The 56,124-nt window shown below is 30.4% G+C and carries 65 protein-coding genes, 2 tRNA genes and 1 pseudogene (1 of these 68 only partly in view); 20 read left to right on the plus strand and 48 right to left on the minus strand.

What is annotated here, in order from left to right:
• Positions 1-953: hypothetical protein (locus tag CAMP5053_RS01185; protein ID WP_337217125.1), on the plus strand; the 953-nt coding region annotated here is incomplete at its 5' end.
• Between the two features lie 3 nt (positions 954-956).
• The gene (locus CAMP5053_RS01190; RefSeq protein WP_337217126.1) at positions 957-1,229 is read left to right on the plus strand and encodes a hypothetical protein; all 273 of its coding nucleotides are present in this window, start codon (positions 957-959) and stop codon (positions 1,227-1,229) included.
• 8 nt (positions 1,230-1,237) lie between these two features.
• On the opposite strand, the gene CAMP5053_RS01195 is transcribed toward CAMP5053_RS01190, so the two are convergent.
• Positions 1,238-1,314, minus strand: a tRNA-Met gene (locus CAMP5053_RS01195).
• A 126-nt stretch (positions 1,315-1,440) separates the two neighbouring features.
• On the opposite strand from CAMP5053_RS01195, the gene CAMP5053_RS01200 reads away from it, so the two are divergent.
• The gene (locus tag CAMP5053_RS01200; protein WP_337217127.1) at positions 1,441-2,091 is read left to right on the plus strand and encodes a putative metalloprotease CJM1_0395 family protein; all 651 of its coding nucleotides are present in this window, start codon (positions 1,441-1,443) and stop codon (positions 2,089-2,091) included.
• Here CAMP5053_RS01200 and CAMP5053_RS01205 read toward each other — a convergent pair.
• Positions 2,092-2,179 (minus strand) — tRNA-Ser (locus CAMP5053_RS01205).
• A 52-nt stretch (positions 2,180-2,231) separates the two neighbouring features.
• Here CAMP5053_RS01205 and CAMP5053_RS01210 point away from each other — a divergent pair.
• From CAMP5053_RS01210 to CAMP5053_RS01225, 4 genes are read left to right on the plus strand one after another with little or no spacing between them, the layout of a single operon-like run.
• A complete protein-coding gene (locus CAMP5053_RS01210; RefSeq protein ID WP_337217128.1) occupies positions 2,232-3,578 on the plus strand; it encodes a hypothetical protein in 1,347 nt (448 codons plus the stop codon).
• Between the two features lie 9 nt (positions 3,579-3,587).
• The gene (gene lpoB, locus CAMP5053_RS01215) at positions 3,588-4,208 is read left to right on the plus strand and encodes a penicillin-binding protein activator LpoB (RefSeq protein WP_087700844.1); all 621 of its coding nucleotides are present in this window, start codon (positions 3,588-3,590) and stop codon (positions 4,206-4,208) included.
• Positions 4,202-5,077, plus strand: a complete 876-nt coding sequence (locus CAMP5053_RS01220) for a hypothetical protein (RefSeq protein WP_337217129.1) — start codon at positions 4,202-4,204, stop codon at positions 5,075-5,077. The genes lpoB and CAMP5053_RS01220 overlap by 7 nt, the downstream gene beginning before the upstream one ends.
• Position 5,078: 1 nt before the next feature.
• Positions 5,079-5,756: a class I SAM-dependent methyltransferase gene (locus tag CAMP5053_RS01225; RefSeq protein WP_337217130.1), complete on the plus strand. Its 678-nt coding sequence runs from the start codon at positions 5,079-5,081 to the stop codon at positions 5,754-5,756.
• Here the strand turns inward: CAMP5053_RS01225 and CAMP5053_RS01230 are convergent.
• On the minus strand, positions 5,746-6,597 hold the full coding sequence (locus CAMP5053_RS01230; RefSeq protein ID WP_214125554.1) for a radical SAM/SPASM domain-containing protein: 852 nt from the start codon (positions 6,595-6,597) through the stop codon (positions 5,746-5,748). The genes CAMP5053_RS01225 and CAMP5053_RS01230 overlap by 11 nt on opposite strands.
• Complete coding sequence (gene mutY, locus CAMP5053_RS01235; protein WP_337217166.1) at positions 6,587-7,630, minus strand: A/G-specific adenine glycosylase; 1,044 nt, start codon at positions 7,628-7,630, stop codon at positions 6,587-6,589. The genes CAMP5053_RS01230 and mutY overlap by 11 nt, the downstream gene beginning before the upstream one ends.
• Before the next feature lie 74 nt (positions 7,631-7,704).
• Here mutY and CAMP5053_RS01240 point away from each other — a divergent pair, with 74 nt between their 5' ends.
• The 6 genes from CAMP5053_RS01240 to CAMP5053_RS01265 all read left to right on the plus strand — a co-directional run bounded on the left by CAMP5053_RS01240 (position 7,705) and on the right by CAMP5053_RS01265 (position 11,932).
• Positions 7,705-8,457 (plus strand): SIMPL domain-containing protein, encoded by a 753-nt coding sequence (locus CAMP5053_RS01240; protein WP_214100105.1) that lies wholly within the window; start codon positions 7,705-7,707, stop codon positions 8,455-8,457.
• Positions 8,458-8,519: 62 nt separating this feature from the next.
• Positions 8,520-8,945, plus strand: coding sequence for a DUF1104 domain-containing protein (locus CAMP5053_RS01245; RefSeq protein ID WP_214135759.1), 426 nt, complete (start codon positions 8,520-8,522; stop codon positions 8,943-8,945).
• Between the two features lies 1 nt (position 8,946).
• Positions 8,947-9,633 carry a response regulator transcription factor gene (locus CAMP5053_RS01250; protein ID WP_087700837.1) on the plus strand — a complete coding sequence of 229 codons (687 nt, stop codon included), beginning with the start codon at positions 8,947-8,949 and terminating at the stop codon, positions 9,631-9,633.
• Positions 9,623-10,930, plus strand: a complete 1,308-nt coding sequence (locus tag CAMP5053_RS01255) for a sensor histidine kinase (protein ID WP_087700836.1) — start codon at positions 9,623-9,625, stop codon at positions 10,928-10,930. The genes CAMP5053_RS01250 and CAMP5053_RS01255 overlap by 11 nt, the downstream gene beginning before the upstream one ends.
• 8 nt (positions 10,931-10,938) lie before the next feature.
• Positions 10,939-11,628 carry a uracil-DNA glycosylase gene (ung, locus tag CAMP5053_RS01260; RefSeq protein ID WP_442863250.1) on the plus strand — a complete coding sequence of 230 codons (690 nt, stop codon included), beginning with the start codon at positions 10,939-10,941 and terminating at the stop codon, positions 11,626-11,628.
• A gap of 49 nt (positions 11,629-11,677) precedes the next feature.
• Positions 11,678-11,932: a TFIIB-type zinc ribbon-containing protein gene (locus tag CAMP5053_RS01265; RefSeq protein WP_087700834.1), complete on the plus strand. Its 255-nt coding sequence runs from the start codon at positions 11,678-11,680 to the stop codon at positions 11,930-11,932.
• Between the two features lie 20 nt (positions 11,933-11,952).
• Here the strand turns inward: CAMP5053_RS01265 and CAMP5053_RS01270 are convergent, their stop codons facing one another.
• Entirely contained in the window at positions 11,953-12,789 is an 837-nt protein-coding gene (locus CAMP5053_RS01270; RefSeq protein ID WP_087700833.1) for an ATP-binding protein, read from the minus strand.
• A 65-nt stretch (positions 12,790-12,854) separates the two neighbouring features.
• Positions 12,855-13,730 (minus strand): helix-turn-helix domain-containing protein, encoded by an 876-nt coding sequence (locus CAMP5053_RS01275; RefSeq protein WP_087700832.1) that lies wholly within the window; start codon positions 13,728-13,730, stop codon positions 12,855-12,857.
• 103 nt (positions 13,731-13,833) lie between these two features.
• On the opposite strand from CAMP5053_RS01275, the gene CAMP5053_RS01280 reads away from it, so the two are divergent.
• On the plus strand, positions 13,834-14,373 hold the full coding sequence (locus CAMP5053_RS01280; RefSeq protein ID WP_087700831.1) for a superoxide dismutase family protein: 540 nt from the start codon (positions 13,834-13,836) through the stop codon (positions 14,371-14,373).
• 33 nt (positions 14,374-14,406) lie between these two features.
• On the opposite strand, the gene CAMP5053_RS01285 is transcribed toward CAMP5053_RS01280, so the two are convergent.
• From CAMP5053_RS01285 to CAMP5053_RS01340, 12 genes are read right to left on the minus strand one after another with little or no spacing between them, the layout of a single operon-like run.
• Complete coding sequence (locus CAMP5053_RS01285) at positions 14,407-14,928, minus strand: flagellar FLiS export co-chaperone (protein WP_087700830.1); 522 nt, start codon at positions 14,926-14,928, stop codon at positions 14,407-14,409.
• A 42-nt stretch (positions 14,929-14,970) separates the two neighbouring features.
• Positions 14,971-15,561: an ABC-type transport auxiliary lipoprotein family protein gene (locus CAMP5053_RS01290; RefSeq protein WP_087700829.1), complete on the minus strand. Its 591-nt coding sequence runs from the start codon at positions 15,559-15,561 to the stop codon at positions 14,971-14,973.
• 1 nt (position 15,562) lies between these two features.
• Positions 15,563-16,390: an MlaD family protein gene (locus CAMP5053_RS01295; protein ID WP_087700828.1), complete on the minus strand. Its 828-nt coding sequence runs from the start codon at positions 16,388-16,390 to the stop codon at positions 15,563-15,565.
• Entirely contained in the window at positions 16,390-17,112 is a 723-nt protein-coding gene (locus CAMP5053_RS01300; protein WP_087700827.1) for an ABC transporter ATP-binding protein, read from the minus strand. The genes CAMP5053_RS01295 and CAMP5053_RS01300 overlap by 1 nt, the downstream gene beginning before the upstream one ends.
• Complete coding sequence (locus CAMP5053_RS01305) at positions 17,109-18,209, minus strand: MlaE family lipid ABC transporter permease subunit (RefSeq protein ID WP_431520845.1); 1,101 nt, start codon at positions 18,207-18,209, stop codon at positions 17,109-17,111. The genes CAMP5053_RS01300 and CAMP5053_RS01305 overlap by 4 nt, the downstream gene beginning before the upstream one ends.
• A 1-nt stretch (position 18,210) precedes the next feature.
• Entirely contained in the window at positions 18,211-20,115 is a 1,905-nt protein-coding gene (gene tkt, locus CAMP5053_RS01310) for a transketolase (protein ID WP_337217132.1), read from the minus strand.
• A gap of 3 nt (positions 20,116-20,118) precedes the next feature.
• Positions 20,119-20,964: a polyprenyl synthetase family protein gene (locus CAMP5053_RS01315; RefSeq protein ID WP_192866653.1), complete on the minus strand. Its 846-nt coding sequence runs from the start codon at positions 20,962-20,964 to the stop codon at positions 20,119-20,121.
• Positions 20,964-22,043: a DUF7488 domain-containing protein gene (locus CAMP5053_RS01320; RefSeq protein ID WP_087700823.1), complete on the minus strand. Its 1,080-nt coding sequence runs from the start codon at positions 22,041-22,043 to the stop codon at positions 20,964-20,966. The genes CAMP5053_RS01315 and CAMP5053_RS01320 overlap by 1 nt, the downstream gene beginning before the upstream one ends.
• The gene (locus CAMP5053_RS01325; protein WP_039617208.1) at positions 22,040-22,345 is read right to left on the minus strand and encodes a YbaB/EbfC family nucleoid-associated protein; all 306 of its coding nucleotides are present in this window, start codon (positions 22,343-22,345) and stop codon (positions 22,040-22,042) included. Before CAMP5053_RS01325 ends, CAMP5053_RS01320 begins: the two co-directional genes overlap by 4 nt.
• Positions 22,346-23,629, minus strand: a complete 1,284-nt coding sequence (locus CAMP5053_RS01330; protein WP_337217133.1) for a UDP-N-acetylmuramoyl-L-alanyl-D-glutamate--2,6-diaminopimelate ligase — start codon at positions 23,627-23,629, stop codon at positions 22,346-22,348.
• Positions 23,613-24,152, minus strand: a complete 540-nt coding sequence (locus CAMP5053_RS01335; RefSeq protein ID WP_087700821.1) for a histidine kinase — start codon at positions 24,150-24,152, stop codon at positions 23,613-23,615. Before CAMP5053_RS01335 ends, CAMP5053_RS01330 begins: the two co-directional genes overlap by 17 nt.
• Entirely contained in the window at positions 24,139-24,408 is a 270-nt protein-coding gene (locus CAMP5053_RS01340; RefSeq protein ID WP_337217167.1) for a NifU family protein, read from the minus strand. The genes CAMP5053_RS01335 and CAMP5053_RS01340 overlap by 14 nt, the downstream gene beginning before the upstream one ends.
• Positions 24,409-24,531: 123 nt before the next feature.
• Here CAMP5053_RS01340 and CAMP5053_RS01345 point away from each other — a divergent pair, with 123 nt between their 5' ends.
• Complete coding sequence (locus tag CAMP5053_RS01345; protein WP_214135754.1) at positions 24,532-25,773, plus strand: multidrug effflux MFS transporter; 1,242 nt, start codon at positions 24,532-24,534, stop codon at positions 25,771-25,773.
• A 198-nt stretch (positions 25,774-25,971) separates the two neighbouring features.
• Positions 25,972-26,484, plus strand: coding sequence for an ATPase (locus tag CAMP5053_RS01350; RefSeq protein ID WP_337217134.1), 513 nt, complete (start codon positions 25,972-25,974; stop codon positions 26,482-26,484).
• A gap of 167 nt (positions 26,485-26,651) precedes the next feature.
• Here CAMP5053_RS01350 and flgE read toward each other — a convergent pair whose 3' ends face one another.
• The 20 genes from flgE to infA form a co-directional block, all read right to left on the minus strand.
• Positions 26,652-29,123, minus strand: a complete 2,472-nt coding sequence (gene flgE, locus CAMP5053_RS01355) for a flagellar hook protein FlgE (protein ID WP_337217135.1) — start codon at positions 29,121-29,123, stop codon at positions 26,652-26,654.
• A 233-nt stretch (positions 29,124-29,356) separates the two neighbouring features.
• Positions 29,357-29,872, minus strand: a complete 516-nt coding sequence (locus CAMP5053_RS01360) for a type II toxin-antitoxin system VapC family toxin (protein WP_263691252.1) — start codon at positions 29,870-29,872, stop codon at positions 29,357-29,359.
• Complete coding sequence (locus CAMP5053_RS01365; RefSeq protein WP_337217136.1) at positions 29,872-30,219, minus strand: STAS-like domain-containing protein; 348 nt, start codon at positions 30,217-30,219, stop codon at positions 29,872-29,874. Before CAMP5053_RS01365 ends, CAMP5053_RS01360 begins: the two co-directional genes overlap by 1 nt.
• Before the next feature lie 9 nt (positions 30,220-30,228).
• Entirely contained in the window at positions 30,229-31,101 is an 873-nt protein-coding gene (locus tag CAMP5053_RS01370) for an ATP-binding protein (protein WP_337217137.1), read from the minus strand.
• A gap of 5 nt (positions 31,102-31,106) precedes the next feature.
• Positions 31,107-31,733 (minus strand): bifunctional phosphoribosyl-AMP cyclohydrolase/phosphoribosyl-ATP diphosphatase HisIE, encoded by a 627-nt coding sequence (gene hisIE, locus CAMP5053_RS01375; RefSeq protein ID WP_337217138.1) that lies wholly within the window; start codon positions 31,731-31,733, stop codon positions 31,107-31,109.
• Between the two features lie 11 nt (positions 31,734-31,744).
• On the minus strand, positions 31,745-32,512 hold the full coding sequence (gene hisF, locus CAMP5053_RS01380; RefSeq protein WP_214125574.1) for an imidazole glycerol phosphate synthase subunit HisF: 768 nt from the start codon (positions 32,510-32,512) through the stop codon (positions 31,745-31,747).
• A complete protein-coding gene (gene hisA / locus CAMP5053_RS01385; protein WP_337217139.1) occupies positions 32,494-33,228 on the minus strand; it encodes a 1-(5-phosphoribosyl)-5-[(5-phosphoribosylamino)methylideneamino]imidazole-4-carboxamide isomerase in 735 nt (244 codons plus the stop codon). The genes hisF and hisA overlap by 19 nt, the downstream gene beginning before the upstream one ends.
• A gap of 6 nt (positions 33,229-33,234) precedes the next feature.
• Positions 33,235-33,816 (minus strand): imidazole glycerol phosphate synthase subunit HisH, encoded by a 582-nt coding sequence (gene hisH / locus CAMP5053_RS01390; RefSeq protein ID WP_337217140.1) that lies wholly within the window; start codon positions 33,814-33,816, stop codon positions 33,235-33,237.
• Positions 33,813-34,655: a DNA-methyltransferase gene (locus CAMP5053_RS01395; protein WP_214125580.1), complete on the minus strand. Its 843-nt coding sequence runs from the start codon at positions 34,653-34,655 to the stop codon at positions 33,813-33,815. The genes hisH and CAMP5053_RS01395 overlap by 4 nt, the downstream gene beginning before the upstream one ends.
• A complete protein-coding gene (locus tag CAMP5053_RS01400) occupies positions 34,648-35,487 on the minus strand; it encodes a type II restriction endonuclease (RefSeq protein WP_337217141.1) in 840 nt (279 codons plus the stop codon). The genes CAMP5053_RS01395 and CAMP5053_RS01400 overlap by 8 nt, the downstream gene beginning before the upstream one ends.
• Positions 35,484-36,551, minus strand: a complete 1,068-nt coding sequence (gene hisB, locus CAMP5053_RS01405) for a bifunctional histidinol-phosphatase/imidazoleglycerol-phosphate dehydratase HisB (RefSeq protein ID WP_337217142.1) — start codon at positions 36,549-36,551, stop codon at positions 35,484-35,486. Before hisB ends, CAMP5053_RS01400 begins: the two co-directional genes overlap by 4 nt.
• Positions 36,548-37,828, minus strand: coding sequence for a histidinol dehydrogenase (hisD, locus tag CAMP5053_RS01410; protein WP_337217143.1), 1,281 nt, complete (start codon positions 37,826-37,828; stop codon positions 36,548-36,550). The genes hisB and hisD overlap by 4 nt, the downstream gene beginning before the upstream one ends.
• Before the next feature lie 9 nt (positions 37,829-37,837).
• Positions 37,838-38,737 (minus strand): ATP phosphoribosyltransferase, encoded by a 900-nt coding sequence (hisG, locus tag CAMP5053_RS01415; RefSeq protein WP_214100125.1) that lies wholly within the window; start codon positions 38,735-38,737, stop codon positions 37,838-37,840.
• 116 nt (positions 38,738-38,853) lie between these two features.
• A complete protein-coding gene (gene rplQ, locus CAMP5053_RS01420; protein ID WP_012660847.1) occupies positions 38,854-39,207 on the minus strand; it encodes a 50S ribosomal protein L17 in 354 nt (117 codons plus the stop codon).
• Positions 39,208-39,210: 3 nt separating this feature from the next.
• Positions 39,211-40,224 (minus strand): DNA-directed RNA polymerase subunit alpha, encoded by a 1,014-nt coding sequence (locus CAMP5053_RS01425; RefSeq protein WP_337217144.1) that lies wholly within the window; start codon positions 40,222-40,224, stop codon positions 39,211-39,213.
• A 14-nt stretch (positions 40,225-40,238) separates the two neighbouring features.
• On the minus strand, positions 40,239-40,865 hold the full coding sequence (gene rpsD / locus CAMP5053_RS01430) for a 30S ribosomal protein S4 (protein ID WP_039617184.1): 627 nt from the start codon (positions 40,863-40,865) through the stop codon (positions 40,239-40,241).
• A gap of 30 nt (positions 40,866-40,895) precedes the next feature.
• Positions 40,896-41,288 carry a 30S ribosomal protein S11 gene (gene rpsK, locus CAMP5053_RS01435; RefSeq protein WP_012660844.1) on the minus strand — a complete coding sequence of 131 codons (393 nt, stop codon included), beginning with the start codon at positions 41,286-41,288 and terminating at the stop codon, positions 40,896-40,898.
• A 9-nt stretch (positions 41,289-41,297) separates the two neighbouring features.
• Entirely contained in the window at positions 41,298-41,663 is a 366-nt protein-coding gene (gene rpsM, locus CAMP5053_RS01440; RefSeq protein WP_012660843.1) for a 30S ribosomal protein S13, read from the minus strand.
• A gap of 3 nt (positions 41,664-41,666) precedes the next feature.
• Positions 41,667-41,780, minus strand: a complete 114-nt coding sequence (rpmJ, locus tag CAMP5053_RS01445; RefSeq protein WP_002781429.1) for a 50S ribosomal protein L36 — start codon at positions 41,778-41,780, stop codon at positions 41,667-41,669.
• 173 nt (positions 41,781-41,953) lie between these two features.
• On the minus strand, positions 41,954-42,172 hold the full coding sequence (gene infA / locus CAMP5053_RS01450) for a translation initiation factor IF-1 (protein ID WP_012660842.1): 219 nt from the start codon (positions 42,170-42,172) through the stop codon (positions 41,954-41,956).
• Between the two features lie 137 nt (positions 42,173-42,309).
• Here infA and CAMP5053_RS01455 point away from each other — a divergent pair, with 137 nt between their 5' ends.
• The 4 genes and pseudogenes from CAMP5053_RS01455 (at position 42,310) to CAMP5053_RS08600 (ending at position 46,363) form a co-directional block, all read left to right on the plus strand.
• Positions 42,310-43,599 (plus strand): MFS transporter, encoded by a 1,290-nt coding sequence (locus CAMP5053_RS01455; RefSeq protein WP_337217145.1) that lies wholly within the window; start codon positions 42,310-42,312, stop codon positions 43,597-43,599.
• 54 nt (positions 43,600-43,653) lie between these two features.
• Entirely contained in the window at positions 43,654-44,577 is a 924-nt protein-coding gene (locus CAMP5053_RS01460; protein WP_315967634.1) for a cytochrome-c peroxidase, read from the plus strand.
• Positions 44,561-45,238 (plus strand): annotated as a pseudogene (locus tag CAMP5053_RS08595) (DAHL domain-containing protein); the annotation flags it as partial. The gene CAMP5053_RS01460 and the pseudogene CAMP5053_RS08595, both read left to right, overlap by 17 nt.
• Positions 45,239-45,736: 498 nt before the next feature.
• Positions 45,737-46,363 (plus strand): methyl-accepting chemotaxis protein, encoded by a 627-nt coding sequence (locus CAMP5053_RS08600; protein WP_373416655.1) that lies wholly within the window; start codon positions 45,737-45,739, stop codon positions 46,361-46,363.
• A 16-nt stretch (positions 46,364-46,379) separates the two neighbouring features.
• Here the strand turns inward: CAMP5053_RS08600 and map are convergent, their stop codons facing one another.
• The 10 genes from map to secY all read right to left on the minus strand — a co-directional run.
• Entirely contained in the window at positions 46,380-47,135 is a 756-nt protein-coding gene (map, locus tag CAMP5053_RS01470; protein WP_214100129.1) for a type I methionyl aminopeptidase, read from the minus strand.
• A 90-nt stretch (positions 47,136-47,225) separates the two neighbouring features.
• A complete protein-coding gene (locus tag CAMP5053_RS01475; protein WP_087700806.1) occupies positions 47,226-48,593 on the minus strand; it encodes an L-serine ammonia-lyase in 1,368 nt (455 codons plus the stop codon).
• An 11-nt stretch (positions 48,594-48,604) separates the two neighbouring features.
• Positions 48,605-49,888 carry an aromatic amino acid transport family protein gene (locus CAMP5053_RS01480; RefSeq protein WP_442863251.1) on the minus strand — a complete coding sequence of 428 codons (1,284 nt, stop codon included), beginning with the start codon at positions 49,886-49,888 and terminating at the stop codon, positions 48,605-48,607.
• Positions 49,889-49,987: 99 nt separating this feature from the next.
• A complete protein-coding gene (locus tag CAMP5053_RS01485) occupies positions 49,988-51,016 on the minus strand; it encodes an oxidoreductase (RefSeq protein WP_337217147.1) in 1,029 nt (342 codons plus the stop codon).
• 226 nt (positions 51,017-51,242) lie between these two features.
• Positions 51,243-51,794 (minus strand): ribonuclease HII, encoded by a 552-nt coding sequence (locus CAMP5053_RS01490; protein WP_087700788.1) that lies wholly within the window; start codon positions 51,792-51,794, stop codon positions 51,243-51,245.
• Entirely contained in the window at positions 51,794-52,267 is a 474-nt protein-coding gene (locus CAMP5053_RS01495) for a DNA-deoxyinosine glycosylase (protein ID WP_263667434.1), read from the minus strand. Before CAMP5053_RS01495 ends, CAMP5053_RS01490 begins: the two co-directional genes overlap by 1 nt.
• 55 nt (positions 52,268-52,322) lie before the next feature.
• A complete protein-coding gene (locus CAMP5053_RS01500) occupies positions 52,323-52,970 on the minus strand; it encodes a ferritin family protein (protein ID WP_087700790.1) in 648 nt (215 codons plus the stop codon).
• An 82-nt stretch (positions 52,971-53,052) separates the two neighbouring features.
• The gene (locus CAMP5053_RS01505) at positions 53,053-54,084 is read right to left on the minus strand and encodes a type II asparaginase (RefSeq protein ID WP_261529926.1); all 1,032 of its coding nucleotides are present in this window, start codon (positions 54,082-54,084) and stop codon (positions 53,053-53,055) included.
• Between the two features lie 114 nt (positions 54,085-54,198).
• On the minus strand, positions 54,199-54,939 hold the full coding sequence (murI, locus tag CAMP5053_RS01510; RefSeq protein ID WP_214135746.1) for a glutamate racemase: 741 nt from the start codon (positions 54,937-54,939) through the stop codon (positions 54,199-54,201).
• A gap of 40 nt (positions 54,940-54,979) precedes the next feature.
• A protein-coding gene (gene secY, locus CAMP5053_RS01515) for a preprotein translocase subunit SecY (RefSeq protein ID WP_047207857.1) crosses the window boundary here: on the minus strand, positions 54,980-56,124 show its 3' portion. 118 nt of this gene lie beyond the right edge of the window; 1,145 of the gene's 1,263 nt are visible here — the last part of the coding sequence; its start codon lies off the right edge, out of view; its stop codon occupies positions 54,980-54,982.

The raw sequence follows: 56,124 nt of genomic DNA on the forward strand, positions 1-56,124 counted from the left end.
ATGTTAAAGATATTGTTATCAAATTTAAGTATATGAAGTCAATTATATCTAAATCAGACTATACAACAGATAAAGTCAATCTTTATGAATATAATTTAAAAATACAATCTAATCGAACTTGGTTTTATAATAAAACCAATGAACAATCTGAAATAAAAATTACAGGAGGACGTTTAAATTCTGAAGTCACTTGGGTTATACAAGGAGATGGGGTAATAATAAATAAAGATAGCAAATTCGATTCTCACGGTGAAGCCAAAGTAACTATTGCTTCTAAAGCTCCATTTGAAAATGAAATAACAATAAATGCTTTGACATTAGGAAAAAAAATGGAACAAAAAATTTCCTATAAATGGGAAATATTTTTCTTGCCAGAAATTACGTTTCCTTATGGTTTATCATATCAATATGAAGTTGATTATGTAAAACATTTTCCAGTGACAATAACTCATTTAAAGCCAGGATTTATTAAAGTTATACTACCAAATGGAGTTAAAAGTGAAAAAGATCTTAGCAGATTATACACCAATGGAGAAACAATCATAAATCTATACGTTGATGACCCACATCTTAGATATTTTCAAATAGAACTTGAATGCGAATATAGAGAAAGTACAAGTGAATTAAAAAAATTTAAATCTGATTTCGTTAAAGTGCTGTTCCCAAAAGTTGATTTAGAAAAAAAACAGTGGAGAGTAGGATACAATCCTATGCATATTTTTACACAATTTACTTTAGAATTTAAAGATAAAGACATAAAAGATCCTCCAGATTGCAAGATAACTTCGTATAAATTAAAAAATTATATATCTAGGGTATCAAGTGGAGGTATAGGATTTAGAACAATTACTTTTGCTAATGATGACTCTATGGGACACCAAGATGAAGGTACAATTAACTTTTCTTGTTTTGATGGGGAACAAAATTTTGAATATACTGTGCAAGGGATATAAAATTTGCCATTTTATAATTTTATGCAATTTCTATCTCTGTTAGCTCAGCTTTCAGAGGTAGAAATTAAAACTCTTATGGAATATAAAGATTTATTGTTAAAAGTATTGTCATCTTTAAACGAATCAAAAACATTTGATGTAAAAGAATGTACACGACTTATTAATACTCTCGAAGAAACTTTTTTAGATAAACTCCAAATAGAAGAAAGCAAAAAGAAAGAAATTTGCAAAAATATCATAAAAATACTAAAAAACCATTGGAAAATGTTTTTTTGAAAGCCAGATGGTGTCAAGGGGGAGACTTGAACTCCCGACCTCCGGCTTATGAGACCAGCGCTCTAGCCAGCTGAGCTACCCTGACATAAAAAGAAGTTAAAATTATACTTTATTTTGCTTAACATTTTATAAAATACTTATTTTGTAAATTTTATATATTTTTTAACTTTTTTGTGCTACAAATACAAAACTATATCAAAAAAGGATTTTAATGCAAATTAACTCAGGTTATAGCAATGCCTTTTATACACAAAATCCTTATCAAAACGAAGATAAAAAACAAACCAAAGAAAACATTTCAGAAAAAGAAAATCCACAACAGACAAAAGAAAATAATAACGATCAAGAAAAAGATGAAAAAACTCAAAAAGTCAATGGTAAAGACTTAAGTAATGAAGAAGTAAAACAAGTACGAGAACTTGAAAAAATCGACAGAGAAGTAAGAGCTCATGAAGCAGCCCATCAAGCAGCAGGTGGAGCCTTAGCAGGTGCTGCAAGTTTTGGCTATACAAGAGGCCCTGATAATAAAATGTATGCAGTTGAAGGAGAAGTGCCTATAAGAATGCAAAAAGGCAATACTCCTGAAGAAACTATAGCAAATGCTATGCAAGTAATTGCCGCGGCTATGGCACCAGCTGATCCTAGTCCGCAAGATTATAAAGTAGCAGCTAATGCTATGCAAATGCAAAATGATGCGCGCACCGAACAAGCTAAAATAAAAGCAGAAGAGCTAAAAGCACAAAATGAAAAAAGTGAAAATGAGAATGAGGAAAAAACAAATTCAAATTCCAAAGCTATAAAATCATACACACAAAATGCATCACAAGATTATATAGGAAGTCAGTATAACAAAAGCGCATAGTGGCAGAGAGGAAGGGATTCGAACCCTCGGTGAGTTGCCCCACACACGCGTTCCAGGCGTGCTCCTTCGACCGCTCGGACACCTCTCTAAAAACGAAAATTATAACTTATTTTTTTAAATTTACACTAAAAAGGGAATTTATGAAGCTTTTTTACTCTTGTTTTTATCTTTTTATTTTACTTTTTTTAAGTGCTTGTTCAAATCATGCTAATATTAATTTATCTTATGAAAAAGCCTTTATAAACAAACAATGCGATGAAAACATCCTAGTTTTAAAAAATGCAGATAAAGACACCATATATACTGGGTTAAATTTAGCTTCCTTAGCAAGAGTTTGTAAAGATTATGAAAAAAGTAATGCATTTTTTGATAAAGCAGAAGAAGCTTATAAATATGATGTAGATTTACAAAATGGGCTTCAAAAAGCCACTAGAAATTTTAGTGAAATTTTACTTAATGACACCATCAATGACTATCAAGGTTATTTTTATGAAAGGATTATGCTAAATACCTACAAAGGCTTAAATTATATGAGCTTAGGAGATTTTAAAAATGCAAGAGTAGAGTTTAACCGAGCTTTATACAGACAAGATAGAATGAAAGAATATTTTTATGATTACATACAAAAAGCTCAAGAAGAATACCAAAAAGAACTTCAAAAAGATAAAAAAAACTATGCGAGTTTTCAGCAAAATTTAAACCCCATCTATAAACAATACGACAATCTTCTTAGCACATTTAACGCAAATAAAAATTATACTAATATCTATGCTAGCTATCTTAGTGCTTTATTTTTCTTTTTTGATAAAGATTACATTAAAGCTTATGATCTTTTAAAAGAAGTAGCTTTAAGCGATGTAAAAAACAAACAACTTCAAAAACAATTTCAAGTATTTGAAAAATTCACTCATTTAAAAACAACCTTCCCTCAACAAAAATATATTTTTATCATTTATGAAGATGGTTTTAGTGCTACAAAAGAAGAATTTAATCTTACTTTACCATTTATTTTTAATGATAATCTTGCAAATATTAGCGTAGCTTTTGCTTATTTAAAATCAAGAAATGCTTCTTATAAATTCTTGCAAAGCCAAGATGAAAAAACACAAAATTTAATTTATTTTGATGATATTATAGCAAGTGAATTTAAAACTCTTTTACCTTCTATGGTAATGAAAACCTTAGCCTCAAGTGCTCTTAAAACTTCAATTAATTTAGCCATAGCTAATAATGATTCTAGTGGTTTTTTATCATTTATTAGCACTGTTAGCACTGCTTTAATCAATAAAGCAGATCTTAGAATGTGGCAAGCTTTACCAAAAAGTGCTAGTATTTTAATGCTAAAAAATGAAGGCATAGTTAAAATTTATGATGATAAAGAAAAAATAATATTTGAAGATAAATTAGAAAAAGATAAAAATTATATTGTGCTTATAAGATCTTTTGTACCAAATTCAAATATTATTTATAAAATTAAAGAACAATAAGGAGATAAAATGAAAAAAAGTTTATTTTTTATGATTTTTACGCTTTTAGTTTTCAGCGCTTGCTCTTCACAGCCAAAATATACCGATGGTAAAGCTTCTCAAAAAGTTCAAGGCGATGCACTTACTTTGGGACTTGATAGAGAAGATTTTGAAAAAACTGCTGAAGATATGATACAAAGTTTACTTAGCGATCCTGCTTTTGCAAATTTAAACAGCTCTAATAGAAAAGTTATTGCTATAGGAAAAATTATCAATGACACCCCACAAAGAATAGATACAGATAAACTCACTTCAAAAATTACCATAGCATTAAGAAAATCTGGCAAATTTATATTAACAACCGCTGTAGCTGCAGGTGGAGCAAAAGATAGTTTATCTCATGATGTAAGAGATTTAAGAGACAATGAAGAATTTAATCAAAACTCCATAGCTAAAAAAGGCACACTTTTAGCCCCAAATTTCTCACTTTCTGGTAAAATCAGACAAGATACTGTGAAACTTTATAATGGCAAAATTCAAACCGAGTATTTTTTCCATTTAATTCTTACGGATTTAACTAGTGGTTTAGCATTTTGGGAAGATGAAAAAACTATTAATAAAACAGGTAAAAGCAAGAGTGTAACATGGTAAAAAAAATACTAATACTTTTTTTAACCCTTATTTGTTTTTCTCAAGCACAAAATATCTTAAATAAAGAAAGCACGGGAGAGGGTTATGGAGCCACTAGAAGCGAAGCAGTAAAAAATGCCATTAATGAAGCTTTAGGAAAAATGAACGGATTAAAACAGGTAAAATTAAAAAAATTTGAATTCAATTTCAATGGCAATTTTGACATAGGCTATGATGAGGAAATTGAGCTAATAAGTAATGGTATTTTTAACAGTTATGATATAAAAACATTAACACAAATTAGTGCTAACGAATTTTATGCAAAAGTTATGATTTACAAAAAGCTTTACACTGAAAAAAATCTTGAAGATAAAAGCTCCTTGTTAATTATCAATACTGTAAAAAACGAATTATCAGTAGAATTTGAACAAGAATTTTTAGGAATTTTACTACAAAGCAAAAAATTTAAAATTATAGATAGAGCACATTTGGATATCTATAAAAAAGAAAAAGATATTTTACTTAATAATGGCAACGATGATGAATTAATTAAATTATACAATATCCTAGGTGCAGATTTTTTGTTAAGATTAACTCCAAAAATAGATCAAATTCAAAGCGAATCTGATACAAAAATATATAAGATTATGATTAATTATCGTTTAATAGAGTTTGCAACAATGCAAATTAAAGCATCTAATACCTTAGAATTTAAAATGACTTCTACAAGCAAATCAAGTAAACAAAAAGCTCTTAGAGGTATAGCCACAAAAATCGCAGATGATATATTTAAGCACTCTAAAAATAATAACGATGAAGAAGAAATAGAGCAAGGTTTGGACGCAAACTATCAAATCAACAATGAAGGTGGAGTTAATTTAGGTTTTTAAAATGCAAAAGGCTTGGGATATTAATGCAAAATTTTGGGATGCACAAATGGGAGATGATTCTAATGAATTTCATAAAAAAGTTGTGCGTCCTAAAGTCGAAGAATTACTAAACATACAAGATGATGATTATATTTTAGATATTGCTTGTGGAAATGGAAATTTTTCCGCTTATATGTGTAAAAAATATAACATAAATATTTACGCTTTTGATTATAGCGATCAAATGATAAAATTAGCAAAACAAAAATGGAAAAATTTTCTACATAAAATTCATTTTCAAACTATAGATGCTAGCGATGAATTGACTTTGCAAAATTTAGCTAAAAAACACACCTTTAGCAAAGCTGTTTCAAATATGGCTATCATGGATATGGAAAATATTCAGCCCTTATTCAAAAGTCTTTATTCCCTACTAAAAGAAAATGGAATTTTTGTTTTTGCTACTCAACATCCTTGTTTTGTAACATTGACTAAACAATATCTTAGCTCGCATAATTATCTCGGATTTGCATTTGAAAAACAACCTGTAAAACATCACTACTACCACCGTTCTTTGGAAGAAATTTTCAACACTTGTTTTAAAAATGGTTTTATCATAGATGGATTTTTTGAAGAACCTTTTTTAGATAAAGAATTCCCTGAAGTTATAATTGTCCGAGTAAGGAAAATCAGTTTTTAAATTGCAAAAACTCACACCTTTTACAAAGCTCAGCTTTTAAAATTCCTCGCTTAAAGCCTTCTTTTAATTCTATATATAAAGACGAATTTAAAAGCTCACTAAAATCTTTTTCAAAACAATTTCCAAGTTTTATATCCCCTTTAGTATCCAAACAACAAGGCACTAAAGTTCCATCACTTAAAATAGCAATTTGCCCATTTAAAGCATGACAAAACCCATTCTCTCTAACAACCTCATCTTTTAAAGAAGGCCATTTAAAAAGTCTAGCTTGGTGTAAGATAATATGCCTTTCTAAGCGATTTTTAGCTTTTTGCTTTTGAATTTTTATTTTAAAAATTTGCTCTAAAAAATCATAAATTTTTTCATTTTCTAAAGGTGGGTTGAAATTTTTGTCCAAATTCCATAGCCTTAAGTTGATAAAAGAATTATTTTTATTTTCTAAGTGTAAAAAAATAAGCTTCAAAATAGGCTCAAAGTATTCTTTTAAACTCATTCTACTTTGAGATAAAAAAGCACCCAAAGAGATATTAATTTGGTGTATATTTTTAAAACTTAAAACAAGATTGATTTTTTCTTCATCAAAATAAAACCCACTTGTAGTAAGCTCTATTTGCATATTAAATTTTAAAGCTATTTTTAAATACTCTTTTAAATTTAAAACCCTTAAAGGATCTCCAAGCACATGAAAAGCAAAAAGCTTGGCATGATTATGCACGCTTTTGCAAATTTTTTCAAAATTTTCAAGGCTCATTTGTTTTCTTTGGGCTTTTTGGCTAGGACAAAAATCACATTTTAGCCCACAAATATCACTTAATTCTATATAAATTTTCTCAAAATGCATAATCACTCTTTTTAAAAAGCTCAAATGCTTTTAAAGCAAGTTTTGAAAGCGTGATATACTCTAATTCTTTATAAGCAAAAGCTTTAGCTTGCAAGTCTTCAAAATCATCATCTTTTAAAAAATACACCTTAGCGTTGATTTTGTATTTGGTATAAGAATGCTTAAATTCTCCTATAAATTTTGCTTTTTTTTGGTTTTTGTATTCTAAAAAATTATATAAATTAAAATACAATTTTTCTTGGCTCTTAATGAGTAAAAACTGCTCGTTTTTTTGCACTATAAGTATTTTTAAAATAGTATTTTTGTATTGAATTTTTTTAGATACATGAAATTTTTCATATTCATTTTTTCCACTACAAAAGTCTTTTAAAGGACAAATTTCACATTTTGCATTTTTAGGCAAGCAAACCAAAGCTCCTATATCTAACAAAGCTTGATTATGATCAAATGCATTATCATAGTTTAAAAATTCTTTCGCCTTTTGTGTTAAAAGTTTAGAATTTGGATTTTGCAAACTATAAAATCTACTCAAAACTCTTTTTATATTTGCATCCACAAAAGACTTAGCTTGCAAAAAACCAAAGCAAGCTATAGCGCCAGCTGTATATTCTCCAATACCAGGAAGCTTCTGAAGTTCATTAATATCAGATGGTAATTTTACATTAAACTCTTGCGTGCAAATTTTTGCGCATTTGTGTATATTTCTAGCTCTAGTATAATACCCAAGTCCTTGCCAAGCTTTTAAAACCTCATCTTCACTTACCATAGAAAGCGCTTTTAAAGAAGGAAATTTAGCTAAAAACTGAAAATAATAATTTTGTAAAACACTTTTTACCTGAGTTTGTTGCAACATAATCTCACTGACATAAACCGCATAAGCAATATCAATGTTTTTTAATTTTTCTAAATCATCTGCTTTAGCGTATTTTTTATACTCATCATGCAAAATACGCCAAGGAAGACTTTTCCTACCGTTTTCGTTGTACCATTTCAAAATATTTTCATGAATTTTTTGCATTAAAACTTTCTTTATTTTTAAAAAATTATACAATCTATTCTTAAAGGCTTTATGATAAAATAAAAAAATATTTTTAAAAAGGAGTAAAAATGAAAAGTTTTTTAAAAGGTTTGGGTTTAGGATTACTTTGTCTGGTATTGTTTGTACTAGGAGTGGTTTTTAACACTGAATTTTTAGGCTTAAAAAATCACAATAAACAAAATATAGAATTTTCAAGAAATATAGAAGTATCTAATGAAATTATGCCAAATATCTTTAATGCTACTTTAAATTTTAGTGCGAGCGAAGAACTTAGTAAAAAAACCATTGTTTCTAGCGATGAAAAAAATTATATTGCTAAAACATTTAAAGAAATCTCAGATCGTATTGCAAAAGAAAACTACTGTAAAGGCGGAAGCTATACTTTAGAGCCAAATTATAATTATTATCAAGGGGTAAAAACGTTAAATGGATATAGATTGTATTCTAATTTCACTTGCCAAATTCCACAAAATAAAAGTAAAGACTATGAAAATCTTATAAAAGATATAGAAAGCATTAGCGCTACCAACGTTTTCATCTCTTTTAATACTAAAGCCTTACAAGCTGGTTTTGATGAGGCTATTTTAGAAGCAAACAAAGAAGATTTATATGATCTTGCATTTAAAAAAGCTTTTGAAAAGGCTCAATATTATTCTAAAACTTTAGCAAAAACTTGCGTGATAAAAAACATTCATTTTGATAGTTGCAATATCAAACACAACGCTCCAAGCTTAGCAGCTAGTGCAGATAGTGTTGTATTGCCTATCGTTAAAAATGAAAAACAAAACCTAAAAGCAAATGTGCTTTTTGTTTGTCAATAAATTTCATTTTGGCTTTATTTTGAACTTTTATAATTTCTCATCATTAATTTAAAGGAGAAAAAATGAAAAAAATTATAAGTTTATTTATCGTAGGTTCTTTAGTGGCTTCATTTGCACTAGGAGCTGATTTTTCTAAAAAAAGCAATGATGAGATTTTAAATCTTGCAAAAAGCGTAAAAGCACAAGATCAAGCTGATTTAGTTATTGAGATGAAAAAAAGAATGAATGAGATGAAATACAAAGACGCAAGAGATTTTCATCAACAATTTAAAAACAATTTACGTGAAAATATCTCTAAACTCTCTCCACAAGAAAGAAATCAAAGAAGGGTTGTAGTACGAGAAAATATGCAAAAATTAACTGATAATATGAGTGGTAAAGAAATAAGAGAATTAAATTTGTATCATTATGGTAAAAATCCACACAAAGCACATCCAATGGATCATCAAAACCATAGAGTAAACCATGCAAACTGTCCAATGAGATAAAATGGCTACAAAAATTTTACTTCTCGAAGATGATTTAAGTTTAAGCGAAATTATATGCGATGCCTTAAGCGATGAGGGTTTTAAAGTCTCTTGTGTATATGATGCACAAGAGGCACTAGAAAAAGCTTATGAAGAAAATTTTGATCTTTGGATTTTTGATGTTAAAGTTCCAAAAGGAAACGGCTTTGAAGTCTTAAAAGAACTAAGAGAAAGTGCTAAAAACACCCCTGCTATATTTTTAACTTCTTTATCTATGCTTGATGATGTAAAACAAGGTTTTTTATCAGGTTGTGATGATTATATTAAAAAACCTTTTGACATAGACGAATTAATTATCCGTGTAAAAAATATAATCAAACGAAATTTTAATCATCAAAAAGAAGATTTAATTTTAATAAGCCCCTCAAAGCATATTTATTTCGACACCATTAACAAAACTCTTTATCAAAATAAACAAATCATCACTCTCACTAACAAAGAAAAGGAGCTTTTAGCTTTACTTTTAAAAAAACGTCCGCATTTTGTAAGCTTAGAAACCATATTTGAAGAAATTTGGAGCTTAGATGAAGAGCCTGTAATTATGAGTCTTAGAGTTTATGTTAAAAACTTAAGGAAAATTCTTGGTAAAGATTTGATTATTAATCAAAGAAATATAGGATATGCCATCAGGTTAGAAGATGAAAAGTGAAAATTTCAATAACACTATTTTTAAAATTTTAACTCTTTATATTATCACAAGTGGAGTTTTTCTTGCATTATTTTTTATCACTTTTTACCAAAAAGAAGCAAGTTATATACGTTTAAATCAACTTACACATATGTATACTCATCATAATTATATATTACAAAACATCATAGAGTCAAAACATAACCAAATTCCACTAGAAAAAATCAACTTTACAGAAATATCCAACAAGCTTAACACATCTTTCGCCATCATTGCAGATAAAAAAATAATTTTTAGCAATCTATCCTTTGAAGCTTTAGGTATTTTAAATCAATTAGAAAAAAATGACTTTATTTATAATAAAAACAAAAAACTATTTATAGAATTTCTAAGAATTAGAAATCTTGATACTTATATAGATAGAAGCTACATAAAAAAACCTAGACACTACTTTAAATTTTTAAAATATAGAAATATTCATATTATTATGGAAACTGATGATCTTGGTTTTAAAAAAGAACAATATCGTCAAGATAATTACAATAATATTAATATTAATGATTTTTCAAATGAGCTTTGGAAATTGAAATTAAAAACTATTTTTTATACTCTTATATGTATTTTAATACTTGCCATCATTGCCTATATATTAATTTCACTTGTTTTTAAAAATATTGAGGAGCAATTTAAAGCATTAAATGATTTTATTAAAGATACTACGCACGAAATTAATACGCCTTTAAGTGTGATTTTAGCTAGTATTAAAAAATTTGATGATAATAGCTTAACTCCAAATAATGCAAAAAAATTAAATCATATTAAACTAGCAAGTAAAAATTTAAATCATATCTATCAAAATCTCATAGCATTAAATTTTTTCATACAAAAAGAAAATACCAAGGAAGATATAAATTTGAAAGAACTTTTAGAGCAAAGATTAGAATATTTTGACACTTTAATCTCACAAAAAAATCTCACCATTGAAAAAGAGCTTTTAGAGCAAAATTTCTATGCAAATAAAGAAGAAATACAAATTTTAATCGACAATCTTTTAAGCAATGCTATAAAATATACTAATACCCATAAGAAAATTTATATTTATTTAAAAGAAAAAACACTTAGTATTAAAGATGAAGGTCAAGGTATGAGTCAAAATGAAATGGCTCAAATTTTTACACGCTATAAGCGCTTTAATCAAGATCAAGGTGGATTTGGTATAGGCTTGAATTTAGTTAAACAAATAGCTGATAAAAACAATATCAACATTAAAGTTTTAAGCAAAGAGAATGAAGGAAGTGAGTTTATACTTTCTTGGTAAGGATAAAAATGAATATTTGTTTGGAAAAAATAAAAATGGAACAAACTTGGAAAGAATTTTTAAAAGATGAGTTTTTAAAACCTTATTTTTTAGAGATAAAAACTCATTATATTAATGCCATAAACGAAGGAAAAACCATATATCCACCAGCAAATTTAATCTTTAATGCTTTTAACCTAGCTCCTTTACAAGATTTAAAAATCATACTTTTAGGACAAGACCCTTATCACAACCCAAATCAAGCTATGGGTTTAAGCTTTAGCGTGCCAATGGGAGTTAGAATTCCTCCATCTTTGCTCAATATCTACAAAGAATTGCAAAACGACTTAAACATCCCTATAGCAAAACATGGCGATCTTAGCAAATGGGCCAAACAGGGAATTTTACTTTTAAACTCTATCTTAAGTGTAGAAGCAAACAAACCTGCTTCACACGCACATTTTGGTTGGCAAAAATTTACCGATGCGGTTATATCAAAACTTAACAATGAAAAAGAGGGTTTGGTGTTTTTACTTTGGGGGAATTATGCTAAAAACAAAAAAGTTTTAATCAACCCTCAAAAACATTTTATCCTAGAAGCAGCACATCCTTCGCCCTTAGCAAGAAATGCTTTTTTAGGTTGCAAACATTTTTCAAAAAGTAATGAAATTTTATTAAAACTTGGTAAAAGTCCTATTGATTGGGATTTAAACTCATAATTTACTTTTAATCTATATACTTTAATAAAATTTTTTATAAAGGATAAATATGAATTGCCCAGTTTGTGTAAATACAGCTTTATTGATGAGCGAAAGAAATGGGGTTGAGATTGATTATTGTCCAAAATGTCGTGGTGTTTGGCTTGATCGTGGTGAACTTGATAAAATCATAGAAAGAAGTTCTTCTCAAAGTACACAACCATCTCATCAACAAAATTATAACCAACAAGCAAACTATCATCACAATAATAGCTATAAATACAAGAAAAAAGAAAGTTGGCTTGGAGAATTATTTGACTTTTAAGCCAAAAGGCTTAAAAGTTTTTATAATTTTACTTTAATCAAGGCATTCTCTGCCATTTTTGGCACCCATAAATACTCACCATCAAAAAACATATCCGCAGGACCTTTTATAGGATTTAACTCTAATTTCATCTCTTTATTATCTTTTAAAGTATAAATATATCCCTGTAAATCTTTGCCCCAACTAGATACTAAAAGATTTTTATCTTTATCATATACAATACCATCAAACTGTTCTATTTTGTTGCTTAATTCTTGAATTTTCTTTGTATTTAAATCAACGCTGATAATTTTTCCACCTGCTTTATCGCTTGGATCATAACCTGCTATAAATAAAGTATTTTTATCTATCAGCAATCCATTTGGACCACCATATTTTGAATCTAAATGGATAAAGTTTTCGTATTTTTTATCTTTTAAAAATACCTTATGAATATATCCTGTTCCTGTATCACTCACTAGCAATGTATCATTATCTAAAACTGCTATATCGTTTAAAAATATTGCATTTTTTATAGGGAGTTTAAAAATTTCTTTTTTACTTTTTACATCAAAACCATATAAAACATCAATATCTACAACATACAAAGTATCACCTATTTTAGACATACCCTTTGGAGCATTAAGATTTTTGATAAATTCTAATTCTATAACTTTTCCATCTTTATCTAATTTTGAGATAAAACCATCATTATCTTTCCTTAGTGGAGCTAACTCTTTTCCTACATTGGACACATAAACTACACTTTCATCTACATACACACTTTCAGGATGTGCAAAACCTTTAAATTCTTGAACCTCTAAAGCATTTGCACTACAAAATGCAAATAAAGCTAAAGCTAAAATACTTTTTTTCATATTGTTACCTTTCTTAATTTTTATTCACAAATTTTAATATAATTTAAAAATAAAATCTATCATTTTTAAGATAAAAAATATAAGTTTTTTGATTTTTGTTCTTGTTTTGGAGTAATACCATATCTTTTTTTATATCTTGCTATAAACCAAGCAGGAGAATTAAACCCAAGTTCGTGACAAATTTGAGTAATATTCTTAGTAGAAAACTCTAATAGAAATTTGGCTTTTTCAAAGCGTTTATTATCAAGCCATTCCTTAGGACTTATACCAAAACTTTGTTTAAAATTGCGACTAAAACTTGCTATATCCATTTTACTAAATTTAGCCATAGAAGCTACATTTTCAAAATCATTTTGACAATATGCAAACATCTTATAAAGATCTAATTTAAAACCGTTTAAGATAGTCTTTAAAAAAGCTAGAAATTCTGCATTATCCTCACTATATAGCAAAGATAAAAACAATTCTTCAAATTTCAATCTAAGCAAATATTCATTATTTTTAGAAGTGCTTATACAAGGCAAAAACGACTGAAAAATACTCTTAGTTACAGAATCTGTTTTTAGGCTAAACAAACTTTTAGCACACTTTAAAGAGTTTAGCTTATAAATTAAATCTTGATATTTAAAAACAAGTTCTATTAAAACACTCTCTTTAAAACTCAAAATAATAGACTCATATGTATTTGCCTCATTTAGATAATCTCTAATAGAAAAGGAATTTTTTGTAAAAAAAATAATTTCATCTTTATTTACTTTAAAATGATTATCAATAGTATAAATACCTTTAGAACCTTCTAATATAAAAACCAAAGCATAGTCTTCAAATACGATTTCTATATTTCTATTACTTGAATTTTTTTGATAATAACATAACGACAGTAATGAATTTTTTAAAATATTTTGACTAACTTTTTTAAAGTCTCTTGGAAAAACTAACATTTTGACCTTTTTATAAGTTTTTTGATTATTATATTTTATAAAAAATAATTTTTTATTAATATTATATGTTACAATAAAATAATTTTTAACAAAAGGAGAGAAAATGAAAAAAATTATACTAGGCTCTTTACTGGCATCAAGTTTCTTAATTGGGGCAAATTTAGAAAATTTTGATCCAAAAGCACAAAAAGATCATTTAGTTATCAAAATGGAAATTCTTGATAAAAATGCCAACAAAAACGCAGGTGAAGTAGTAGCGGTACAAACTTCTTATGGAGTAGCATTTTACCCAAATCTTCAAGGTTTAGAAAGTGGAATTCATGGTTTTCATGTTCATGCGAATGCTGATTGTGGAGCAACTGATAAAGGTTTAGGTATGAAAGCAGGTGGCCACTGGGATCCTGAAAAAACTGATGCACACTCAAGTCCATGGGATGATAAAGGACATAAAGGAGATTTACCGCCACTTTATGTAGAAAAAGATGGGAAAGCAACTAATCCTGTATTAGCACCAAAAATCAAAACTCTTGATGAGCTTAAAAACCATGCTCTAATGATACATTTTGGAGGAGACAATCACAGTGATCACCCAGCTGCACTTGGCGGTGGTGGTGCTAGAATGGCTTGTGGGGTTATTAAATAAATACACATACTAAAGGCTTTTTAGCCTTTAGTATCATTTAAAAAGCTTAGTAAAATCAAAATCATTTATAAGATCATGGCTTGATCCACCAAAACTTTGACTAGGACTATAAGTAGCAATAGCTACTGCAAGCTCACTAAGCATAGAAGCTATTTCTTCTCTTTTATCAACTATATAAGCTTTCATACCTTCATAATCACTTGTTTCTAAAATTTTTAAAGGATTGTAAATTTCAAAAGCAAAAGCCTTTGAACCAACATTTACATTATAATTATTATCAAATAAAGCATTGCCTAAAAATGAGCAACTATCTACTATTTTCAAACTTTCACTTGCGATTAAAACTTTATCTTGCACATCTTCATAATTTTTGTCTTCTAAAAGTTTTGAAATTTTTTTCAATGAAGAATCTAAAATTTGCAAAGCACCGACAAAATCATTTGCATCGGTAATATCTTGACTAAATTTTTGTGTTTGGTGTTTTAAATTCGCACCATCTATACTTGAACCTACTTGTCCTAAATGTTTTTGCAAGATTTCTAATTCATCTCTCATAATACACCTTCCTTGTTATTGCTATAACAAGAAAAGCATTTTTTATTCCAAATTTTGATTTATCCAAATCCTAAAATCTTTAGCAAAAAGCAAAAAAACCTCATCATAGTTTTGGATTAAAATTTGAGGATTATTATCATTTAATTCTTTTTCGTAGTAAAAATACTTACTCGCTATAAGTTTTTTGGTGTTTATTTGCACTAAATTTAAATTAATACCTAATTTTATTTTAGAATGCACTTCATCACTAAAATCTTGCTCTAATATATCTACTTTGCTCTCTAAAACATAATCAGCACTGGCTAGACTATCTTGATTTAAAACTGCTTTAAATACCCCCAAATCTTGCAAATGAAATTCCAAAAAAGATTTTATCATTAAAGCAGGATTTTCTTTCCAAAAATGATAAGCATAGGTATTAATAGCATAATCTTTTTTATAAAAAATTTCATTAGTATAAGCTAAGCCTTTAGGTAAGGAAACTATGATAGTTGCATTTTTTTTATTTTGACTTTGCTCTAGCTTTTCTAAATTAATACTAAAATATTTATTTGCAGGTAAAGTTTGACTTGGACTAATCAAAGAACAAGCACTAAAAAAAATAGTTATTAAACTAATATATAAAAATTTCATTTTATTCTCCTGGAGCATATTGAGTTGCTTTATCTTTATAAATTACATTTGAAGGATTTTGCTTTAGACTATTTAATAATTGCGTAAAATCCAAAAATAAAACTCTTAAAATATCTAAATTTTCATTTAAAAGCATTCTGCTTTTATTAAGCTCATTAAGTTGGCTATTAGCATTGTTTAAAAAATTTGAAAATTCATCTGCACTTTTGCCAAGTTTAGAGCTTGTTTTATTTAAATTTGCTAAAAATGCTGGCGCATTAGCATTTAAATGTGCAGATAACTCTGATGAATTTTGTAAAATTTGCTCGATATTTTTTAAATTTTTATCGCTTAAAAGATTTTCTAGCTTAAGTTTTGAGACATTAATAAGCTCTAAGAGATTATTTGCTTGCTTATCTATACTTGTCAAAAAACTTTCTTTTGATGTTATAATAGGATAAGTATCATCATCTGCTTTTAAGACGCTAGCTTCTTCACTTCCGCCTGCAAGTTGAATAAATTTAAACCCTGTTATACCTTGAATTTGTAAGCTTGCATAAGTATCTGTTTTAACAACTAAACTAGAATCAAGCTTAACTAAAATTTTTACTCTTAGTTGCTTGCTCGAGCTATCTATACTAATATTTTCAACACTACCAACATCAACCCCTAAAAATTTAACTGGAGCTTTAACACTAAGCCCTGCAACTGATTCTTCCATATAAATTTCATAATATTTGAATGATTTTTCATCTTTTAAATTTCCATACCACACCATAAAAAACAAGCTGATAAAAAATAACACACAAACAAAAATTCCGATCAAAATATAATTTGCTTTATTTTCCATTATTGCATAAACCTCTCATAAAGTCTTGGATTTTGCTCTTGTAAAGCTTCAACATTTCCCAAAAAACCAACTTTTTTATTCTCTATAATCAAAAAGCGATTTAATACATTTTTCATACTTTCCTTATCATGAGTAATCAAAACCACACATAGTTTAAAACTTTGCTTTAAGTTCAAAAGCAATTCATCAAATTCTCTTGAACTATAAGGATCAAGCCCTGAAGTTGGCTCATCTAAAAAAAGCAATTTAGAATCAAGTGCTAAAGCTCTAGCTATGGCCACTCTTTTTTTCATACCCCCACTTAACTCACTTGGATAAAGCTTAGCCACACTCTCATCAAGCCCTACCATCTTAAGCTTCATCATGGCTATTTCTTTGATATCATTTTTATTAAGCTTTGTGTATTCAACTAAAGGTATACTAATATTTTCAAGTATATTAAAAAAGCTAAATAATGCTCCATATTGAAAAACAACACCCCATTGTTTTTGCAAAAATAAAGCATCTTCATCACTTATATTTTTTAATTTCTTACCCAAAATTTCATACTCACCCTTATCAAAATGCTCAAGCATTAACATTTGTCTTAAAAGTACAGATTTACCACTACCACTACCGCCTAAAATGCCAAAAATTTCATTATCATGCACTTCAAAGCTAATATCTTCATGTACACATTTGCTTCCAAAATAAGTGCTAATATTTTTAGCTTTTATAATCAAAATCCAGCCTTTGTTAAAAATACAGAAAAAATTGCATCAAAAGCTATCACCCAAAAAATAGCATTTACCACACTTTTTGTCGTATAAACACCTATGCTTTCGGTAGTTTTTTGCACAAAAAATCCTCTAAAACAAGCAATAGAAGCAATCAAAAATCCAAAAATAGGTGCTTTTATAAGCCCTATGATGATATGTTTTAACTCCACTGCTTCTTTAAAACGACTCATAAACTCACTCGCACTAATTTCTAAACTAAACCAAGCAACTACAATTCCACCTATAATGCTTAAAATATCAGCTACTATTACTACTAAAGGCATAGCAAGTGCTAAGGCTAAAACCCTAGGTAAAATGATAAACTCACTTTCTTTAAAACCCATAGTTTTCATCGCATCTATTTCATCAGTAAGCTTCATTACTCCAATTTGGGCTGTATAAGAACTTGCACTCCTACCAGCTATAACTATAGCACTAATTAATGGCGCAAGTTCTCTAGTGGCAGAAATTCCCATTAAATCAACAATATAAATATTAGCTCCAAATTGTGCAAGTTGATACGCAGCTTGATAAGCAAGCACTACACCCACAAGTAATGAAGTTAGCATAATAATAGGCAAAGCATTAATAGCACTATTTTCTACATGATATAAAAATGCCTTAAAGCGAAGTTTTTTAGGATTTAAAAGTGTTTTAAAACAAGTATAAATAATAAGCCCAATGAAATTTAAAAACTGCACCAAAAGCGCAAAAGATTCAACAACCTTTTTTCCTAAATTTTCAAAAAAATCTTTGATTGTTTTTTTATCTTCATGAGAATTATAAAAGCTTTTATAGTGTTTTTGACAAAGTTCAAAAAGCTTAGCATGCTCACTTTTAAGATTTACTCTACTAAGCTCAAAACCTTTTTGCTTAAGTTCATTTTCTAAAGCTAGAAAATACCTAATCCCAGCAGTATCTATAAAATCTAAATTTGCATAATCAAAAATAATATTTTTTTGAGTAGGAAAATCTAATTTTTCTAATTTTCCTACACTAGTTTTATCCCATATACCAAAAACACTAAAAACACATTCTTGGTTTTTAATGTCTTTGATGATTTTATTTTTCATTACATAAACTTAAAATATATGAGCTTAATTTCTCCTCACTAAACCCAAAATGCTCAAATACATCTTTATCTTTACCACTCTCACCAAAACTTTCTATACCATAAAGCTCATCACAAATTCTATAAAGCTCGTTTGAATTTGCAGCTTCAACACCTATAATCTTACCTTGTAAAATTCTTTCTTTATAAGACTTTTCTTGAGCAATAAATAACTCATAACAAGGCATAGAAACTACATTAGCAACCACACCTTTTTCTTTTAAAATCTTAGCTGTTTTTACACACAATGATACTTCACTACCACTTGCTAAAAGTGTAAATTGTGCATTTGCGTTTTCTTCTAATAAATAAGCCCCATTTTCCACATCTCCAAAAACAGGCTCGCTTAAAGCACTTAATTTTTGACGCGATAAAACAAAAACACTTGGCATATTAGTTTTAAGTGCAATCTGCCATGCTTTTACATTTTCGACCCCATCAGCTACTCTAAATGTTAATGAATTTGGCATAGCTCTAAAAGTGCTAAGTTGCTCTATAGGTTGGTGTGTTGGGCCATCTTCACCAACCCCTATACTATCATGAGTAAAAATGAAAAAATGTTTAGCCCTCATCAAAGCTGCTATTCTTGCAGCAGGTTTTAAATACTCGCTAAATATAAAAAAGGTAGCACAATAAGGCAAAAACAAACCATATCTAGCAAAAGCATTTGATATAGCAGCCATTGCATGCTCTCTTATACCATAGTGGATATTTTTTCCATTTGGAAAATCGCCCATATCTTTAAGTTCAGTTTTATTTGATGGACCTAAATCTGCACTACCACCTAAAAATCCCGGTAAAGCTTTAGCGATAGCATTTAAAATCATACCATTACTATCTCTAGTAGCTAAATCTTTTCCTTTAAAATCAGGAAATTGTATTTTTGAAAAATCAGGCTCTAAAAGCTCTTTTAATAAAGCTTGTTTTTCTGTATTTAAATTTTGCACTTTTTGATTCCACTTAGCTTGTGCTAAATCCCCAAGTTCTATTGCGGTGCTAAAGCGAATTTTAACTTCTTCTGGGATTTCAAAAGTTTTTTGTGGATCAAAACCTAAAGCTTCTTTTGCCTTTTTTATAAGCTCTTCACCTAAAGGCGCTCCGTGAGAATGATGACTTCCCTCAAGCTCTAAAGCTCCTTTAGCTATGGTAGTATGAGCGATGATCAAGCAAGGCTTTTTACTTTCTTTAGCAGTTTTTAGTGCTAAATCAATTTGCTCAAAATCATGCCCATCTATCTCGAGTACTTCAAAATTTTGCGCTCTAAAACGCTCTTTTACATTTTCATTAAAAGCAATAGCCACATCACCTTCGATTGAAATATTATTGCTATCATAAATGATGATTAAATTATCAAGTTTATGAAGTCCTGCTAAAGAACAAGCTTCATAAGAAATTCCTTCTTGTAAATCCCCATCACCACATAAACAATATACTTTGTGATTGATAATATCTTCACCCAAAAGCAAACTTGCCTTTTTAGCTGCCATAGCAAAACCAACCGCATTTGCAATGCCTTGTCCTAAAGGTCCTGTAGCGATTTCAACACCTGGGGTAAAAATTTCAGGATGACCTGGAGTTTTAGAGTGTAATTGACGGAAATTTTTTAAGTCCTCTAAACTTACATCATAACCACTCAAATGTAAAAAGCTATAAAGCAAAGCACTAGCGTGACCGCCTGAAAAAACTAATCTATCGCGATTTAACCATGTAGGATCTTTTGGATTATGCACTAAATGAGTACTTAAAACACTTATAATATCTGCTAGACCCATAGGTGCACCTGGATGGCCTGAATTTGCTTTTTGTACCATATCTGCACATAAAAATCTTATAGTGTTGGCTTGTTTTTGTAACATTGTTTAACCTTTTAAATATTTATCAATCAAAACTTGAAGCTCATTAGCAAGCTTAGAGTCTAAATTTTTCATTTTTTCTTCGCATAATGCAATTTTATCATCTTTTGCCTTTTTAGCACCTTCTAAACCCAAAAGTTTTACAAAAGAATTTTTATGCAAATCATTATGAGTTGGCTTACCTGCTTCTTGGGTATCTAAAGTCGCATCGATAATATCATCTTTGATTTGAAAAACTAATCCTATCAAAAGCCCTATTTCATAAATTTGCTCGCATTCTTTTTCATCTAACTCACAAATTTCACAACCCATTCTTAAAGCTGCTGCGATTAATCTTGCAGTTTTATGAATATGCAAAAACTCAACTTGCTCTAAATTTAAAGGCATGTCTTCAAAATAACAATCAATAGCTTGCCCGATAATCATACCGCCAAGCCCTGCATTAAAAGCTAAAGTTTCTATGAGTTTTAATTTAACATTTTCTTTTAAATCAAGTCTTGAAAGCAGTAAAAAAGCTTCGGTATTTAAAGCATCACCTACTAAAATAGCTGTGGTTTCATCGTATTTTTTGTGTAAAGTTTGTTTTCCTCTACGCAAAGAGGCATTATCCATAGCAGGTAAATCATCATGTATTAAAGAGTAAGTGTGGATAAATTCCAAAGCCAAAGCCGCATTTAAAGCTTTTTCAAACAAAGCAGGATTTTTAGCATTCACTATCCCTAAAAGCAGTTGAGCTCTAAAATGCTTCCCACCAGCTTCTAACATCCATTTTAAAGCTTCATTGAAAAACGGATGAAAGCTTTGAATTTTAGGAAAATTTCGCTCTAAATGCTGTTTGAATTTTTCTAAAATCACTTACTTAGCCTTATAAAAAAGTCAAAATATCCTTTATTAAAATGCTCAAAATCATTATTTTTAGCTGAAGGGATATTACTTGCTTGTCTTGAGATCAAAATATCAAAAACATTAGCTTGACTTAGTATGGCTTGAAGCTCATTGAAATTGTTGATTTTTTGATTATTAATTCTTAAAATTTTATCCCCTTTCAAAAATCCAGCCATTTGCGCTTTAGAATTTGGAGTTACTTCTGTAACATTCATTTTCATATCTACGCGCAATCCTAGATTACTATAAAAAGAAGTTGGCTTAGCTTGAACTACTTTTTTAGGTTTAGCAAATACACCTAAATCTTTATCAAAAACTGTCGTGGAAATATTTACATCTTTATTGTCTCTTAGCATATTAAAATACAAAGTTGCACCACGATCGGCAAATAAAATTTTCTCATTTAGTTTTCTTAAATCATCATAAACTTGTCCATCTACACTCACAAGCTCATCATTAAGCAAAAATTGCCCATTTTTGCGCACATTTTTTACATAAATTTTGCCATCACGCGTATCAAAATCCACACCTATATCACCCCAATAAACATCAGGATATTTTGCAAAGTGTTTTAAATAACGATTACCTATGAGCTTGCCATCTTCTAAAGTTATACCTAACATTTTACAACATGGCGAGTTAAGTTCTCCGATTTTAGAAGTAAAATCAAGCTGATCACGTTCTGTTAAACTTTGTCCAAAATACTTCAAATGCCCTATATAGCTTTTATTGCTATCTAAAATTCCCACCCAGCTATTGCGCGTTAATTCTTCTTCATCTCCCATAGGAGCAGGGATTAAACTAAAATCTGTCTTTACCAAATATAAATTTAAAAAAGGATCATACTTGGTATAGCTGTTTAATTTCGCGTTTTTAGTTTTAACCACTGCTAGAGTATTTTCATTTAAAGCAAAGGCAGGTAAACCCTCATAAATTAACATACTAGCTTTGTTTTTTTCATAACAACCCAAAAAATCATTAAAAGTCGGTCTTGGTACAGCAAAAAGCACACAAGTTATACCTAAAATACAAAGTAAAATTCTCATAGCATTCCCATTCCGCTAAATAAATTACTAGCCATTGATTTTTTATTTTGTTCTACCATTTTCATCACATCATTCATCGCTGCTATTAATAAAATTTGCATAGATTCTTTATCTTCAAGCAAAGAATCATCAATATTTATATCGATGATTTCACCTTTTCCATTAGCACTAACTTTTACTAAACCACCGCCACTTTTTGCACTAAATTCTTTTTTTAAAGCCTCTTGCTCTAATTCATTTGCTTTCTCTTGAGCCTTAGTTAAAAGCTCACCCATTTTAGAAAAATCCATATTTTCAAACATTTATTTTCCTTCTTTTAATATCTCTAATACTACTTCTTTATCATTAAAAGGATATTTTACACCCTTGATCTCTTGATAAGTCTCATCACCCTTACCTAAAATCACCACAAAATCATTTTTAGTTTTAAGTTTTAATGCTTTTTTTATCGCTTCTTTTCTATCACATTCTATAAAAACACTCTCATCTTTTTCTATGCCACTTAAAATATCATTAATGATATCCATAGGCTCTTCTGAACGCGGATTATCACTTGTGATGATAAGGTTTTTAGCATAGTGTTTGGCAATTTTAGCCATTAACGGACGCTTAGTTTTATCTCTATCTCCCCCTGCTCCAAAAACTACAATCAAATCACGATACTTTAAAGCATCTAAAACTTTTTCTATACCATCAGGTGTATGGGCAAAATCTACAATCACATCTTTTGCGACTACTTGCATTCTACCTTCAATGCCACCAAAATTACTAATGGCCTTTTCAAGCTCTTTTAAATTTGGTTTTACAAGTTCATTCACACAAGCACTTGCAGCTAAAAGATTATAAAGATTAAAAAGCCCCACCAAAGAAGAGTCAATCATAAAAGTTTCTTTTCCAAAATTTACCACAGCTTCAATGCCATTTTTTAAAGCATAAGCTTTAATGTGATAATAACTTGGATTTTCTACTCCGTAAGTAAAAGCACCTTTGACATTAAAATTTATAGCTTTTGCATCTTTATTGATAAATTTCATACATTCATCAGTAAAAAAACTTTCTTTTGCCACTTGGTAGTTTTGAAAATCCCCATGAAAATCTAAATGATCTTGAGTGATATTAGTAAAAATTTTAGCCTTAAACTCAAGCCCTTCAATGCGGTTTTGCACCAAAGCATGCGAACTTACTTCCATAATTAAAAATTCACATTTTTCCTTACTTGCTAAAGATAAAAGCTCTAAAGTTTGCAAAATAGGAGCAGTAGTTAAGCCTTTTGGAGTGATATTTTTATCATTTATAAAACTACCCCTAGTTCCCATCAAAGCGCATTTATAACCTAAATCAAGCAAGATAGAATAAATAGCACCTGCAGTAGTTGTCTTGCCGTTTGTGCCTGTAATACCTATGATTTTTATATTTTCATCTATATTTAAAAGTTTCTTACACTCAGCTATACTTATAATTTGTGCTTGTTTTTCTAAAGCTTGATGAAGAAATTTTTCATTTTGAACAGTTTTTAAGAAAAAACAATCTTTTTCGCATTCATTAGAATTATCACAAATGAAAGTATTTTCAATCTTTACTATCATAATTTAATTCCTTGATTTTCTCACTAAGCTTGATAAATCTATAATTAGAATAAAAATGCGCTGAAACATCTTCCATATAGGCTACAAGCATATCTTTATAACCATGCTCTAAAAGTTTTTCTAAAAAATCCACAAAGTCTTCTTTATCATTAATGATAAGTTTATTTGATATTATAACATTTTCTAAAGCTTGTTTAAACCCAACTTTTGCTTCACTCAGTAAAAAATCTTGATAACTCAAACCCTCAAAATCCTCACTATCTTCTTCAAACTGCACACTTTGACTAAGATTAATGAGTTTTTCTAAGTCTTTATCTACTTTAGTATTTTTATAATTTTGCATAAAAAATTCAAAAAAAACAAAAGCTTCTTCAGGGCTTTTTAACGCCAAATCACAAATACTAATAAAAGTCAAAAGTCTTTTGTTTTTACGCTTTTCATAAGCAAGAGAAAAATACATCTTAGCATTTTTAAAATCTTTTTTATAAAAACACTCTATGGCTATTTTTTTATAATTTTGCAAATTCGCTTTCCCCGCCTGCTAAATTTACTATAGAAATATCTGGATGTATGTCGATTTTAAGCTGTTTTTCCAAACCGTATTTTAAAGTCGTCCCACTAGCTGGACAACCATGACAAGCTCCGGTTAATTTTACATAAACTACACCATTTTTTACACCTAAAAAATCAAGCCCCCCGCCATCATTTTCTAAAATATGTATAGTTTTAGCTAGACTTGCTTTTACAGGCTCGATTAATTCCTCATCACTAAAAGGCATATTCATAACTTTTCCTTGATTATTTTTAGTTTAATTTTATCTTATTTGCCTTTAAAAAATGTAAATTATTGCTTATTTTAAATTCTTTTGCTATACAATGATAAAAATATTTTAGGGATACTTATGCAACAGCACACACAAATAAAAGGTTTTGAAAAACTCAAGCTTATTATAATTTTGGCTTTTTTATCATCTATTGCACCACTTTCAACTGATATGTATTTGCCTGCTTTAAATGAAGTAGAAAAAAGCTTTCAAACCAATTCTTTTTATACTCAACTTTCCCTTGCAAGTTTTTTCATAGCCTTTTCTTTGGGTCAGCTTTTTTATGGGCCATTAAGTGATGTATATGGCAGAAAAAAACCTTTATACATAGGACTTTTTCTTTTTATTTCTTCGAGTATTGCTTGTGTTTTGGTTGATTCTATTCATGCTTTTATAGCTTTGCGTTTTTTTGAAGCTTTGGGAGGTTGTGTAGGCGTAGTTGTAGCAAGAGCTATAGTAAATGACGTTTTTGAACTTAAAGAGGCGGCAGGAATTTATGCACTAATGATGGTTTTTACCTCTTTAGCTCCTATGCTCTCACCTACTTTTGGTGGGATTTTGCTTGAGTTTTTTTCTTGGCGTAGTATATTTTTGACATTATTTATTTTAGGTTTTATTTTGTTTATGCTTGTTATTTTTGCCTTAAAAGAAAGCAATCATAATACTAAAGGAAAAAAATTTAATCATAAAGAAGTTTTAAAAGGTTATAAAAAAATTTTAAAAGACCGTCGTTTTGTGGTGTATTTGCTTTGCGGTAATTTAATCTTTGCAGGTTTTTTTGCTTATTTAACCGGATCATCTTTTATTTTTACACGTATTTTTAATCTTAGTGAACAACAATATGCTATACTTTTTGGTATAAATGCATTAGGCTTTGTGATATTTGCAAATATCAACGCAAGATTAGTTCTTCGTTTTTCTCCTTATTATATACTACCTAGATCTTTTATGATGATTACTTTTTTAACTTTTTTACTCATTTTAGGAGCAACTTTTGATCTAGGTTTTTGGGCTTTTGAAATTCCTTTATTTTTGATTATAGCAAGTTTAGGTTTTATCCTGCCAAACACCACCACTTTAGCTATGGCAAGATCAAAACAAAATGCAGGTAGTGCTTCAGCACTCTTAGGTGCAGCACAATTTGCTATGGCAGGAGTGATGGCATTTTTAGTAAGTCTTTTAAATGCTAATACACCTATATTTTTATCACTTATTTTAGGCACTTGTGCGTTTTTATCTTTGGTTTCTTATCTAAGTTTAATCAATAAAAGAAAGTTAAATAAAATCAAAAAGAAGTTAAGCGTGATTTCTCACGCTTAATTAAGCAATATTTTTGAAAAGATTCACTGACTATATCGAACCTTTTTTAAAAAACTTTATATTTATTTTCAAAACACTTATAAACAATTTATGTTAAAATTTCTCATCAATCAATAAAGGCTTTATTGATGAAAAAAATAGCTACTATTTTTGCAGGAGCCGAAGGATGTGGAAAAACTACCTTGTATTATAATGAACTTGAAAAAAAACAAAGACTTTGGACTTAGAATCAACATCGATGAAATCGTAAGTAGCTTTGGCGACTGGAAAAATCAAGAAGATCAATTTAGAGCTTCAAGGATAGCCATTAAAATGCGTGAAAACTATATCAAAAAAGCTTATGATTTTAACCAAGAAACCACACTTTGTGGCACTAGCATTTTATCTTTATTCAAAAAGCTACAAAAAAATTCTTACACTATAAATCTTTACTACATCGGACTAGACTCTCCAAACACAGCAAAACAAAGAGTTAAAATTCGCGTAGCTAAAGGCGGGCATGATATAAAAGAAGAACTTATAGAAAAAAGATACTATGAATCTTTACAAAATTTTAACACCGTTGCTAAATTCTGTAACCACATTACTATTTTTGACAATACTCAAAATTATAAAAAACTCTTAGAATTTAAAAACAGCAAGCTAGAAGTATTTGAAACTACCAAATGGCTAGAACCATTAATGATAAATTTTAAAAATCCAAGTTTATAAATTTTTATTTTAACTTGTCGATATGCAAATCATGCTACTCACTCCTTAAGGCAAGAAAGAAGTGAGTTAGCAATAGATTGAAGGCTTCAAGGCTATCAAGTATTACAAGGCTACCTCGATAACCTTGTAAAGCTTGATCCCAAGGTTTTTAAAACCTTGGGTTAGAATTATTGTTTTAATTGAAGCAAAGTATTTAAAAGCTGATCACTTGTAGTAATCGTTTTTGAGTTTGCTTGATAACCTCTTTGGATTACGATAAGCTCAGTTAATGCACGACTTAAATCCACGTTTGACATTTCTATAGCTGAGCCTTTTAAGCCTCCTCTACCACCTTCGCCTGCATGACCTATAGTAGCTGTTCCTGAGTTTGCTGTCGCTTTATAAAGGTTATTACCCATTTCTTCAAGACCCATGTTGTTTGGGAAAGTAGCTAGAGCAACCTTAGCTAGAGCTAGAGTTTTACCATTTGTAAATTCTCCATAGATATAACCATTCTCATCAGTTCTTAATGCATCTGGCTTTAAGTTACCCCCTGTGTAACCATCAGTTTCTTGTTTAGTGGTAGCTGAGTCTTTATCATAGCTTGTTAAACCATCAAAACCACCTGTTGTTCCAAAGTCAAGTTTTATAACTTGATCAGGTTTTGAACCGTTATTTCCAGTGAAGTTCAATACATTTGGCGTATAGCTTTGCAAAGAGCCATCATTACCAAATTTTAAATTTCCTACTACTATATTTCCTGGAGCACCATCACCACTGAAATTAATCTCTGCAGGCTCAGGCACTGAGATGATGATAGACCATTCAGCTCCACCATCTGCTGTTTTAGCTTGCTTAGTAAATTGCACAGTTAGCTCATGTCTAGTTCCTAGCGAATCAAAGATTTCCATGCTGGCAGTATGCGCTGATAAATACATGTCTTGAGAATATTTTTCATTATTACCTGCATTAAAATTTCCATCTAAGGCGCTAAACATCGCTGTAAATTTATCATTTGTAGCAATTTTATTTGCCTCATCTGAAAAACCAGTAACCTTAAAAGTCATGTCTTTAGAGTTTTGTGTTTTTGGGTTTGTGATTTTAAATCTACCATCACTTTCAACTACCACTTCCACACCAGCATTTGCATCCTCAGCAACAGTAGTGCCACCATTAACATAATTTTCTAGTGTTCCATCTCCATCATAATCCACACCCCATCTTGCATCTCTTTGCAAAAGCTCTCTTAAATCTTCTGTGGTATGGAAGGTTCTTTGCCCTGTAGCTGTAGGCATATGTGCTTCTTCTGCTGTAGCTGCATTTGGATTTGGATTAGCCCCTATATCTACACTACTAGAGCTATAAATATATTCATGAGCAGTTATTACCTGAACAGAGGTTTTAGCTGTCCCATTTACACCATTAGGATCATCAGTTCCAAGCCAAGCCCTATCAGGTGTGCCTACAGGTTCTAATAATCCAGTAATCTGCCCACCACTAGAAACATCGGTACCTCTTGTTCTAACTTGAGCTCCAGCAGTTGTACCAGCAGCGTTGATTTGAATATCTAAATTTTTAGACTTTGCTGTAGTTCCTGTGCTATTATCATTAGTAAAAGTTATTTTACCATCTACTACAGAAGCTACTACACCAGTTTCTGCTGTCTTAGCATTGATAGCATTTAAAAATGTAGTTCTACCCACACCTTCTGCTTTAATATTTACACCATTTATGGTTATATCTAAAGTAGCAGGGTAGGTTTTATCTCCATCTTTAAAACCCCAAAAAGTATAATTTGTATTTGGTTGAAATTTTGATCTATCTTGCGGTAAATTTGGTTGCATTGTTACATTAGAAGTATGTTTCGCATCTGCAAAACTTACCCACATACCTTGCCCTTCTCTTAGGTTTAAACCCTCACCTTGAGCGTTAAATACCACGCCCATATCTACACCTTTTTCTGTTACTTGGGCTCCACTTTTTGAAGTAGTGTAAAACTCAGTATGACCTGTATCATTTTCATCTATAGCCGTTCCTGTATCAGTTCTCATACCATGAACAGAATCAAGAGCATAGATAGGACGCTTAGCAGAAGCATTCATACCTAAAGTATTACCGCTATCTAAATTTGCTGTAAGTTTTACTGAAGAGCTTGGTTTAGCAGGCATACTCATACCAGGTGGGATCACGATATCTGTTACAGATTTAGAAGAGTCAATTTGACCTGTTTCTTGATTATAATTCCAACCTTGAACAGTATAGCCGTTATTATCTACGAAATTTCCTACTGCATCTGTTTTAAAGTCCCCTGCACGAGTGAAAAACTGCGTAGTGCCACCATCATTTGAAACGATGAAAAATCCATCTCCATTAATAGCCATATCGGTGTTTTTGTCTGTAGTTTGGATATTACCCTGAGAGTGAATTCTAGTCGTAGAATTTACACCCGCACCAAGTCCAACTTGCATAGGGTTTTTACCACCTAGGTTACCATCTGGAGCTGTAGCTATCTTAGAAGTTTGGCTCATAAGCGTTGAGAAATCCGCACGAGAATACTTAAAACCAAATGTATTAACATTGGCTATGTTGTTACCTTCTACATCCATTGCGTATTGGTGTGCTTGGAGTCCTGAAACCCCAGCCCAAAGAGATCTCATCATAATTAAATCCTTTAAAAAATATTGCTTTGTGAATATCTCACAATCTTCTATTGCTTAGCAGATATAAAGCAATAAGTGTTCCAAAAATACAAATAAAATGAAATAAAAAAGTAAAAAATAAATCAAAAATTAGGTTTTAATGTGTAAAGTTTTTTAAAAATTACTCGATATAGTTAGTGAATCTTTTCAAAAATATTGCTTAATTAAGCGTGAGAAATCACGCTTAACTTTTATTAAAAATTTTTTAATGCAAGAATATTAAGATCTTTATTTTTAAAATCTTTATCGTTAGTGAATAAAATCATATTTTCTTGTTTGCAAATTTCTACTAAAGCTTTATCACATAAATCAATAGTTTCATTATCTAAAATTTTCGCAACAAAATTTTTATCAAAATCTACCATCACAAGAGAAAAATTTTCTAACAATGACTTGACAATATTAGCAATATCTTTTTCTATTTCTGAACCCTCTTTGCTATTTCTAAAATTTTTATACTTAAGTTGCCCATCTATCTCTTTTGCCTTTTCAAATTCAATTTTCATACAGCGACTATAAAATTCAGAAATATTTAAAAAACTAGTATAACACAGAGCTTTTGATTTTAAAAGCTCATTATACAAGCTAGCACATTCTTCTTGTAGCTTTTTATCACTTGGATAAAAAAGATAAATCAAAATATTAGTATCGAAAAATATTTTTTTATTATTTAGTGTAAAGATGTCCTTTAAATGATAAATAACAGACATCAATCTTCTTCTAAAATTTCTTTTATAGATTGGTTGATTTTGCCAGAGTTTTTGTAATAATTTTTAGCATTAGCTGTTACTCTTTTTAACATTGCTTTATCTTCATCTTTCATATTTTCAACACTCAATTTTTCTTTTATATATTCTTCACTAAAATCATTATATAAATTTCCTATAGCAGAATTTAAAAAAGCTGTTGTCAAAATATTAATATCCTTAAATGACAACACTACTTTATCTTCGGTTTCTAATACTTTTTTTATCTCTGTAAAAACTTTTTGTCCATCTTCAGATAAGATGCATTGGCTGTTTGTAAGTTGATTTATATTTATTGTTTTTGTTTGCATATTTTTTCCTTAAAATAAATCATCATCTTCTATTTTTAATTTATATGAGTTAGTATCATTTGTTTTAAATATCATATTAACCATACTACCATAAAATTCATAATCTAAAATATTGTATTTTTCTTCATTACCGCTCATTTCATATAAACAATCCCCACTTAAAATTTGTAGCTTTCCTTTATTTAACTTTATAAATTCCATTATAAGTTTAAAACCAAGACCTCCTGTTTGTTTTTTAGTTGTATTTCCCTCTTTTATAGCCCATTTGATAGCATTTTCGGAAGAAAATTTTTTCCCAGAATAATTATTTAATTTTTTAGCAAATCCTATTCCAGAATCAACAATAGAAAAATACAACTCATGTTCTTTCTCATCTAAAAAACTACAAATATAAATTTTATCACTTTCGCTATGTATATTTGCGTTATCAAAGATTTCAAAAATTGATTTTGCAATTTCTTTTTTTACCAATTTACTTATTTTTGGAAATTCTTTATGATCTAATATTACTGAATTAACATACTCCTTAAATACTTCACTTTTAGATTCTTCTTTTGTTTTTATATGGAAGTATTGTTTAAGTTTAGAATGTTTTGTGAAATTTCTTTCATAATTGAAATTTTCTAAAAATCCAATATTATGTAATTTTGAATTACTTGATTTAATAATAATATTATAAGCTTTTAAATATTTTTCTATATAAACACCCAACAAAGCGCATAAACTTACATCAAAAGAATCTTCAATTTGGATAATAATATTATCTGAAAAATTATATTCGGAAAATATTTTTCCAAACTTTAGAATTTTATTATAACCTTTCAAATCACTTTGAATATCTTTTAAAAGATGATGAATAAACATCTGTTTATTGATATTCATACTGTTTATTTTGAATTTCTTTCTTTTAATTTAGCAATCACATCATTTAAACTCAAATCCGCATCAGCTAATAACACTTCTAAATGATAAAGTAAATCAGCAGCTTCATTTATAAGCTCTTCTTTATCTTTAGCAGTAGCAGCTAAAGCAGTTTCAACGCCTTCTTCGCCTACTTTTTGCGCTATGCGTTTAGTACCTTTTGAAAAAAGTTCAGCCGTGTAAGAAGAACTTGCGCAAGTGTTTTTACGTGAATTAATCAGTCTTTCAAGACGCGATAAAAACACAAAATCAGCCTTTTTAGAAAGCGTTTCAAAACAAGAAGTATCACCTGTGTGACAAGTAGCGCCTTGAGCTTTTACAAGGATTAAAATACAATCTCTATCACAATCAAGCCCCATATCTATAATATGTAAAAAATTTCCACTTTGCTCACCTTTCATCCACAAACGCTCTTTAGTGCGTGAGTAAAATACAACCTTTTGATGCTTAAAACTCTCTCTTAATGCCTCTTCATTCATAAAACCTTGCATTAAAACTTCACAAGAATGATAATCTTGTATGATCACAGGAACAAGGTTATTAACCTTTTGCCAGTTAATGCTTTTTATAAATTCTTCTTCATTTATCTTCATAGCTTTTCCTTTTAAATACGAATTTGTATGCCTTGATCTTTTAAAAATAGTTTTAATTCTTTAATATCTATAAGTTTTTTATGAAACACAGAAGCTGCCAAAGCTCCATCAACACCAAGTTTAAAAGCGTCTAAAAAATGCTCTTTAGTCCCTGCACCACCACTTGCTACTAAAGGCACAGGACAAATTTGTCTAACTTTAGCAAGTTGATCAAGATCATAACCCTTTCTCATGCCATCTTGATTCATCATATTTAGCACGATTTCACCCGCTCCTAACTCGCATACTTGCTTTACCCATTCTAGTGTTTTTTTACCACTATGATGAGATTTGCTCTCATCTCCGGTGTATTTATAGACTAAAAGCTCATTGTTTTCATCTTTAAAAGTATCTATGCCTACGACTACACATTGTACTCCAAAGTTTTTTGCAAGGCGTGAGATCAAATCAGGGTCATTTAAAGCAGGGGAATTAATAGAAATTTTATCAGCACCATTTGCTAAAAGCTCTTTTGCATCATCTTCGCTTTTTATGCCCCCTGCAACGCAAAATGGTATAGAGATATTTTGTGCTACTTTGCTTACCCAAGTTCTATCAATACGCTCATTTTTAGCTGAAGCGGTTATATCATAAAATACAAGCTCATCAATGCCATTTTGTGAGTAAAATTTAGCAAGTTCTATGATATCGCCCATATCTTCATGGTTTTTAAACTGCACCCCTTTAACTACTCTACCATCTTTTACATCTAAACATGCGATTATGCGTTTTGCAAGCATTCTTGAGCCTCCTTTATGCTAAATTCTTTATCAAGCAAGGCTTTACCTACGATGATACCACTTACTATGCCATTTAACTTTTTAAAATCTTCTAAGCTCGCCACGCCTCCACTTGCTTGGGTTTGTAAATGTGGGAATTTCTCATGTAAAGCTTTATATAAAGTGATATTTGCTCCACTCATCGTGCCATCTTTAGAAATATCTGTGCATAAGATATGTTTTACATCTTTATAAAAATTTAAAAGCTCAAATAATTTTTCATCGCTTGTTTTACTCCATGCATCAACAGCCACAAAAAACTCATCTTTAATACAAATACTATCAAGCGCTAAGACTATATTTTCTACGCCAAATTCATTTAAAAGCTCTTGTGTAAAGGCTTTGTTTTTAACCGCTAAAGAGCCTATAACTACGCGTTTAACACCGCTATCAAACAAAGCTTTAACCTCATCTTTAGTGCGAATTCCTCCACCTACTTGAAGATTTACTCTAATTTTTGAAGCTAGCTTTTCTATGAGTTTTAGTTGTCTTTTACTAGGATCTTTTGCACCGCTTAAATCCACCAAATGAAGCCAAGCAATGCCTTGAGCCTCATACTCTTGAAATTTAGCTAAAGGATCAAAGCTGTATTCTTGCTTTTTAGCGTAATCTCCTTTATAAAGCCTTACCACTTTGCCATCTATTAAGTCTAATGCTGGAATGATTTGAGTTTGCATTTTTACCTACATATTTATGAAATTTTTTAATAATACTTCACCTGCTTCGCCACTTCTTTCAGGGTGAAACTGCACGCCATAAAAATTGTCTTTGTTTAAACTTGCACTAAATTTAGTAGAATACTCACACTCTGCAATGGTGTATTCATTTAAACTCACACAATAACTATGCACAAAATAAAAATAAGCTCCATCTAAGCCTTTAAAAAGCTCATGAGAGCTAAAGACTTGATTCCATCCCATATGTGGGAAAGTAAAATTTGCTTTTTCTTGGAATTTTTGTGTCTCAAAAGGCATAATACCAAGTGTTTTTTGGTGTAATTCTTCTGAAAATTTACCCAAAATTTGCATACCAAGACAAATACCTAAAAGTGGTTTTGTGGTAGTTTGGATAAAATTTTCTAAATTAAGTGCTTTTAGATTAGCCATTGCTTTAGCTGCTGTGCCAACTCCAGGAAGCAAAAGCTTATCTGCTTGTGAGAGTTCTTTTAAATCATGCGTGATAATACCTTTTTGCCCTAAACGCTCGAGTGCAAAAGCAAGAGAAGCTAAATTCGCACAACCTGTATCTATAATAGCTAGTTTCATATCATTCTCTCTTGAAATAAATTTGCTTTTGTTAAAACTTTCAAATCGTTAATCTTATTTTTAATCATTTGAAAATTTTTCTCTAACTCTATTTTACGATTTACAGAAATTTTAATAAATTCATCTTCTTTTTCAAAACCTATAAATTTTCTATTTAATAAATTAGCTGCAATCCCTGTAGTCGAACTTCCACTAAATGGATCGCAAATTAACGAATTTTCATTACTTGCCATTAAAATTAATCTAACAAGTAAAGGTAGTGGCTTTTGGGTGGGGTGTTTGCCATTATTTTTTTCCCACGGAGCTATAGCGCTAAATTGCCACACATCTCGCATTTGCTTATTTTCATTTAATTTTTTCATCAACTCATAATTAAATATATGTTTATGTTTAGGACTTTTTCTAGCCCATATAATCTGTTCTGTAGAATGAGTTAAATATCTACAAGAAAAATTAGGTGGTGGATTAGTTTTTTGCCAAGTAATAATATTTAAAATTTTAAAATCAAGTTTTTGTAAAATTCTGCCAAGAGAGAAAATATTATGATAAGTTCCGCTTATTAAAATACTTCCAGTATCTTTAAGTGCTATTTTTGCGTTTGAGATCCATTTTAAGTTAAACTCATCTATTTTTTCAATATCATCACCTTTATCCCATTGCCCCTTATTTACACTTACTATTTTACCACTTTGGATACTCAAACCATCATTAGATAAAAAATAAGGGGGATCTGCAAAAATTAGATCAATTTGATTTTCAAATTGAGGTAATAATTTATTACAATCATTTTGATAAAGCTGAAAAAGTTTATCTTTACTTGTAAAAATAGACTTAGACATTTTTTACCTTTAAGATAAAATTATTAATATTAGAAAGATTATAAATTTCTACTTTTTTATAAGCTTCTTCAAGTTTATTTTTAGCTTTTAACCAACCTTGACCATCTGTTATCCATATAAATTCATATTGAGAAAACCGATCAAATTTAGGAGCTAGTTCTTGATAAGCTCTGGCAACTTCATTTAATTTACTTCCCGCACCTGCATAAAAATTACATTCTATAAAATAAGTTTTTTTAGAAGCAAAAATTACAAAATCAAATTTTTTTATATCTTCACCAAAAGCTTTATGAAGTTCAGGAAATTTTTTAATATTTACCTGCTCTTCAAATTTTAAACAATGTGGAGTAAAAATTTCTTTTAATTGCATTTCCATTATTTTACCACTACGATTTTTTCTCGCATTAGTATCAAGCCCCACTTCTATTCCGAATACATAATCATTTAAATTTTTAATCTCATGAGTAGAAAAAATTTCTAACAAGCCTGTTTCGCAAATAAAATTATAAACACTATCTGAATTTTTAAAATACCCTTCCAAAGATACAAAATTTGAAAATTGATTTATAACAATGTCTTTTTTATCTTTATCTCTAACCGCAATTAATACATTTAAAACATTAAAAGCTTTTGGATATTCTTCAAAAAGTTCTTCTATAGATTGCCTTAATTCATTTTCGCTTTTTCCTAGTAGAAAATTTAAATGATTAAGATAGATGCTAATTTTATTTTTATTTCTTAAGCATTTTTCCCAATCTACATAAAAATCTAAATGTCTATTTGTGGCTTGCAAACTATTTATAAATTTTTCAAAACTAAGTTCGTTTTTCATATCACTCCTTTTGAGCTTGCTAGGTTTTCATTTTCTATTTTTATAGCCATTTTTAAAGCTCTTGCAAAAGCTTTAAAAAGTCCTTCGGCTTTGTGATGATCGTTTTTGCCTTTAACTTTTAAATGCAAACTCGCACCCATAGCATAGCTTAGTGAGTAGAAAAAATGCTCTATCATTTCTGTGCTTAATTCTCCAAGTTTTTCTTTTTTAAATTTAGCCTTATAAACTAAATGCGGTCTATTGCAAAAGTCAATCGCACAACTTGCCAAGCACTCATCCATAGGTAAAACAAAGCCATATCTTGTAATGCCTATTTTTTGATCTAGTGCATTTTTAATAGCCTCGCCCAAAGCAAGTGCGACATCTTCTACGCTATGGTGTTCATCAACTTCTAAATCCCCTTTGCATTTTATCTCTAAAGATATATTCGCATGCGTAGCAATTTGCTCTAACATATGATCAAAAAATGCGATATTTGTTTTTATATTAGCTTTTGTTTTTTCATTAAAAGCTATTTTAACTTGAATTTGGGTTTCTTTGGTATTACGCTCTATACAAGCACTGCGGTAATTTTGCAAGATAAAATCAGCGATTTGCTCCCAGTTAAAATCGTTTTTGTCATATTTTAAACCTTGAATTTCAAGATTTTGCGCTAAAAGCATATCGCTGTCTCTATCGCCTATGACAAAACTTTTGTTTTTATCATAAAGTTTATTTTTGATATAGTTTTCAAGCATGGCAGTTTTTGGCTTCCTGCAGGCGCAATTTTCATGCTCAAAATGCGGGCATATAAAGATATCTTCAAATTCTATACCACAACTTTGAAAAACACTTAGCATTTTTTCATGAGCCTTGTCAAAATTTTCCTTAGGAAAAGAATTTGTGCCTAGGCCGTCTTGATTACTCACCATAACAAATTTAAAACCAAAATTTTTTAACTTTAAAAGTGCATTGATGGCACCTTTTTCAAACTCAAGCTTTTCTAAAGAATCGATTTGAAAATCATCTTTTGGCTCATCAATGAGCGTGCCATCTCTATCGATAAATAAAATTTTTGCACTCATTTTAGACTTTCTAATCTTAAACTCACGGCGTTTTTATGCCCATCAAGCCCTTCAGCTGCTGCTAAAACTTCCACCACAGGCCCAAGTTTTTTAAAGCCTTCTTTACTAAGTTCTTGCACGGTCATTCTTTTCATAAAATCAGCAAGCCCTAATGAAGAATAAGACTTAGTAAAACCATAAGTTGGCAATACATGATTTGTCCCACTTGCATAATCTCCCATGGATTCTGGAGAATACTCACCTAAAAATACCGAACCTGCATGCATAATATCATCAAGTAAGCTAGATGGATTTTGTGTATGAATGATCAAATGCTCGGGTGCATAGTCATTTGAAATACTTATGGCATGTTTTATATCTTTTGCAAGAATGATTTTAGAGTGTGCTAAAGATTTTGAAGCAATTTCTTTACGCGAGAGTTTTTCAAGCTGTAAAGCAACTTCATTATCTACTTCTTTGGCTAATTTTTCACTTGTACAAACTAAAATCGCTTGAGAATCTGCTCCATGCTCAGCTTGTGAGAGTAAATCTGAAGCTATAAATTTAGCATTAGCAAACTCATCTGCTAAAACTAACACTTCAGAAGGCCCTGCTTGCATATCAATAGCTACTCCATGATTATTAACTTGCTTTTTGGCTTCAGTTACAAAGGCATTTCCTGGACCAAAAATTTTATCTACTTTTTGCACACTTTGCGTTCCATAAGCAAGTGCTGCTATGGCTCCTGCTCCACCTATTTGATACACTGCATCAACTTCACAAAGTTTTGCTACAAAAGCAATAGCAGGGTGCAGTGGCGCTGGGGAAGCTAAGGCTATGAATTTACATTTTGCAATTTTAGCTGGGATAGCTAGCATGAGTGCGGTTGAAAAAAGTGGCGCTAAGCCTCCTGGTATATAAAGCCCTACTTTTTCAATGGCTCTTGTTAGCACCTTGCAAGTTACCCCTTCAAAGGTTTGAACTTCTATGGTTTTACTTTCTTGAGCTTTGTGGAATTTATAGATATTTTCATAAGCTATTTTAATAGCTTGTTTTAACTCATCATCAATTTGCTCTGCTAAACTGCTAAGCTCTTCATCGCTTAGTTTTATAGAATTTAACTCTACTTTATCAAATTTTATGGCCATTTGTTTTAAAGCTGTATCGCCATTTATTTTGACGTCTTCAATGATTTGTTCTACTATGGTTTTAACCTGTACATTAGCACTCATAGCAGGACGCTTGAGTGCTAATTCTTGTTCGCTTTGGTTTAATTTTTCAAAATCCAGTATTTGCATGTTTATCCTTTAAGAGAGCATTTTTTCAATAGGTAAAACTAAAATCGCGCTTGCACCTTCTTTTTTTAAAGCTTCCATAGTTTCCCAAAATAAATTTTCTTGACTTACCATATGTAGCGCCACTCTAGCTTTATCATTTTCTAAAGGTAAAATCGTAGGTTTTTCAACACCTGGTAACAAGGCTGTAATTTTTTCTAGCTTTTCAATAGGAGCATGCAACATGATGTATTTTGACTCTCTTGCTTGCATAACTCCATGAATTCTAATGAGTAATTTATCGATTAATTCTTGTTTGTGTGAAGCTAAACTTTCTTTTCTTTGGATAATACAAGCTTTTGACTTATAAATTACCATAACTTCTTTAAGTCCATTTGCTTTTAAAGTAGCTCCACTTGAAACCAAATCACAAATTCCATCGGCTAAATTTGCACTTGGTGCTACTTCAACTGAGCCTGTTAACATACAAGTTTTATAAGGAATGTTATTTTCTTCCATAAAACGCTTTAAAAGCTGTGGATAAGAAGTTGCTATGCGTAAATTTTTAAAACTTTCTATACCTTTATACTCACTAGTTTCTGGCAATGCTAAAGACAAACGACACCCACCAAAATCAAGCTTTTTAAGCATTATAAAATCTGCATTTTCGTTTTTTGATTTTCTTTCTAACTCATTTTCTTCTAAAACATTTTCCCCAACTATGCCAAGATCTACTACCCCATCAAAAATTAATCCTGGTATATCATCATCTCTTACTCTAAGTAAATCAATAGGTAGATTTGTAGAAAAAGCAATCAAGCTTTGATCGTGTATGCGAAGTTTTACACCTATAGACTCAAGCAAGGCGATAGAATCTTTACTTAAACGACCTGATTTTTGTATAGCTATGCGTAATCTTGAATTTTCTTGCATTTTTTTCCTTTTTTGTAGTTAAAAGATTAATAGTAGCAAAAAATGGATAAAAATACAAAAAATAGTAAGTAAATAAATAAAAATAAGAAGTTTTTAGCCTTTAAAAAGGCTAAAAATTAAGCTACGAATTCGATGAAAGCCATTTCTGCAGCATCGCCACGGCGAATTCTTGTTTTAATAATTCTTGTATAACCACCGTTTCTATCTGCAAATTTAGGTGCGATTTCTGTTACAAGTTTATTTGTAGCTTCCTTATCTTGTAAGCTAGCAAAAACTGCTCTGTGAGCATTGAAATCACCTTTTCTTGCACGAGTGATCAATCTTTCAACATAACCTCTTAATTCTTTTGCTTTAGGTAATGTTGTTTCTATTTTACCTGCTTTAATAATAGCAATGGTAAGGTTTTTTAATAAGGCTGCACGGTGAGTAGAAGTGCGACCTAACTTTCTATATCCATGTCTATGTCTCATTGATTATCCTTCATTTTGTGCTTTTAATTCTGTAATTTTTTTCTTTAGCGTTTCTTTTGCACTATCACTGAGTTTTGAATTTCCTATAGGGAAACCTATAGATTCCATTACGCTTTTAATCTCATCTAAAGATTTTTTACCAAGATTTTTTAAATCTGCAAGTTCACTAACACTCATTAAAGCAAGCTCGCCGATATAAACCACATTTGCTTTTTCTAAGCAGTTAAAACTTCTTGCACTTAAATTTAACTCAGTTATATTTTGAAGTAATTTTACATGTTCTACTTCATTATTTGGTGTTTGACTTCTTACAACGCTTTGTGCATTAGTGATTTTATCAAACACTGATAATTGTTTATACATTGCTTCTAAAGCATTTTTAAAAGCATCACTTGGTGAAATTTGACCATCGGTTGTGATTGTAAAAACAACTTTTTCATAATCTGGATTATCTTCAAAAAGCACTTTTTCTATATCATAAACCGCATGTTTTACCGGAGTAAAGAATGCATCAAGTGCTATAAATTCAGGATCTAAGAAATTTTGAATTTCTTCAGAAGGCACATAACCTATACCTTTTTCAACAATTAAAGTAAATTCTAAATCTGCATCTTCATTAATCGTTGCAAGATAGCTATCTGCATTCACAACTTCAACAACTTCATTGTCTAAGTCTTTTCCGCAAATTTCTTTTGGTCCTTTAAAACTAAAAGTTACGATTTCTTTTTCAGAATCTGTTTTTAGTTTAAATCTTAATTTTTTTAGATTGATAATAAACAATGCTACATCTTCAAGCATACCACGCATACTATCAAATTCATGTGCTACGCCTTTGATTTTAACTCCTGTTGGAGCAAAACCTACTGTGCTTGAATAAAGCAAACGACGCAAAGGATGCGCCAAAGTAATAGCATAGCCGATTTCAAAAGGCCATGCACTTACTTTTGCTACTGTATCACTGATATTTTCAATACTAAACTCTGTTGGTGTATAAGCAGAAGTTGTAATATGTCTCATATCAAAAACCTTTATTATTTAGAGTACAACTCAACGATATATCTTTCCTCAACTGGAATGATAACTTCTTCTCTTTCAGGTTTTCTTGTAAAAATTCCAAATCTTTTATCTTTTTCTACATCAACCCAAGCAACTATACCAGTTTGAGCAGTAAGCTCGATCGCTCTTGAAATTTGAGGATTGTTTTTGCTTTTTTCAATCACTTCAATTTTTTGACCTGCTTCTACTCTATAACTAGGAATATCCACTCTTTTACCATTTACTAAAATATGTCCATGAGTTACAAGTTGTCTAGCAAAACGACGTGTTGTAGCAAAACCCATTCTATAAACAACATTATCTAGTCTTTGTTCTAAAAGCTGAATTAAAAGTGCACCGGTGTTGCCATCTTTTCTAGCAGCTTCACTAAATAATCTTCTAAATTGTTTTTCGCTAACCCCGTACATAAATTTAGCTTTTTGCTTTTCTCTTAATTGAAGTCCGTATTCGCTAATTTTAGCTTTTCTTTGTCCATGCTGACCTGGTGCGTAAGGGCGTTTATCTAAAGCACTTTTACCTGCTAATCTTCTTTCGCCTTTCATTGCCAAGCTTACGCCAAGTCGTCTTTCTAATTTCTCTACTGGTCCTCTATATCTTGCCATTATAATTCTCCTAAATCTTATATCTTATTCTTAGACACGACGACGTTTTGGTGGTCTACAACCATTATGAGCTAATGGGGTAATATCTTTTAAGAAAGTTACTTTAATACCTTCCATAGCACCTACACTCTTAACCGCTGTCTCACGACCACTTCCTGGTCCTTGTACTTTAATACCTACTTCTTTAATACCATGTTCTTTTGCTTTATTTAAAGCATCCTCTACTGCTTGTTGTGCTGCATAAGGAGTTGATTTTTTAGAACCTTTAAATCCTAAACCACCTGCACTACTCCAAGCAATAGCATTTCCCATTTCATCAGTTACAGTAACCATAGTATTATTAAATGTTGCACTGATATAAACTATACCTTTAGCTATATTTTTTTTAACTACTTTTTTCTTAACTACTTTTCTTTTTGCCATTTTCTATCCTTATGATTTTGCACCAACGGTTTTTCTCTTACCTTTTCTAGTTCTGGCATTTGTTTTAGTTTTTTGACCACGAACTGGTAAGCCTTTTCTATGTCTTAAGCCTCTAAAGCTTCCTAGATCCATCAATGCTTTGATATCCATAGCAACTTGTTTTCTAAGATCACCCTCAACCATATAATTTTCTTGAATTTCTTTACGGATAGCTGCTGCTTCATCTTCACTTAGCTCATGAACTCTTTTATCATAAGAAATTCCTGTTTTATCTAAGATTTTTCTTGAAGTATGTAAACCTATACCATAAATATAAGTCAAGCCATATTCAATTCTTTTTTTCTTTGGTAAATCCACACCTGCAATACGAGCCATAAATTATCCTTGTCTTTGTTTGTGTTTTGGATTTTCGCAAATAATGCGAACTACGCCTTTACGACGAACTACTTTGCATTTGTCACACATCTTTTTAACAGATGGTCTAACTTTCATGCTTTACTCCTGTTATTGTAAATTCCACTTTTTTACAACTGCACCAGGTTTTTAGAGCAACCAACTATTTTCAAAATAAGTGGTGATTTTGAAAATACTTCTTCATACAGTTTTATTGCAATTTCTGCAAAAGTGCTAATTATACTTTACTTTTGCTTTTAAACAACTTAGACTTATTTGTATCTAAATGTAATACGACCCTTATCTAGACTATAAGGCGTTAGCTCTACTTTAACTCTATCGCCAGGCATAATCCTAATATAATGCATACGCATCTTACCTGCAATATGACAAAGTATCACATGTTTATTATCTAATTCAACTTTAAAAGTTGCATTAGGTAAAGCTTCAATTACATTACCATCAATTTCGATAATATCATCTTTTGCCAATGCATTCTCCTTTCTATTAAAATACAAAACTATTATTTTAACACAATTTTTCTTTTTAAATTTTTAATATTTTTTGACAAACTATGATATTTTTTTACTATAATTATAAAATTACTACAAAAAAAGAGAGTATTTAAATGCCAAAAAGTTTAAAAAGAAGTGATTATAAAACTCTTTCCTTATCTTCTTTAGGTGGAGCTTTAGAATTTTATGACTTTGTGATTTTTGTCTTTTTTGCTAATTATATTTCAAGAAATTTTTTTCCAAGTGATATGAGTGATTTTTGGAAACTTTTAAATACTTATGGAGCTTTTGCAGCAGGATATTTAGCTAGACCACTTGGTGGTATAGTTATGGCTCGTTTTGGCGATAAATTTGGTCGTAAGAAAATGTTTATGCTAAGTATATTGCTCATGGTGCTTCCAACTTTTTCTTTAGCTTTTATACCTACTTTTGAAAACATAGGTTATTTGGCTCCTATTTTTTTACTACTTGTTAGAATAGCTCAAGGTATAGCTATAGGAGGGGAATTGCCTGGTGCTTGGGTATTTGTGAAAGAGCACGCACCTGATGGTAAAGATAGTTTTTATATTAGCGCTATTAATGCCTCCATGGCTTTTGGTATCCTTTTAGGATGTTTTGTTGCGCTAGTAATTAACCATTGCTTTGATCAAGAATCAATTTATGATTATGCTTGGCGTATTCCATTTGCTATAGGTGGTATTTTTGGCATTATTTCAATATATCTAAGAAAATTTCTAGAAGAAACACCTGTTTTTCAAAAAATGTACCAAGAAAATAGCTTAGAAAAATTTCCTTTAAAAACATTTTTTAAAGAGAAAAATATTTTTTTAGATATCATCGCCTCTATGCTTTTGACATGGATGCTTACAGCTTGTGTGATCATACTTATTTTACTTATGCCAAATTTTATACCTGAAGTTTTAGTTCTTGATAAAACAGATGCTATTTTAATACAAATGATTGCAATAGTAATTTTATCTTGCGGAACCTTGCTTGCTGGAATTTGGGTAGATAAATTTGGTTTTTTAACCACTAGTTTGATTTTTACAATAGGTTTTAGTCTTTCTTGCTTTTTTTATTTTTATTTTTTCTATGCACAAATTTTACATTTGAGTATATATTTTTATTTTATAGCATGTTTTTTTGGTGGTATTAATGCTTTAGCACCTATTTTAATGTGTAAAATTTTTAAACCAAGTATTCGTTTTAGTGGAATTTCTTTTTCTTATAATATAGCTTATGCCATAGCAGGTGGCTTTACACCTCAACTTGTATTTGCATTACACTCTTTAGCTATAAAACCTGAAAATCCTTTTATATATGGAATTTTTATTTATATTTTATTTCTTTCACTAATAGCGTTGCTAGCCACTGTGCTTACTTATAAGAGATTAAGATTTTAATGTTATAATTAAGAAAAATTATTAATTAAAAATTTATAAAAATAAAGGAAAATGATTATGAAAATTTTTATTATTTTAATATTTTCTTTACTACCGCTTTTAGCACTTGAAATGATCACACCTATACCAGAAAGCATACCTTATGATAAAGAAAAAGCTATCTTAGGGAAAAAACTTTATATGGATACAAGTTTATCAAAAGATAAAAAAGTATCTTGCAATAGCTGTCATGATATTGCGAATTTTGGAGTAGATAATAAAACTTTTTCAACAGGTACTAATGGTATAGTAGATGAACCATTCCATACCCCTACAAATTTCAATGCTGTTTTTAATCTAGCGCAATTTTGGAGAGGTAATGCAAAAGATTTGCAAGATCAAGCTAAACATCCTTTACTAAATCCTAAAGAAATGGGTTTAAAAGATGCAGATGAAGTGGTGCAAATAGTAAAAGCTAACCCAATTTATGAAAAAGAATTTAAAAGACTTTACGGAGAAATAACCTTTGATAATATAACACATGCTTTAGCTGAATTTCAAAAAACCTTACTTACTCCAAATTCACCTTTTGATCGCTATTTAAAGGGTGATAAAAACGCTATAAGTGAGCAAGCAAAAAGAGGTTATAATGCCTTTTTATCAAATGGTTGTATAGCTTGCCATCAAGGACAGAATGTAGGTGGTAATATGTATCAAAAAATGGGAGTATTTGTGCCTTATGATAATGGAACAAACTGGAAAGGGCGCTACGAAATCACTCAAGATCCTCATGATCAATTTGTAGTAAAAGTCCCAAGCCTTAGAAATATAGCTAAAACTGCTCCTTATTTTCACGATGGCTCCATGCCAACACTTGATGCTTGTGTGCAATTTATGGCGTATTATCAACTTGGTAAATTTTTAGAGCAAGATGTGGTTGATGATATAGTTGCGTTTTTAAATTCTTTAACAGGAGAATACCATGACCCACTCAAATAAAAAATCTTTTTCTTTTTTAAAACAGTTTATTGCATTATCAATAGTGGTTTTGGTATTGCTTTTAACTCTAACACTATTTATTTTTAATACTTACAATACTACAAAAAGAAATTCACTCATCATGGGTTCATTTCAAAAATTAGAAATTCTAGATACCAAAATAGATGAGATTTTTAAAAATAAACTCAACTTGCAAAACTATGATACTAGTGTTGCTTTAGTGCAAGATTTTGAAAATACTTTAGCAATTTTGAAAGCTAATAAAATAGACATCAAAAAAATACAAACAATTTTTGAGAAAAAAAACACTCAATTACAACATTTCAAATCAGCTAATTCCATTGCTATAAACTCAAAACTATACCTTTATGAAATTCAACAAGAAATCATCAAGCAAACAAGTCAAATAGCACTCAATACTCAAGAAGCTAAACAAATAGATTACACAGGAGATATATTAAGTATTATAGGAACTATGGATATATTAGAGCCTTTATCACAAAATAGACTACAAAATCTTGTCACAAATTTGAATGCAAAAAATTCTCAATTGCCACAAGAATTATTTGAGCTTTTTAGCACACATTGTAAAATGATACTAAATCAAATAAAAGTTTTAAAAGATAATTCTCAAAGTTTTCTTGACCAAGAACTACAAAAAGAAATCATCGCTCATAAAAATTTAATTGCACAAGAAATTAATCTTAACAACAAATATAATCTTTACACCGCTATAGGAATTTTCTTATTTATTTTAACTGTGTTGGTATTTTTTATATTACTAACATTAAAAAAAGTAATTATACCTATATCTTTGCTAGAAAAACTAAGTGCAAACTTAGCTGGTGAGCATGCAAATTTAAGTGCAAGATTAGACATTGATAAAAAAAGTGAATTAGCTACAAGTGCTGGTTATATAAACTCTTTTATACAAATAGTACAAAATTCAGTTTTAGAAGCTATACAGACTGCAAATTCAAGCCATAAAAGCTCACAAAAACTTTCTCAAAATGCTGAAGTTTTACAGCAAAGCTCACTTTTGCAGCATGAGCAAATTTCTAATGTTCATGAAATAAGTTCTGTTTTAGAAAGCCATATAGACTTAACTCAAAACCTAGCTAAAAACACTATAAAAGATATGTATGACATGCAAGAAGTTATGGGTGAAGTTGAGACCACTCTTAAAGAATTAGTAGAACTTATATTATTAAGTGGCGAAAAAGAACAAAGTGTCTTAAGCGCTATGGATATGCTAGTGCAAAGTGCTGACAGTATAGTAGAGGTTACCACTACTATAAAAGATATAGCAGATCAAACCAACTTACTAGCTTTAAATGCAGCTATTGAAGCAGCGCGTGCGGGTGAGCATGGACGTGGCTTTGCTGTTGTTGCTGATGAAGTTAGAAACCTAGCTGATAAAACCACAAAATCCCTAGTTGCTATAGAAACTACCGTAAGAACTATAGTACAACAAATCAATGACAACAAAAGCTTAATGGATGGGATTCATCAGTCCATGAATGATACTTCTAATAAAGCTAATATCTTACAAGGTGAGGTTGGAACGTCTATAGAAAAATTAAAAACAAGTATTCATTCTACTAAAATCATGGAAGAAAAAAGTGATGAATCAAAAGCTAAAATGAATGAACTAGAACAAAATATAGAAAAAGTAACTGAACTTGCAAATTGTGTTAAAAATTACTCACTTGATTTAACACAAATTTCACAAGATGTTTTAGAAAATGCTTCTAAACTTTCAGAAAAATTAAAAACATTCGAGTAAGAAAGATTAAACTTTCTTACTTAGATAAAATATCTGCTTTACCATTTATAATAGCAACACAATGCTCATAATGAGCCGCATTTAAACCATCTTTACTTCCTGCTTCCCAATTACCTTTTAAATGTATTGGTGTACCATCTTTTTGGCATACCATAGGTTCTATGCAAAATACCATGCCATTTTTTATTTTAGGGCCACTTTTTGCACTAGCACCTGGTTCTAAATAATTTGGAATTTCAGGCTCACCGTGAGGTTTTTTACCTATACCATGACCACAATAACCTTTCAAAGGCACAAATCCTCTTTTAGTGATAAACTCGCCAAGCTCATATGAAAGCTCTTTAAAACGCATACCTTCTTTGATAATATCTATAGCATAATACAAAGCATCTTTAGCACAAGCAATTAACGCTTCATCGGTGGCTGAAATTTTACCTATAGGTATAGTCCTTGCTGCGTCTCCATAATATCCATCTATACAAGTACCTACATCAAGCCCTAAAATATCACCTTCTTTTAAAATACGCTCATCACCTACGCCATGAATGCAAGCTTGATTAAGCGAGATGCAAATACTACCTGGAAAACCATACAAACCTTTAAAAGATGGTTTTGCACCATGATCAAGTATAAATTCTTCTGCTTTAATATCAATTTCTTTTAAGCTCATACCTGGAACTATAATACCCTCTAGATAATCAAGCGTTCTAGCTACAAGCTCATTTGCTTTGCGTAGTTTTTCTATTTCTGCTGGTTTTTTAATTTCTATCATTTATATTTTCCTTAAAATTTTTAAAAATTTAGCATTTATGCGCTTTTAAAAGCTTTAAGGAAAAAACCTTAAGTTCTAAAACTTAAGGTTTTAGCATACACTTGTAAGATTGGTAGCTAAGCCACCTAAAGAAGTTTCTTTGTATTTTGAGTTCATATCCTTGCCGGTTTCATACATAGTTTTTATAACCTCATCAAGACTTACTTTTGGAGTTGATTTTCTACTCATTGCCATTCTAGCGGCTGAAATAGCTTTAATCGCTCCAAAAGCATTTCTTTCTATACAAGGAATTTGCACCAAACCACTTACTGGATCACAAGTTAGCCCCAAATGATGCTCCATTGCAATTTCAGCAGCATTACAAGCTATCTTTGCATCAAAACCCATCACAGTAGCCATAGCTCCTGCTGCCATAGAACTTGCACTGCCAATTTCAGCTTGACAGCCAGCTTCAGCACCGCTTATGCTTGCATTTTTCTTATAAAAAGAGCCTATTAACATAGCAGTAAGTAAAAAATTAATAGCTTTTTCATCGTTAAAGCCAACCGTGTGATTTTTAAGATAGAGCATTACAGCAGGCACAACAGCACATGCTCCATTAGTTGGAGCAGTTACCACTCTAGCTCCACTTGCGTTCTCTTCTGCAATAGCAATAGCATATAAAGAAATAAAATCAATAATTCCTAAAGGATCACTTGTCATAGCCAAACGCTCATTTAGTCCTTTCGCACGGCGTTTTAAATGTAAATTTCCTGGAAGGAAATCTGAACTTGGATGAATACCATTATAATAAACCTCTTGCATTACTTCCCAAATTTCTAAACAATAAGCTCTAATTTCTTCTTTGGTGTGAAATTGAAGCTCATATTCATAAGAAAGTTTTGCTAGATCCCATGATTTTTCTTCGCAAATCCTTAAAGCATCGCTTGCATTATTAATATCAAGTTCTAATTTAGTATGTTTTTGCTCACAAGCTCCATCTTTGTGTTTTTGAAGCTCAGCTTCACTCATAACAAAACCACCGCCCACTGAATAATAAATTTCTTCAGCAATGATTTCTCCGTTTTCATCATAAGCGCTTACTCTTAACCCATTTTCATGCAAAGGTAGAAAATCTTTTTCAAAAATCAAATCTTTATCATAATCAAAACTTAATTCTTTTTGAGCATTTAAAACCAAAATTTTATCTTGCAAAATTTTATTAAAAACGCGATCTTGCAAAGCAGCATTGAGTTCTTTTGCCCTTAAGCCACTCAAGCCCCATATAATAGCCTTATCACTTAAATGGCCTTTACCAGTAAGCGATAAAGAGCCATAAAGTTTGATTTGAATTTTTGTAATTTGTGTGATTTTATCTTTAATTTTTTCACAAAACATATTCCCTGCTAACATTGGTCCTAAGGTATGAGAAGAAGAAGGACCAACACCAACTTTAAATATACTTAAATTACTACTCATTCACTAGCACCTTAAAAAGTATAAATTACAGTGATGATTGTCAAAATACCTGTGATAAACACAAACGCATCTAAGGCTTTGTTTTGGAATTTCTTCATTTTAGAAACAGTGTAAATTGCAATCATAGGCATTAAGAATAAAATCGCAGCAATAATTGGACCACCTAAGCTTTCAATAAAGCCTAAAATACTTGGATTTACATAAGCAGTAATTAGCATAACAATATACATTACTAAAGTTGAGTAAACTGCGATTTTTTTCAAATCAGGATTTTCATTGCCTGCTAATTTGCAGCATTTTCTAACTATACCATAAGCACCCTCTCTAGCACCAAAATAATGTCCAAAGAATGAACTAGAAATTGCTAAAAATGCGATTAATGGACCACCATAAGAAATAAATGGATTATCAAGTTTGTTAGCAAAATAAGAAAGAACAGGTATATTTTGCGCTCTAGCTTCAGCAAGTTCTGCAGGAGTTAAAGAAAGCACGCAAGATACCACAAAAAACATAACAAAGGCAAGTAGCATTACAGAAGTTCTAAACAATACTTGATTTGCTTTTTGTACTGAATTTTCAGGATATTGTCTTTTTACACTTAAAGAAAAAGTAGAAATTGCTGGTGAGTGATTAAAAGAAAACACTAAAACTGGTAAAGTTAGCCATACTATAGTAATAAATTCTTTTGTTCCAGGAATAGCACTAAAACTTTCAAATGACCATTGTGGGATAAGATATAAAGAAAATAAAAATAAAATAGCACATAAAGGATACACAAGCCATTCACATACTTTAGTGATTAATTCTTCACTAAAAAGCATAATAAGCATAAAAATACTTACCAAAACAAAAGCAAAAACTGCTCTATAAAAAGGAAGCAAATTAGCTATAGTTTTTCCTTGCTCATTAACACTTGTTTGATACATAGCACTAATTGCATTTGCAAAAGAACCATTTGGATCTAAAAGTGGCAAGAATTGATTATAAATAAAACTCTCAAAAGTATTAGTTATACCTACACAATATGCTAAACAAATTGGAAAAATTGCAAAGAAATAAAGCACAGAAATAAAAATACTTACTTTTCTACCAAAATATTCTTCAGCCGCATGAGTAATGTCTTTATCATTGCCATTTGCTTGGCACACAAAACGACTTAAAGCTCTATGGCTTAAATATACCATTGGAAAAATAATCAAAGCCATTACAACAACCGGCCAAAAGCCACCAACACCTGCCTTAATAGGTAAAAATAAAATCCCCGCACCAACTGCAGTCCCAAAAAGAGAAAGCATCCAACGCGTATCAAAAGAATTCCACTTAAGATTGTCCACATTTTCTCCTTGTAAAAAATAATAAAAAAAGCTTTTACCTAAAAAACTTTTTGTATTATTTTACAAATACGCTCTAGCATAATTTGGCATAATTTTTTCTCTTTCATTTAAAGCAACTGCGGCTTCATTTGCAAAATTTGGATTTCTTAGTAATTTTCTACCATAACAAACCAAATCACACACCTCACCCAAAAGCAAAGCCTCACCTTCGCTAGCGCTATTTATAAGACCCACACAAGATATAGGAATTTTAACAACTTCTTTTAAGGCCTTAGCATAAGGAGCTTGATAAAGTGGTGCTATGTTGGGTACTAAAGAAGGTTTATTGATATTTCCTCCCGCTGAAACATCTAGCATATCAATGCCTAATTTTTCTAAAATCAAGGCAAGTTTTTTACTATCTTCTAAATTCCAACCACCCTCTTGCCATTCTGTGGCTGAAATTCTTACAAATAAAGCAATATCAACTTCTTTTTTTATACGCTTAATAATATCACACAAAAGACGTGTTCTATTTTCAAAACTGCCACCATATTCATCGTCTCTTTGATTTGATAAAGGCGATAAAAACGAACTAAGCAAATACCCATGAGCACTATGAAGCTCTACTGCGTCATAACCTGCTTCTTTAGCCCTTTTAGCACTTTGAATAAATTCTTGCTCAATTTGTAAAATTTCATCTTTGCTTAAAACATGAAGTTTGGAAAATTTTTCACTAAAAGCTATATTGCTTGGAGCTTTTGATATGGCTTCTTTGCACGAATTTTTACGGCCACTGTGATTTAACTGAATGGCGATTTTAGCACCAAAATGATGACAAAGCTCAACAAGCTCTTTATGTCCTTGAATTTGAAAATCCCCCCAAAGACCTATATCATTATCAGCAATTTTTGCATTTTCATTAATCGCACAAGCTTGAACTATAATAAGCCCGACACCGCCCAAAGCTCTAGCTCCATAATGCATCAGGTGAAATTGATTAATCTTGCCATCTAAAACTTGTGTTTCATACATATCCATAGGGGGCATTACAATGCGATTTTTTACATAAAAATTTCCAATTTTTAGCTCACTTAAAAATAAAGACATAATACCCCTTGAAATATTTTTATATTACTATAATAGAAAAAAATTAATTTTTCTTAAAACATATAGCAATTTTAACTAATATTATTATTTTTAATAAATAATTATTGAAAAAATATTTTTTGACTATATTTTTTTATCTTAATAATAATACTTCAAATATAAAAACATTCTATTATTTTTAAAAGAAAATAAATTTCAAAATACAAAAGTGTAAAAATCACACAATTTAATCAAATAAGCTTTTCTCAAAACACTTTAACATAAAGCTTTTGCGGTGTAAGGGCGAATAACCAAATGTTTTAATCTTTTCTATATGAGCTTTTGTACCATAACCTTTGTGTTTATCAAAATCATAACTATTATATAGTTTAGAAAAATAACACATTTTTTGATCACGACTTACCTTGGCTAATATGCTAGCTGCTGAAACCTCTTGTACCTTCATATCAGCTTTAATCATAGTTTTAATACCCAAAACTCCATAATTTAAATTTCCATCATATAAAATATCATCTTGATTATAATGTTTTTTAATAATTTTTAAAGCCAGTTGCAAACACTGACTAAGCCCCAAAGTATCAATTTGCAAAGGCGAAAAAGCAAGGATTAAAAAATTTGAATGATGAAGAATTTGCTCATATAGCTCTTCTCTTTTTTTTGCACTTAATTTTTTAGAATCAGCTAAACCATCAATTTCTTTAAAAAGCTTACAAGCCCCTATATGCATATCTCCAGCTAAGGCTCCACGCCCAGCCTCATCTACTCCAACTAAAGCCATTATTTTTCCTTTATAATAGTGTATTTTTCAACTAAATTTTCCAAAGAATAATTCATATTAGCAGGAGAGCTTGAAGGAAGTTCAAAAAAATTTTTATCAGGATAAAATTTAGTAAAATATTTACTTGCAACTTTACCTAAAACACAAATTTTTTCTATATTTGCCTTATCTAAAATAATATTTATATCATTTGCTTTGGCATAAGAAATAGTTTTATCATCTGAATTTTTTATCTTACAACTTGCTATAACATCCCAAAGTGCTATATGATTTGCTTTTAAGAAAGACTTTTGAACTTGTACTGTTTTTAACTCACACTCAAATAATATTTCAAAAATACGCCAAAAACGATTTTTGCTATGTTGATAATAAAAATTTTCTTCTCTTGATTTAATAGATGGAAAAGAACCTAGTATTAAAACTTTTGAGTTTTCATCAAAAAAAGGTTCAAAAGGATGAGTTAGAATTTGCATATTAGACCTTGATAAAAAATAAAATATTTTATCATTTTTATCAAGGTTTTTAAAATTATCCTAAAAATTCGCGTTTGAAGTATTCTTTAGGAGCTTTACATAAAGGACAGGCATTTGGTGCTTTTTTGCCACGGTGTATATGCCCACAAACTTCACAAACCCATAATTCTTCTACTTCTGAATTAAAGAAATCTTCTTCTTCGAGCATTTTTTTAAGTGCTAAATATTCTCTTTCATGTTCAATTTCTACTTTACCTATAGCTGTAAATAATCTTGCTATATTTCTTTTACCCTCATCTTCTGCAATTTTTGCAAAATTTGGATACATAGTAGTATGCTCATAATTTTCACCTTCTGCTGCACAAATTAAATTTTTAGCAGTTTCTTCTAAAGCTTTACCATCTACTAATTCATGATAAGCTTTAAACTCAGCTCTTGCGTGCCATTTTTCATTTTCTGCAGCTTCTCTAAAATGCTTTGCAATAGCATGCCAACCTTCTTCTTGAGCAATATCTGCAAATAAATCATATTTGTTTCTTGCCATAGACTCGCCTGCAAAAGCTTTCATTAAATTTATAGCTGTTAAATCTTTAGTGATACACTCCATTTCTTGACCACAACAACTAAGCTTTCCACCGCCTACATTTTGCACTTCCACTTCATTGCCACATTTTTGGCATTTATAGCTTTCATATTGTCTCATTTAATATCCTTGTGATTAATTATAGGTAGATTTTGTAAGAAATCCACCCAAATGTTATTGTAGCATTTGGGTGTTAAAGATTTTAGTATTTTAAGAAATATTCTTGGATTTTCTTAGGATCACTTGTTTTAGTTAGAGCAAGCATTAATAATACTCTAGCTTTTTGAGGGCTCATATCGCCTGTATCAATAAAACCAAGTTTTGCATCAGCATCACTTACTGCAACTCTACCAGCTACTACGCGTGAGCTTACCGCTACATTAAGACCTTTTTTAAGCAATTCTTTTAACACATCTTTTTGATAATCATGAATGCTACCAGCACCTGTTCCAGCTACAACTATACCTTTAGTTCCATTTTCAAACAAAGCTTTTGCTGCAACACCGCTACCATCATTTGCATAACTATAAAGAATATCTACTTTTGGTAATTCTTTTAGCTTGCTAACATCAAATGGAGATTTTTTGGTGTGTAATTTTGTATTAGTATTATAGAAAAATGCTTTTCCATCTACTATGTAACCCATATCGCCCATATCTGGTGAGCTAAATGCATTTACATTTAAACTATGAGTTTTCATAACGCCTCTAGCACTTTGAATTCTATCATTCATAGCCACCATTACACCTTTATTTTTTGCCTCAGGGTTTGCTGCTAATGCTACAGCATTGTAAAGATTTTTAGGACCATCTGCACTAATTGCAGTTGATGGGCGCATTGCACCAACTAAAACAACAGGTTTGTCACTTTTTACGGTTAAATTTAGGAAATATGCAGTTTCTTCCATGGTATCAGTACCATGAGTAATTACAACTCCATCTACATCAGATTTTAAAAGCCTATTAACTTCTTTAGCAAGTTTTAGCCAAATTTCATTTGTCATATCTTTGCTATCAATATTAGCAATTTGATCCCCACTAATTACTGCCAAATCTTGAATTTGAGGTACTGCTTTAATCAAAGTATCAACCCCCAAAACTCCGGCTGTATAACCTGTAGTTGCTACTGAGCTATCAATCGAACCAGCGATAGTTCCACCTGTAGCTAAAATTGCAATTTTTGGTTTTGCTTCCAAAATTCCTGCTCCTAAACTTAGTGCCATAGCTGCACACATTAACATTTTTTTCATGTTAGTCCTTTCATTAGAAATGATAAAAATTATAATGCAACTATATTTAAATAAAAATAAATTATTAATATAAAAATAACTTTAGTAAATAATATTAACTTAAAGCCATAAATTTGCAATTTTTTTTAGTTTTTCTACATCACTTGAAGCATAAAATTCAATATTAACTTCTTCTTGGATTGATGTTAAGTTAAATTCTTTCTGCAATTGCAAAGCTATAGCCTCACCTGAATGGATAAGTTTTGTATTTTTACCAAAATATTCTGCTAAAGAATGGGCGATTAAAGGAAAATGCGTGCATGCTAAGATTAAAGCATTAGGATGAAATTTGAGCTTATTGAAATAATACTCAAAAGCAGCTTTTAAAAAATCCCCTTGAAAAATCCCTTCTTCTACCATAGGTACAAAAAGTCCCGTTGCTTTTTCTTCTACTTTTAAAAATCCTTCTTTGACTAAAGCTTGCTTATAAGCATGAGAATCCACTGTAGCTTGGGTTGCAATGACTAATATATTAGAGTTTTTATCTTCTAAAGAGTTTTTAACTGCCAAAACCCCAGCCTCTATAACTCCAAGAACTGGAAATGGTGCATTTGCTTTTAGAATTTCTAAAGCATGCGCACTAACTGTATTACACGCAATAATAAGCATATCGACTTTTTTTTCTTTGAAAAAATCTAAAGCTTCTAGAGAAAATTTAATGATAGTTTCTTTATCTTTAACCCCATAAGGCACTCTTGCAGTATCCCCATAGTAAATATATTCTTTAAAAAGTTTTGCTTGAAGTAAAGATTTTAAAACACTAAGCCCACCTACACCACTATCAAAAACGCCTAGTCTCATCAAAATCCTTAAAAGAGAAGAAAGTAGAAAATCTACTTTCTTATAAGCCTACTGCACTTAAAGTTTGGTATTTATTCATATAAATTTGAGCTTCAATTTTCCTCATCGTATCAAGCGCTACTTGAACTACGATCAAAACAGAAGTTCCACCAAAATAAAAAGGCACACCAAACAACTTCACAATAAGCCATGGTAATGTAGCTACAAGCCCTAAATAAATAGAACCTGACAAGGTAAGTCTTGACGCTACTTCATTAAGATAATTTGCAGTTCCTTCGCCTGGTCTAATACCTGGTATGAAACCACCTTGTCTTTTAAGATTTTCGGCTATATCTTTTGCGTTAAATACAATTGATGCATAAAAATACGCAAAGAAAATAACAAGTAAGAATGTTAAAAAATGAAAGAAAAATCCATTTGGATTTAAAAAGTCATAAATCTTTAACACATATTCATTTGTACTTGTTTGCAAAATAGTACTTGGAAACATCAAAATCGCACTTGCAAAAATAGGAGGAATTACCCCGCTTAAGTTGATCTTAATAGGTATATAATTCATAATGCGTTTGTTTTGATTTTGCATGATTACTTTTCTTGAGTAAGAAATAGGAATTCTTCTTTCTCCAAGTTCTACTACTATAATAGCCCAAATAGTAAGTAAAATTACAACTAAAATGGCAATGATAGTCAAGAAATTCATCTCACCTGTATTTACCAAATTTACTGTTCCACTAATTGCACCTGGAATTGTAGAAACAATACCACCAAAGATGATTAAAGAAATACCATTTCCTATACCACGTTGAGTGATTTGCTCACCTATCCACATCAAAAGCATGGTACCTGCGAGCATAGAAACAGCAGAAAGTGCGATAAAAGTATTCATATCAATCATAATAGCTGACTGACCTGCTTTTCCATGAAGACTTTGTAAGCCTATAGAAACGCCTATACTTTGTATCAAAGTGATAGCTATAGTAGCATAACGGATAATTTGCATATATTTTTGCATACCATCACGTTCTTTTTTCATTTTTCCTATGTTAGGAAAAGTTGCCGCTAAAAGCTCCATAATAATCGAAGCAGTAATATAAGGCATAATGCCTAGAGAGATGATGCTAAGTCTTTCAGCAGCACCCCCGCTAAACATATTAAACAAGCCTAATGCGTTAGATGCATTAGAAT

The organism is Campylobacter sp. S4:11, from assembly GCF_024723695.1.
In the GTDB taxonomy this organism is placed as follows: domain Bacteria; phylum Campylobacterota; class Campylobacteria; order Campylobacterales; family Campylobacteraceae; genus Campylobacter_D; species Campylobacter_D jejuni_C.

Excerpts from the sequence above, each read along its gene's own strand:
- CAMP5053_RS01200 (WP_337217127.1), top strand. The coding sequence starts at position 1,441 with ATGCAAATTAACTCAGGTTATAGCAATGCCTTTTATACACAAAATCCT.
- CAMP5053_RS01210 (WP_337217128.1), top strand. The coding sequence starts at position 2,232 with ATGAAGCTTTTTTACTCTTGTTTTTATCTTTTTATTTTACTTTTTTTA.
- lpoB (WP_087700844.1), top strand. The coding sequence starts at position 3,588 with ATGAAAAAAAGTTTATTTTTTATGATTTTTACGCTTTTAGTTTTCAGC.
- CAMP5053_RS01220 (WP_337217129.1), top strand. The coding sequence starts at position 4,202 with ATGGTAAAAAAAATACTAATACTTTTTTTAACCCTTATTTGTTTTTCT.
- CAMP5053_RS01225 (WP_337217130.1), top strand. The coding sequence starts at position 5,079 with ATGCAAAAGGCTTGGGATATTAATGCAAAATTTTGGGATGCACAAATG.
- CAMP5053_RS01230 (WP_214125554.1), bottom strand. The coding sequence starts at position 6,597 with ATGCATTTTGAGAAAATTTATATAGAATTAAGTGATATTTGTGGGCTA.
- CAMP5053_RS01240 (WP_214100105.1), top strand. The coding sequence starts at position 7,705 with ATGAAAAGTTTTTTAAAAGGTTTGGGTTTAGGATTACTTTGTCTGGTA.
- CAMP5053_RS01245 (WP_214135759.1), top strand. The coding sequence starts at position 8,520 with ATGAAAAAAATTATAAGTTTATTTATCGTAGGTTCTTTAGTGGCTTCA.
- CAMP5053_RS01250 (WP_087700837.1), top strand. The coding sequence starts at position 8,947 with ATGGCTACAAAAATTTTACTTCTCGAAGATGATTTAAGTTTAAGCGAA.
- CAMP5053_RS01255 (WP_087700836.1), top strand. The coding sequence starts at position 9,623 with ATGAAAAGTGAAAATTTCAATAACACTATTTTTAAAATTTTAACTCTT.
- ung (WP_442863250.1), top strand. The coding sequence starts at position 10,939 with ATGAATATTTGTTTGGAAAAAATAAAAATGGAACAAACTTGGAAAGAA.
- CAMP5053_RS01265 (WP_087700834.1), top strand. The coding sequence starts at position 11,678 with ATGAATTGCCCAGTTTGTGTAAATACAGCTTTATTGATGAGCGAAAGA.
- CAMP5053_RS01270 (WP_087700833.1), bottom strand. The coding sequence starts at position 12,789 with ATGAAAAAAAGTATTTTAGCTTTAGCTTTATTTGCATTTTGTAGTGCA.
- CAMP5053_RS01275 (WP_087700832.1), bottom strand. The coding sequence starts at position 13,730 with ATGTTAGTTTTTCCAAGAGACTTTAAAAAAGTTAGTCAAAATATTTTA.
- CAMP5053_RS01280 (WP_087700831.1), top strand. The coding sequence starts at position 13,834 with ATGAAAAAAATTATACTAGGCTCTTTACTGGCATCAAGTTTCTTAATT.
- CAMP5053_RS01285 (WP_087700830.1), bottom strand. The coding sequence starts at position 14,928 with ATGAGAGATGAATTAGAAATCTTGCAAAAACATTTAGGACAAGTAGGT.
- CAMP5053_RS01290 (WP_087700829.1), bottom strand. The coding sequence starts at position 15,561 with ATGAAATTTTTATATATTAGTTTAATAACTATTTTTTTTAGTGCTTGT.
- CAMP5053_RS01295 (WP_087700828.1), bottom strand. The coding sequence starts at position 16,390 with ATGGAAAATAAAGCAAATTATATTTTGATCGGAATTTTTGTTTGTGTG.
- tkt (WP_337217132.1), bottom strand. The coding sequence starts at position 20,115 with ATGTTACAAAAACAAGCCAACACTATAAGATTTTTATGTGCAGATATG.
- CAMP5053_RS01320 (WP_087700823.1), bottom strand. The coding sequence starts at position 22,043 with ATGAGAATTTTACTTTGTATTTTAGGTATAACTTGTGTGCTTTTTGCT.
- CAMP5053_RS01325 (WP_039617208.1), bottom strand. The coding sequence starts at position 22,345 with ATGTTTGAAAATATGGATTTTTCTAAAATGGGTGAGCTTTTAACTAAG.
- CAMP5053_RS01330 (WP_337217133.1), bottom strand. The coding sequence starts at position 23,629 with ATGATAGTAAAGATTGAAAATACTTTCATTTGTGATAATTCTAATGAA.
- CAMP5053_RS01340 (WP_337217167.1), bottom strand. The coding sequence starts at position 24,408 with ATGCCTTTTAGTGATGAGGAATTAATCGAGCCTGTAAAAGCAAGTCTA.
- CAMP5053_RS01345 (WP_214135754.1), top strand. The coding sequence starts at position 24,532 with ATGCAACAGCACACACAAATAAAAGGTTTTGAAAAACTCAAGCTTATT.
- flgE (WP_337217135.1), bottom strand. The coding sequence starts at position 29,123 with ATGATGAGATCTCTTTGGGCTGGGGTTTCAGGACTCCAAGCACACCAA.
- CAMP5053_RS01360 (WP_263691252.1), bottom strand. The coding sequence starts at position 29,872 with ATGTCTGTTATTTATCATTTAAAGGACATCTTTACACTAAATAATAAA.
- CAMP5053_RS01365 (WP_337217136.1), bottom strand. The coding sequence starts at position 30,219 with ATGCAAACAAAAACAATAAATATAAATCAACTTACAAACAGCCAATGC.
- CAMP5053_RS01370 (WP_337217137.1), bottom strand. The coding sequence starts at position 31,101 with ATGAATATCAATAAACAGATGTTTATTCATCATCTTTTAAAAGATATT.
- hisIE (WP_337217138.1), bottom strand. The coding sequence starts at position 31,733 with ATGAAGATAAATGAAGAAGAATTTATAAAAAGCATTAACTGGCAAAAG.
- hisF (WP_214125574.1), bottom strand. The coding sequence starts at position 32,512 with ATGCTTGCAAAACGCATAATCGCATGTTTAGATGTAAAAGATGGTAGA.
- hisA (WP_337217139.1), bottom strand. The coding sequence starts at position 33,228 with ATGCAAACTCAAATCATTCCAGCATTAGACTTAATAGATGGCAAAGTG.
- hisH (WP_337217140.1), bottom strand. The coding sequence starts at position 33,816 with ATGAAACTAGCTATTATAGATACAGGTTGTGCGAATTTAGCTTCTCTT.
- CAMP5053_RS01395 (WP_214125580.1), bottom strand. The coding sequence starts at position 34,655 with ATGTCTAAGTCTATTTTTACAAGTAAAGATAAACTTTTTCAGCTTTAT.
- CAMP5053_RS01400 (WP_337217141.1), bottom strand. The coding sequence starts at position 35,487 with ATGAAAAACGAACTTAGTTTTGAAAAATTTATAAATAGTTTGCAAGCC.
- hisB (WP_337217142.1), bottom strand. The coding sequence starts at position 36,551 with ATGAGTGCAAAAATTTTATTTATCGATAGAGATGGCACGCTCATTGAT.
- hisD (WP_337217143.1), bottom strand. The coding sequence starts at position 37,828 with ATGCAAATACTGGATTTTGAAAAATTAAACCAAAGCGAACAAGAATTA.
- hisG (WP_214100125.1), bottom strand. The coding sequence starts at position 38,737 with ATGCAAGAAAATTCAAGATTACGCATAGCTATACAAAAATCAGGTCGT.
- rplQ (WP_012660847.1), bottom strand. The coding sequence starts at position 39,207 with ATGAGACATAGACATGGATATAGAAAGTTAGGTCGCACTTCTACTCAC.
- CAMP5053_RS01425 (WP_337217144.1), bottom strand. The coding sequence starts at position 40,224 with ATGAGACATATTACAACTTCTGCTTATACACCAACAGAGTTTAGTATT.
- rpsD (WP_039617184.1), bottom strand. The coding sequence starts at position 40,865 with ATGGCAAGATATAGAGGACCAGTAGAGAAATTAGAAAGACGACTTGGC.
- rpsK (WP_012660844.1), bottom strand. The coding sequence starts at position 41,288 with ATGGCAAAAAGAAAAGTAGTTAAGAAAAAAGTAGTTAAAAAAAATATA.
- rpsM (WP_012660843.1), bottom strand. The coding sequence starts at position 41,663 with ATGGCTCGTATTGCAGGTGTGGATTTACCAAAGAAAAAAAGAATTGAA.
- rpmJ (WP_002781429.1), bottom strand. The coding sequence starts at position 41,780 with ATGAAAGTTAGACCATCTGTTAAAAAGATGTGTGACAAATGCAAAGTA.
- CAMP5053_RS01455 (WP_337217145.1), top strand. The coding sequence starts at position 42,310 with ATGCCAAAAAGTTTAAAAAGAAGTGATTATAAAACTCTTTCCTTATCT.
- CAMP5053_RS08600 (WP_373416655.1), top strand. The coding sequence starts at position 45,737 with ATGGGTGAAGTTGAGACCACTCTTAAAGAATTAGTAGAACTTATATTA.
- map (WP_214100129.1), bottom strand. The coding sequence starts at position 47,135 with ATGATAGAAATTAAAAAACCAGCAGAAATAGAAAAACTACGCAAAGCA.
- CAMP5053_RS01475 (WP_087700806.1), bottom strand. The coding sequence starts at position 48,593 with ATGAGTAGTAATTTAAGTATATTTAAAGTTGGTGTTGGTCCTTCTTCT.
- CAMP5053_RS01480 (WP_442863251.1), bottom strand. The coding sequence starts at position 49,888 with ATGCTTTCTCTTTTTGGGACTGCAGTTGGTGCGGGGATTTTATTTTTA.
- CAMP5053_RS01485 (WP_337217147.1), bottom strand. The coding sequence starts at position 51,016 with ATGTCTTTATTTTTAAGTGAGCTAAAAATTGGAAATTTTTATGTAAAA.
- CAMP5053_RS01490 (WP_087700788.1), bottom strand. The coding sequence starts at position 51,794 with ATGGCTTTAGTTGGAGTAGATGAGGCTGGGCGTGGAGCCTTAGCTGGA.
- CAMP5053_RS01495 (WP_263667434.1), bottom strand. The coding sequence starts at position 52,267 with ATGCAAATTCTAACTCATCCTTTTGAACCTTTTTTTGATGAAAACTCA.
- CAMP5053_RS01500 (WP_087700790.1), bottom strand. The coding sequence starts at position 52,970 with ATGAGACAATATGAAAGCTATAAATGCCAAAAATGTGGCAATGAAGTG.
- CAMP5053_RS01505 (WP_261529926.1), bottom strand. The coding sequence starts at position 54,084 with ATGTGTGCAGCTATGGCACTAAGTTTAGGAGCAGGAATTTTGGAAGCA.
- murI (WP_214135746.1), bottom strand. The coding sequence starts at position 54,939 with ATGAGACTAGGCGTTTTTGATAGTGGTGTAGGTGGGCTTAGTGTTTTA.